Annotated in this window: 53 protein-coding genes and 1 pseudogene; 25 read left to right on the top strand and 29 right to left on the bottom strand. The window is 43.6% G+C overall.

Features of this window, described 5'->3' with window-relative positions; genetic code table 11:
* Positions 1-86: 86 nt before the first annotated feature.
* Positions 87-1,790, bottom strand: a complete 1,704-nt coding sequence (locus tag I1A42_RS15270) for a sodium:solute symporter family protein (RefSeq protein ID WP_161153543.1) — start codon at positions 1,788-1,790, stop codon at positions 87-89.
* A gap of 12 nt (positions 1,791-1,802) precedes the next feature.
* Positions 1,803-2,069 carry a DUF4212 domain-containing protein gene (locus I1A42_RS15265; protein WP_161153544.1) on the bottom strand — a complete coding sequence of 89 codons (267 nt, stop codon included), beginning with the start codon at positions 2,067-2,069 and terminating at the stop codon, positions 1,803-1,805.
* 487 nt (positions 2,070-2,556) lie between these two features.
* On the opposite strand from I1A42_RS15265, the gene I1A42_RS15260 reads away from it, so the two are divergent.
* The gene (locus I1A42_RS15260) at positions 2,557-4,329 is read left to right on the top strand and encodes a potassium/proton antiporter (RefSeq protein ID WP_161153545.1); all 1,773 of its coding nucleotides are present in this window, start codon (positions 2,557-2,559) and stop codon (positions 4,327-4,329) included.
* Positions 4,330-4,345: 16 nt separating this feature from the next.
* On the opposite strand, the gene I1A42_RS15255 is transcribed toward I1A42_RS15260, so the two are convergent.
* The 4 genes from I1A42_RS15255 to I1A42_RS15240 form a co-directional block, all read right to left on the bottom strand.
* Positions 4,346-4,975, bottom strand: a complete 630-nt coding sequence (locus tag I1A42_RS15255; RefSeq protein ID WP_161153546.1) for a response regulator — start codon at positions 4,973-4,975, stop codon at positions 4,346-4,348.
* A gap of 212 nt (positions 4,976-5,187) precedes the next feature.
* Complete coding sequence (locus I1A42_RS15250) at positions 5,188-6,993, bottom strand: protein-disulfide reductase DsbD (protein WP_196123960.1); 1,806 nt, start codon at positions 6,991-6,993, stop codon at positions 5,188-5,190.
* A 195-nt stretch (positions 6,994-7,188) separates the two neighbouring features.
* On the bottom strand, positions 7,189-8,640 hold the full coding sequence (gene aspA, locus I1A42_RS15245; protein ID WP_161153548.1) for an aspartate ammonia-lyase: 1,452 nt from the start codon (positions 8,638-8,640) through the stop codon (positions 7,189-7,191).
* A gap of 360 nt (positions 8,641-9,000) precedes the next feature.
* On the bottom strand, positions 9,001-10,929 hold the full coding sequence (locus I1A42_RS15240; RefSeq protein WP_196123959.1) for a sensor domain-containing diguanylate cyclase: 1,929 nt from the start codon (positions 10,927-10,929) through the stop codon (positions 9,001-9,003).
* 193 nt (positions 10,930-11,122) lie between these two features.
* On the opposite strand from I1A42_RS15240, the gene I1A42_RS15235 reads away from it, so the two are divergent.
* Complete coding sequence (locus tag I1A42_RS15235; protein WP_161153550.1) at positions 11,123-11,608, top strand: FxsA family protein; 486 nt, start codon at positions 11,123-11,125, stop codon at positions 11,606-11,608.
* A gap of 50 nt (positions 11,609-11,658) precedes the next feature.
* Here I1A42_RS15235 and trmL read toward each other — a convergent pair whose 3' ends face one another.
* The 4 genes from trmL to I1A42_RS15215 all read right to left on the bottom strand — a co-directional run bounded on the left by trmL (position 11,659) and on the right by I1A42_RS15215 (position 15,121).
* The gene (gene trmL / locus I1A42_RS15230) at positions 11,659-12,135 is read right to left on the bottom strand and encodes a tRNA (uridine(34)/cytosine(34)/5-carboxymethylaminomethyluridine(34)-2'-O)-methyltransferase TrmL (protein ID WP_161153551.1); all 477 of its coding nucleotides are present in this window, start codon (positions 12,133-12,135) and stop codon (positions 11,659-11,661) included.
* Between the two features lie 151 nt (positions 12,136-12,286).
* Positions 12,287-12,898, bottom strand: a complete 612-nt coding sequence (locus I1A42_RS15225; protein WP_161153552.1) for a superoxide dismutase — start codon at positions 12,896-12,898, stop codon at positions 12,287-12,289.
* Between the two features lie 151 nt (positions 12,899-13,049).
* Positions 13,050-14,435, bottom strand: coding sequence for an envelope stress sensor histidine kinase CpxA (gene cpxA / locus I1A42_RS15220; RefSeq protein WP_161153553.1), 1,386 nt, complete (start codon positions 14,433-14,435; stop codon positions 13,050-13,052).
* Positions 14,435-15,121: a response regulator gene (locus I1A42_RS15215; protein ID WP_161153554.1), complete on the bottom strand. Its 687-nt coding sequence runs from the start codon at positions 15,119-15,121 to the stop codon at positions 14,435-14,437. Before I1A42_RS15215 ends, cpxA begins: the two co-directional genes overlap by 1 nt.
* Before the next feature lie 185 nt (positions 15,122-15,306).
* On the opposite strand from I1A42_RS15215, the gene I1A42_RS15210 reads away from it, so the two are divergent.
* The 3 genes from I1A42_RS15210 (at position 15,307) to pfkA (ending at position 18,092) form a co-directional block, all read left to right on the top strand.
* Positions 15,307-15,831, top strand: a complete 525-nt coding sequence (locus I1A42_RS15210; RefSeq protein ID WP_196123958.1) for a CpxP family protein — start codon at positions 15,307-15,309, stop codon at positions 15,829-15,831.
* A gap of 147 nt (positions 15,832-15,978) precedes the next feature.
* Positions 15,979-16,914: a CDF family cation-efflux transporter FieF gene (fieF, locus tag I1A42_RS15205; RefSeq protein ID WP_196123957.1), complete on the top strand. Its 936-nt coding sequence runs from the start codon at positions 15,979-15,981 to the stop codon at positions 16,912-16,914.
* Positions 16,915-17,129: 215 nt separating this feature from the next.
* Entirely contained in the window at positions 17,130-18,092 is a 963-nt protein-coding gene (pfkA, locus tag I1A42_RS15200; protein ID WP_161153557.1) for a 6-phosphofructokinase, read from the top strand.
* Between the two features lie 74 nt (positions 18,093-18,166).
* On the opposite strand, the gene glpX is transcribed toward pfkA, so the two are convergent.
* A complete protein-coding gene (gene glpX / locus I1A42_RS15195) occupies positions 18,167-19,174 on the bottom strand; it encodes a class II fructose-bisphosphatase (RefSeq protein ID WP_196123956.1) in 1,008 nt (335 codons plus the stop codon).
* A gap of 421 nt (positions 19,175-19,595) precedes the next feature.
* Here glpX and zapB point away from each other — a divergent pair, with 421 nt between their 5' ends.
* The gene (zapB, locus tag I1A42_RS15190) at positions 19,596-19,838 is read left to right on the top strand and encodes a cell division protein ZapB (protein WP_161153559.1); all 243 of its coding nucleotides are present in this window, start codon (positions 19,596-19,598) and stop codon (positions 19,836-19,838) included.
* 103 nt (positions 19,839-19,941) lie between these two features.
* Here the strand turns inward: zapB and metF are convergent, their stop codons facing one another.
* The 3 genes from metF to I1A42_RS15175 all read right to left on the bottom strand — a co-directional run bounded on the left by metF (position 19,942) and on the right by I1A42_RS15175 (position 24,672).
* The gene (metF, locus tag I1A42_RS15185; RefSeq protein WP_196123955.1) at positions 19,942-20,835 is read right to left on the bottom strand and encodes a methylenetetrahydrofolate reductase; all 894 of its coding nucleotides are present in this window, start codon (positions 20,833-20,835) and stop codon (positions 19,942-19,944) included.
* A 259-nt stretch (positions 20,836-21,094) separates the two neighbouring features.
* Positions 21,095-23,506 carry a bifunctional aspartate kinase/homoserine dehydrogenase II gene (locus I1A42_RS15180; protein ID WP_196123954.1) on the bottom strand — a complete coding sequence of 804 codons (2,412 nt, stop codon included), beginning with the start codon at positions 23,504-23,506 and terminating at the stop codon, positions 21,095-21,097.
* Positions 23,506-24,672: an O-succinylhomoserine (thiol)-lyase gene (locus I1A42_RS15175; RefSeq protein ID WP_196123953.1), complete on the bottom strand. Its 1,167-nt coding sequence runs from the start codon at positions 24,670-24,672 to the stop codon at positions 23,506-23,508. The genes I1A42_RS15180 and I1A42_RS15175 overlap by 1 nt, the downstream gene beginning before the upstream one ends.
* 223 nt (positions 24,673-24,895) lie before the next feature.
* Between I1A42_RS15175 and metJ the strand changes: the two genes are divergently transcribed.
* Positions 24,896-25,213 carry a met regulon transcriptional regulator MetJ gene (metJ, locus tag I1A42_RS15170; protein ID WP_161153563.1) on the top strand — a complete coding sequence of 106 codons (318 nt, stop codon included), beginning with the start codon at positions 24,896-24,898 and terminating at the stop codon, positions 25,211-25,213.
* 125 nt (positions 25,214-25,338) lie between these two features.
* On the opposite strand, the gene I1A42_RS15165 is transcribed toward metJ, so the two are convergent.
* Positions 25,339-26,616: a malic enzyme-like NAD(P)-binding protein gene (locus tag I1A42_RS15165; RefSeq protein ID WP_161153564.1), complete on the bottom strand. Its 1,278-nt coding sequence runs from the start codon at positions 26,614-26,616 to the stop codon at positions 25,339-25,341.
* Between the two features lie 349 nt (positions 26,617-26,965).
* Positions 26,966-27,184 (bottom strand): 50S ribosomal protein L31, encoded by a 219-nt coding sequence (gene rpmE, locus I1A42_RS15160; RefSeq protein WP_196123952.1) that lies wholly within the window; start codon positions 27,182-27,184, stop codon positions 26,966-26,968.
* A gap of 306 nt (positions 27,185-27,490) precedes the next feature.
* Here rpmE and priA point away from each other — a divergent pair, with 306 nt between their 5' ends.
* The 7 genes from priA (at position 27,491) to rraA (ending at position 35,479) form a co-directional block, all read left to right on the top strand.
* The gene (gene priA, locus I1A42_RS15155; protein ID WP_196123951.1) at positions 27,491-29,695 is read left to right on the top strand and encodes a primosomal protein N'; all 2,205 of its coding nucleotides are present in this window, start codon (positions 27,491-27,493) and stop codon (positions 29,693-29,695) included.
* 310 nt (positions 29,696-30,005) lie between these two features.
* Positions 30,006-31,019 (top strand): DNA-binding transcriptional regulator CytR, encoded by a 1,014-nt coding sequence (gene cytR, locus I1A42_RS15150; protein WP_329604835.1) that lies wholly within the window; start codon positions 30,006-30,008, stop codon positions 31,017-31,019.
* Between the two features lie 154 nt (positions 31,020-31,173).
* The gene (locus I1A42_RS15145; RefSeq protein ID WP_196123950.1) at positions 31,174-31,725 is read left to right on the top strand and encodes an SPOR domain-containing protein; all 552 of its coding nucleotides are present in this window, start codon (positions 31,174-31,176) and stop codon (positions 31,723-31,725) included.
* A 181-nt stretch (positions 31,726-31,906) separates the two neighbouring features.
* The gene (hslV, locus tag I1A42_RS15140) at positions 31,907-32,473 is read left to right on the top strand and encodes an ATP-dependent protease subunit HslV (RefSeq protein WP_161153569.1); all 567 of its coding nucleotides are present in this window, start codon (positions 31,907-31,909) and stop codon (positions 32,471-32,473) included.
* Positions 32,474-32,513: 40 nt separating this feature from the next.
* Positions 32,514-33,848 carry an HslU--HslV peptidase ATPase subunit gene (hslU, locus tag I1A42_RS15135; RefSeq protein WP_161153570.1) on the top strand — a complete coding sequence of 445 codons (1,335 nt, stop codon included), beginning with the start codon at positions 32,514-32,516 and terminating at the stop codon, positions 33,846-33,848.
* Between the two features lie 105 nt (positions 33,849-33,953).
* Positions 33,954-34,871, top strand: a complete 918-nt coding sequence (locus I1A42_RS15130; protein ID WP_196123949.1) for a 1,4-dihydroxy-2-naphthoate polyprenyltransferase — start codon at positions 33,954-33,956, stop codon at positions 34,869-34,871.
* Positions 34,872-34,945: 74 nt separating this feature from the next.
* The gene (rraA, locus tag I1A42_RS15125) at positions 34,946-35,479 is read left to right on the top strand and encodes a ribonuclease E activity regulator RraA (RefSeq protein ID WP_161153572.1); all 534 of its coding nucleotides are present in this window, start codon (positions 34,946-34,948) and stop codon (positions 35,477-35,479) included.
* A 49-nt stretch (positions 35,480-35,528) separates the two neighbouring features.
* On the opposite strand, the gene I1A42_RS15120 is transcribed toward rraA, so the two are convergent.
* Positions 35,529-36,896, bottom strand: coding sequence for an MATE family efflux transporter (locus I1A42_RS15120; protein WP_196123948.1), 1,368 nt, complete (start codon positions 36,894-36,896; stop codon positions 35,529-35,531).
* 155 nt (positions 36,897-37,051) lie between these two features.
* Complete coding sequence (gene tpiA / locus I1A42_RS15115; RefSeq protein WP_196123947.1) at positions 37,052-37,822, bottom strand: triose-phosphate isomerase; 771 nt, start codon at positions 37,820-37,822, stop codon at positions 37,052-37,054.
* A 374-nt stretch (positions 37,823-38,196) separates the two neighbouring features.
* Between tpiA and I1A42_RS15110 the strand changes: the two genes are divergently transcribed.
* Together I1A42_RS15110 and I1A42_RS15105 are read left to right on the top strand one after the other, a co-directional pair.
* Positions 38,197-38,544, top strand: a complete 348-nt coding sequence (locus I1A42_RS15110; protein WP_161153575.1) for a 5-carboxymethyl-2-hydroxymuconate Delta-isomerase — start codon at positions 38,197-38,199, stop codon at positions 38,542-38,544.
* A gap of 28 nt (positions 38,545-38,572) precedes the next feature.
* Positions 38,573-39,040, top strand: coding sequence for a DUF805 domain-containing protein (locus I1A42_RS15105; protein ID WP_161153576.1), 468 nt, complete (start codon positions 38,573-38,575; stop codon positions 39,038-39,040).
* Between the two features lie 76 nt (positions 39,041-39,116).
* Here I1A42_RS15105 and I1A42_RS15100 read toward each other — a convergent pair whose 3' ends face one another.
* Together I1A42_RS15100 and I1A42_RS15095 are read right to left on the bottom strand one after the other, a co-directional pair.
* Positions 39,117-39,452 carry a DUF3135 domain-containing protein gene (locus I1A42_RS15100; protein WP_196123946.1) on the bottom strand — a complete coding sequence of 112 codons (336 nt, stop codon included), beginning with the start codon at positions 39,450-39,452 and terminating at the stop codon, positions 39,117-39,119.
* 195 nt (positions 39,453-39,647) lie between these two features.
* Complete coding sequence (locus I1A42_RS15095) at positions 39,648-40,298, bottom strand: helix-turn-helix transcriptional regulator (RefSeq protein ID WP_196123945.1); 651 nt, start codon at positions 40,296-40,298, stop codon at positions 39,648-39,650.
* Positions 40,299-40,665: 367 nt separating this feature from the next.
* On the opposite strand from I1A42_RS15095, the gene I1A42_RS15090 reads away from it, so the two are divergent.
* Entirely contained in the window at positions 40,666-40,956 is a 291-nt protein-coding gene (locus I1A42_RS15090; RefSeq protein ID WP_161153579.1) for a co-chaperone GroES, read from the top strand.
* A 53-nt stretch (positions 40,957-41,009) separates the two neighbouring features.
* Positions 41,010-42,659, top strand: coding sequence for a chaperonin GroEL (gene groL / locus I1A42_RS15085; RefSeq protein ID WP_196123944.1), 1,650 nt, complete (start codon positions 41,010-41,012; stop codon positions 42,657-42,659).
* A gap of 141 nt (positions 42,660-42,800) precedes the next feature.
* Here groL and I1A42_RS15080 read toward each other — a convergent pair whose 3' ends face one another.
* Positions 42,801-43,367: an MSMEG_1061 family FMN-dependent PPOX-type flavoprotein gene (locus I1A42_RS15080; protein WP_196123943.1), complete on the bottom strand. Its 567-nt coding sequence runs from the start codon at positions 43,365-43,367 to the stop codon at positions 42,801-42,803.
* Positions 43,368-43,623: 256 nt separating this feature from the next.
* Between I1A42_RS15080 and modF the strand changes: the two genes are divergently transcribed.
* Positions 43,624-45,075 carry a molybdate ABC transporter ATP-binding protein ModF gene (gene modF, locus I1A42_RS15075; RefSeq protein WP_196123942.1) on the top strand — a complete coding sequence of 484 codons (1,452 nt, stop codon included), beginning with the start codon at positions 43,624-43,626 and terminating at the stop codon, positions 45,073-45,075.
* A 141-nt stretch (positions 45,076-45,216) separates the two neighbouring features.
* Here the strand turns inward: modF and I1A42_RS15070 are convergent.
* Positions 45,217-45,705, bottom strand: a pseudogene (locus tag I1A42_RS15070) (MgtC/SapB family protein); the annotation flags it as partial.
* 114 nt (positions 45,706-45,819) lie between these two features.
* Positions 45,820-46,842, bottom strand: a complete 1,023-nt coding sequence (epmB, locus tag I1A42_RS15065; RefSeq protein ID WP_161153584.1) for an EF-P beta-lysylation protein EpmB — start codon at positions 46,840-46,842, stop codon at positions 45,820-45,822.
* 34 nt (positions 46,843-46,876) lie between these two features.
* Between epmB and efp the strand changes: the two genes are divergently transcribed.
* Positions 46,877-47,443, top strand: coding sequence for an elongation factor P (gene efp / locus I1A42_RS15060; protein WP_161153585.1), 567 nt, complete (start codon positions 46,877-46,879; stop codon positions 47,441-47,443).
* 59 nt (positions 47,444-47,502) lie between these two features.
* Here efp and I1A42_RS15055 read toward each other — a convergent pair whose 3' ends face one another.
* The 5 genes from I1A42_RS15055 to frdA form a co-directional block, all read right to left on the bottom strand.
* The gene (locus tag I1A42_RS15055) at positions 47,503-48,954 is read right to left on the bottom strand and encodes a DASS family sodium-coupled anion symporter (RefSeq protein WP_196123940.1); all 1,452 of its coding nucleotides are present in this window, start codon (positions 48,952-48,954) and stop codon (positions 47,503-47,505) included.
* A gap of 153 nt (positions 48,955-49,107) precedes the next feature.
* Positions 49,108-49,473, bottom strand: coding sequence for a fumarate reductase subunit FrdD (frdD, locus tag I1A42_RS15050; RefSeq protein WP_161153587.1), 366 nt, complete (start codon positions 49,471-49,473; stop codon positions 49,108-49,110).
* 10 nt (positions 49,474-49,483) lie between these two features.
* Positions 49,484-49,867, bottom strand: a complete 384-nt coding sequence (gene frdC / locus I1A42_RS15045; protein ID WP_196123939.1) for a fumarate reductase subunit FrdC — start codon at positions 49,865-49,867, stop codon at positions 49,484-49,486.
* Positions 49,868-49,869: 2 nt separating this feature from the next.
* Entirely contained in the window at positions 49,870-50,610 is a 741-nt protein-coding gene (locus tag I1A42_RS15040; RefSeq protein ID WP_161153589.1) for a succinate dehydrogenase/fumarate reductase iron-sulfur subunit, read from the bottom strand.
* Positions 50,610-52,415, bottom strand: a complete 1,806-nt coding sequence (frdA, locus tag I1A42_RS15035) for a fumarate reductase (quinol) flavoprotein subunit (RefSeq protein ID WP_196123938.1) — start codon at positions 52,413-52,415, stop codon at positions 50,610-50,612. Before frdA ends, I1A42_RS15040 begins: the two co-directional genes overlap by 1 nt.
* Positions 52,416-52,732: 317 nt before the next feature.
* Here frdA and epmA point away from each other — a divergent pair, with 317 nt between their 5' ends.
* From epmA to cysE, 5 genes are all read left to right on the top strand, one after another.
* Complete coding sequence (gene epmA, locus I1A42_RS15030) at positions 52,733-53,716, top strand: elongation factor P--(R)-beta-lysine ligase (RefSeq protein ID WP_196123937.1); 984 nt, start codon at positions 52,733-52,735, stop codon at positions 53,714-53,716.
* Positions 53,717-53,844: 128 nt separating this feature from the next.
* Entirely contained in the window at positions 53,845-54,279 is a 435-nt protein-coding gene (locus I1A42_RS15025) for a rhodanese-like domain-containing protein (RefSeq protein ID WP_161153592.1), read from the top strand.
* Between the two features lie 168 nt (positions 54,280-54,447).
* Positions 54,448-54,906 carry a protein-export chaperone SecB gene (secB, locus tag I1A42_RS15020; RefSeq protein WP_161153593.1) on the top strand — a complete coding sequence of 153 codons (459 nt, stop codon included), beginning with the start codon at positions 54,448-54,450 and terminating at the stop codon, positions 54,904-54,906.
* Between the two features lie 130 nt (positions 54,907-55,036).
* The gene (gene gpsA / locus I1A42_RS15015; protein ID WP_161153594.1) at positions 55,037-56,071 is read left to right on the top strand and encodes an NAD(P)H-dependent glycerol-3-phosphate dehydrogenase; all 1,035 of its coding nucleotides are present in this window, start codon (positions 55,037-55,039) and stop codon (positions 56,069-56,071) included.
* Between the two features lie 86 nt (positions 56,072-56,157).
* Positions 56,158-56,979 (top strand): serine O-acetyltransferase, encoded by an 822-nt coding sequence (cysE, locus tag I1A42_RS15010; RefSeq protein WP_161153595.1) that lies wholly within the window; start codon positions 56,158-56,160, stop codon positions 56,977-56,979.
* A 94-nt stretch (positions 56,980-57,073) separates the two neighbouring features.
* Here the strand turns inward: cysE and I1A42_RS15005 are convergent, their stop codons facing one another.
* Complete coding sequence (locus tag I1A42_RS15005; RefSeq protein WP_161153596.1) at positions 57,074-57,613, bottom strand: PadR family transcriptional regulator; 540 nt, start codon at positions 57,611-57,613, stop codon at positions 57,074-57,076.
* Between the last annotated feature and the right edge of the window lie 58 nt (positions 57,614-57,671).

Raw genomic sequence — 57,671 nt, 5'->3', positions numbered from 1 at the left:
CACTGTCTTGATAGAATTGGCGAGAAAAAGCCCAACCAGTTGATAAAGTGGTTGGGCTTTTATATGCGTATGGCTTTCACAACCGATTAATGGTCTTGAGCTGCTCCCGCACCTTTTGGATAACGAATAGACTCAACCATCTCTTGTACATCCTCAGGTACTTCTGCGGTGAATTTATTGACGACGATGGACACCATAAAGTTCACACACATACCTAATGTACCAATACCTTCAGGGCTGATACCAAACCACCAATTATCAGGGGTGTTAGCCGCAGGATTGATGAATTTAAAGTAGATGATATAAGCCGCGGTAAACGCGATACCTGAAAGCATGCCACAAATCGCACCTTCCTTGTTCATCTTCTTATAGAAGATGCCCAAAATAATGGCAGGGAAGAACGAAGAGGCCGCTAATCCAAAGGCAAAGGCGACCACCTGCGCCACAAAACCGGGTGGATTGATACCGAGATAGCCTGCACCAACAATCGCTAAGACGGCAGCAAGCCTTGCGGCAAGGAGCTCTTGCTTATCCGTCATGTTCGGCCTGAAGCCTTTTTTGAGTAAGTCATGAGATATTGAGGTGGAGATAACGAGCAATAGCCCTGCAGCAGTTGATAATGCCGCTGCCAGACCACCTGCCGCTAAAAGTGCAACGACCCAGTTAGGAAGTTTTGCCAGCTCTGGTGATGCGAGTACGATAATATCGCGGTTAATGGTCATTTCATTACGGGCGTCGCCAGCGTAGAACATACGACCATCGCCGTTTTTATCTTCCCATTTCACCAGCCCAGTGCTTTCCCAGTTTTTGTACCAACTTGGCGCTTCAGCAGCCACAACGCCGCGCATATCTTTACCGTTGATAGTCTCAATCATATTCACACGTGCAAAGGAGGCAACCGCTGGTGCAGTGGTGTACAAAATAGCAATAAACACCAATGCCCAACCTGCTGAAATACGTGCATCAGAGACTTTCGGTACGGTGAAAAAGCGAATAATAACGTGTGGTAAACCAGCCGTTCCTACCATCAAAGCTGCACAAATAAAGAAGACATCCACCATACTCTTTGAGCCATCGGTATAGGCGGTAAATCCAAGTTCTTGAGTTAAGCCATCGAGCTTATCAAGTAAATAGGTGTCGCTTCCTACCGTTGTAGAACCAAAGCCGATTTGGGGGATAGGATTACCCGTCATCATTAGTGAGGTAAATATGGCTGGCACCATAAATGCAAAAATAAGTACGCAGTATTGAGCAACTTGAGTGTAAGTAATGCCTTTCATTCCGCCCATTACGGCGTAGAAGAACACGATTGCCATCCCAATAATGATGCCCATGTTGATATCTACTTCGAGAAAACGAGCAAATACCACTCCCACCCCACGCATTTGGCCGGCAACATAAGTGAAAGAGACAAAAATGGCACAGAATACGGCGACCATGCGCGCTGTTTTAGAGTAATAACGATCACCGATAAAATCGGGTACGGTGAATTTACCAAATTTACGCAAGTAAGGGGCTAGGCACAGAGCTAACAGAACGTAGCCTCCTGTCCATCCCATAAGATACACGCCACCATCGTAGCCAATAAACGAGATGATCCCCGCCATTGATATAAATGAGGCCGCTGACATCCAATCGGCCGCGGTTGCCATCCCGTTTGCTACAGGGTGAACACCACCGCCAGCGACATAGAATTCGCTGGTTGATCCTGCGCGAGCCCAAATGGCGATGCCGATATACAGTGCGAACGTCAGTCCGACCAAAATAAATGTCCAAGTTTGAATATCCATAACAAACTCCCTTTAGTCTTCGTGTACGTTGTACTTCTTATCGAGTGCATTCATGCGCGCGACATAAACAAAGATCAAAGCCACGAAAGTGTAGATCGAACCTTGTTGTGCGAACCAAAAGCCCAATTTGAAGCCACCAAATTGAATGGTGTTAAGGGTATCAACAAACAAAATACCCGCCCCGTAGGACACGGCAAACCATACAAATAGTAGACCGCCCATTAAGGCGAGGTTTTCTTTCCAGTAGGCTTGTGCATGTTCGTTAGATTCAAATGCCATGGCCATCTCCTTCTGCAATGTCTGAAAGCATTGTTTTGTTTAATAACTAATGTTAATACAATGTTACAGGTATGAGATTAGCAGTAGAGACAGGGGCTCTCCTTGCAACTTTAGTCTTGGGGGAGGTGGGCGACGAAATGGTTAGAGGGACAAGAGAACGAAAAGTGAGAGTTTGATCTTGTTTAAGAGGGCCGTTTTAATCCTAAATCTATGTAAATTCATAGAATTAGACTAATAAAATTATTGACTATGACGATTATGTTCAATTTAAGGTAATGATTTAAATCGATATTTAATTAATATAGCCAAAGGTATAACAAGTTATTGTCGCTCAATGAGAAAATACTGGGCTTAATTCGCGGCTAATGACACAAATTAAGATACACTAAGTTTACATGATATTGTTGCATATACCCAAGTAACAGCTGGGTGTGGCTCGTTATGTACCAACCAGTGGATAAAAATATAATTTCAAAAGGAGATTACGTTGGACGCTATTACGATTAATAGCTTTTTTCTTATCGGGGCGGCGTTGATTGCGATGAGTGTGCTGTTAAGCCCTGTCTCATCAAAATTAGGTATCCCAATTTTATTGGTGTTTTTGTTTGTTGGCATGCTGGCTGGCGAAGATGGTCCGGGCGGAATTCAATTCGACAATTACTCGACAGCCTATCTAGTGAGTAACCTAGCACTTGCGGTGATTTTGCTTGATGGTGGGATGCGTACGCGGGTCGCAAGTTTTCGGGTCGCATTTTGGCCTTCGGTTGCGCTAGCGACTATCGGTGTAGCATTAACAACAGTGATCACTGGATTGCTCGCGGCATGGTTGTTTCATTTATCGTTATTACAAGGTTTTTTAGTTGGGGCAATCGTAGGGTCTACGGATGCCGCATCTGTTTTCTCGCTACTAAAAGGGCGAAGCTTGAATGAACGTGTCGGTGCAACATTAGAGATTGAATCTGGTACCAATGATCCGATGGCGGTCTTTTTAACGGTAACGCTGATAGCGGTGCTTGGTCAGGCTCAAGCGGATATGGGGATTAGCTTCTTTGCGATCAGTTTTATCAAGCAATTTGGTGTTGGTGCCGTATTAGGTCTCGCTGGTGGCTGGGCGCTATGGATGATTATTAACCGCAGCACGTTACCTGAGGGCTTATATTCTATTCTGACATTGAGTGGTGGTTTGGTTATTTTTGCGCTATCAAACTATTTGGGTGGGAGCGGGATCTTATCTATCTATTTGGTTGGAGTATTTATTGGTAATCAACCAACTCGTAGTCGTCACTCGATCCTAAACATACTCGATGGTATGACATGGCTTAGCCAAATAGGCATGTTCTTAGTTCTCGGCCTATTGGTGGTCCCAAGCCATCTATTGGAAATCGCCGTACCTGGTTTAGCTCTTGCCATTGGTATGATTTTATTAGCAAGACCGCTTTCCGTTTGGGTGAGTTTAATTCCTTTTCGTAGCTTTAGCGCTCGTGAAAAATGGTTTATTTCTTGGGTTGGTTTACGCGGGGCTGTACCGATTATTTTGGCGGTATTCCCAATGATGGCTGGATTACCTAACTCGCAACTTTACTTCAACTTAGCTTTCTTCGTTGTTATGGTTTCGTTGATTGTGCAAGGTGGTTCGTTGACCAAAGCGATGAGTATCGCAAAAGTTGAATTACCGCCTAAACCTGAGCCTATTTCGCGCGCCGGGGTGGAAATTTATCCCACCAGTGAATGGGAGTTGTTTATCTATCGCTTGAAAGCGGATAAATGGTGTATTGGCGCTCCGATTCGTAACCTATTTATGCCGGAAGGAACACGTATTGCAGCCGTGTTTCGCGATCAAAACTTGATGCACCCATCGGGTAGTACCACGTTACAAGAAGGTGATACCTTGTGTGTTTTGGCGCAAGAAAAAGATCTAGAAGCGCTGAGTCAGTTATTTAGTGAAGCTCCTGAAAAATCGTCATTAGCCCGTTTCTTTGGTGACTTCTTCCTAGATATCAACGCGAAATTGACGGATGTTGCTTTGATTTATGGCTTAGATCTGGGCGAATTTAATGTGGATATGACGTTGCATGATCTGGTTATGCAGCATTTAGGTGCGACGCCAGTTCTTGGTGACCATTTCGAATGGCAGGGCTTACAGTGGATTGTAGCTGACGTGCTGGATTGGAAAGTAACGCGTATTGGCCTGCGTCTTCCCGATGAGGAAGACAATCAAGAAGAACGAGAAGAAGAGAGTGAAAGTACAGTGGTTAGCTAGTGGCTAACCACCCCATCTAAAGATGTAGATCCTGTAGCAAAATGACCGCCTGAGTGCGGTTTTTCACGCCTAACTTACGAAAGATAGCCGTCATATGAGCTTTAATGGTCGCTTCAGATACATGAAGCTCATAGGCTATCTGTTTGTTCAGTAGTCCATCTGACAACATCCCCAATACCTTATATTGTTGAGGTGTTAACGCTGCAATACGTTCAGCAAGATCATTCGTTGGTGAGTTTTCATTAACTAGTCCTTCAGGGAAGTAAGGATCCCCCGCTAAAACTTGATTCAATGCTGCAATTAAGCTTCGCATATCACTTGATTTAGGAATAAAGCCAAATGCGCCATGGTGTTTTACCTGTGTGACAACAGAGGATTCTTCACTAGCAGAAATGACGACTATTGGTAAATCAGGGTAGTCGTTACGCAGTTGTACTAGGCCTGACATACCATTAGCTCCAGGCATTTTTAGATCGAGGAGTAACAGATCTACATCAGGCTCTTTCTCTAGTAATTGTGTGAGGGCATCATGTGAATCTGCTTCTAAAAGGTTAGCGCCGCTTACTGCCATATGCACAGATTGAAATAGGGCATTACGAAACAGAGGATGGTCGTCAGCAATAATAATGGTGTAAGTTTCATCCATAACGTTAAACACTTTTAACAATTAGGTTAAAAGAAGTATGTTCACATTTTGTAACTTGAACAATATTTAGCCGTTAAAAGTCTGAACTATATCCGGTTTTGCTGATGTTCGTTGTTGAATATGCTGGGGGAGATCTCATTGAGATAAGGTGATTTTTTGTTAAAAAACACCTTATATACCCAAGTAACCTCAAGATGGTGTTTCAGTGAGAATTAAAGCTGATTGTTATTTAAGTGATGAAGAAAATCATCGGCACTGAGAAAACCGCTCACTCGAGCTTGAGTACGATGATTCCCCTCTGTATCCCAAAAGTCGATAGTCGGTAAACCAAGTACCTTAAGATGCTTAAGTAATTTAATGTCTTGGGGCTGATTTTTGGTAACGTCAGCTTGAAGCAACATAAATTGGCTTAGATGTTGACGTACTTGTGGATCACTAAACGTATATTTTTCAAACTCTTTGCAAGCGACACACCAGTCCGCGTAAAAATCGAACATGACGGGTTTACCTTGCGCTTTTGCTTGTGCAAGTGCATCGGTTAACTCTGCCACATTATGGATACGCGTAAACTCTAAGTGAGAGGTTATCTCGCCTACTGGAGTTTTGGTTGGTATGGCATTCGTTGATTGTTGCCATACTCCCCAAAGGGGTTGGATTGAAACCACTAACCCAATAATAGCGATAATCCCGATTAAACTGGTGCGCCAGCTTGAGGACTGCGCTTGGTGTTTCACATGATAGAGCCAACCAAATCCAACTAAACCTAGCGCTGACCACAACACAGTTATCCAAATATCGGGCAAAATACGCTCTAAGAGAAAAATAGGAGCGGCAAGTAAAATAAAACCGAACAGAGTCTTAACATGGTTCATCCAGTTACCTGTTTTAGGCAACAGACGCTGACCAAACATCGCGGCAAGAATTAATGGAATTCCCATGCCGATTGAGAGAGCGTACAAGGTTACTGCACCAGTGGTGAGATCACCACTTTGTGCGACGTAGAGCAAGGCTCCGGAAAGTGGAGCTGTGGTACAAGGAGAGCAAACCAAGCCAGAAATCGCCCCCATGATCAGCACGCCAAGGCTATTGCCCCCTTTTTGGCTATTACTTAATTTGTTTAACCAAGTTTGCGCGCTACTTGGTAATTGCAAGGTATATAGGCCAAACATGGATGCGGCGAGTAAGATAAATAAGACACTCAAGGCAATCAACACCGCGGGCTGCTGCAGCGCCGCTTGAAACTGTATTCCTGCTGACGCGACCACGAGGCCTAATAAGGTATAAGTGATCGCCATACCCTGCACATAAATAACACTTAGCATTAATGCTCGGCGTAGAGATAGCTTGCCACTGCCTAACACGATACTGGTTAAAATTGGATACATAGGCAGCACACAAGGCGTAAACGCTAAACCGATACCGAGCAATAAAAATAGGAGTGGTGTCCACCAATGTTCAGCAAGATTTTGCGCCAAAGACGTCGATGTTCCCGATTCTGGTGCTCCATTGATCTTATTCCGTTGAGTAACACCTGTTTCTGTCTTGGTCGTTGATTGCGTATTGTTAGTGGCACTAAATGATTCGATATCAATGGTTCTTGTTTCTGGCGGATAACAAAACCCAGCTTTAGCACACCCTTGGTAACTGACGGTAACTTGACTGCCAGCGGTAAAATCCTTTAACGGTAGGATGATAGATAACGGCTGGGTGTAAATATGAACTTGACCAAAAAACTCATCATTATGCGGAGTCGCGTGGGGGAGTGTGTAATCGCCTAGAGTGACACCTTGCGCGGAGATGTGAATCCTTTCTTGGTAAAGATAATAATCGGGTTTGATTTGCCAATCTAAATAGAGCTGGGTTCCTTGCTGATAAGAACTAAACGCAAAGGCTTGATCAACAGTAACAAATTGCTGTTGTTGATTAGGTAATTTGAATTCACTGCTATCGCCGAAAGCCGCTAATGTGCTAGGCACATAAAGAGTGAAAATCAATAAGAATGCAAAAACACGGAGCATAAATGATGGTATTCCCGACGTTGTAGCCATTGCTAATGGGTTGAATCGTAGCGCATCTCGGAGAGTTTGGATATGGTCACGCTAATGCGGCATCGCAAATTATGACCTGCATGGCAGTCTGATGTTCCCATCAAGTTGGGGAATAGATGATAAAAAGGCTTCCAGTTGGAAGCCTTTACTCATTATTGGATAACGTTAGACGTAACGTTGCCCTTTATACTGAGGACGCATTAAGTTTTCTGTGGCGAAAATATCATCCAGTTGCTCAGTGGTAAGCAAACCACGTTCGAGCACTACTTCACGGACACTCTTACCTGTTTCAGCACAGATTTTACCCACGATATCACCTTCGTGATGTCCGATGTATGGGTTGAGGTACGTGACGATACCAATGGAGTTATGTACATAACCTTCACAGATCTCTTTGTTAACTGTAATACCGTCAACACATTTATCACGTAGGTTTACACACGCATTAGAAAGCAGTGAGATAGATTCAAACATGCTTTGCGCGATTACCGGCTCCATAACGTTGAGCTGTAGCTGGCCACCTTCTGCGGCAAAAGATACTGTGTTGTCGTTACCTAATACTTTGAAGCAGACTTGGTTTACCACTTCAGGTACAACTGGGTTTACTTTCGCAGGCATGATAGAAGAACCTGCTTGTAGTTCTGGCAAGTTCAGTTCGTTAAGACCAGCACGAGGGCCAGAAGAGAGTAGACGTAAATCGTTACAGATTTTAGAGAGTTTAACGGCAAGACGTTTAAGTGCGCCGTGAGACATCACGTAAGCACCACAGTCTGATGTTGCTTCAATCAAGTCTTCAGCAGGCACAACTTCAAGTCCAGTTACTTCGGCAAGGTGTTTAACCGCAAGTTGCTGGTAACCATCTGCCGTGTTCAAACCTGTGCCGATTGCTGTCGCGCCTAAGTTTACTTCGAGAAGCAGTTTTGACGTGTACTGAAGTGCGCGGATTTCTTCGTTTAGAGTGATAGCCCAAGCGTGGAACTCTTGACCAACGGTCATTGGCACTGCATCTTGAAGCTGGGTACGACCCATTTTTAGAATGCTAGAGAACTCTTGGCTTTTGAGTTCAAAAGCTGCTTTTAAGTATTCAATCGAATCAATAAGAGTTTGAATGCTGTTGTAAACAGCAATACGGAAACCTGTTGGGTAAGCACAGTTAGTAGATTGGCTACGGTTAACGTGATCATTTGGGTTAATGAACTCGTATTGACCTTTTTCTTTACCCATGAGTTCTAAAGCAAGGTTAGCAATCACCTCATTGGTGTTCATGTTAACCGATGTACCAGCACCACCTTGGAAAACATCTGATGGAAATTGGTCCATACATTTGCCAGTTTCTAAAATCACGTCACATGCTTTGATGATGTAATCAGCAACTTGCTTTGGCAATACACCTAGCTCTTTGTTCGCTAGTGCCGCTGCTTTTTTCGTCATGACCATGCCACGGACGAACTCTGGTACGTCGGATATGGTGACGTTAGAGATATTGAAGTTTTCAATAGCGCGTAAGGTATGGATACCATAATAGGCGTTAGTGGGTACTTCACGTTGACCGAGCAAGTCTTCTTCTAGACGTACGGTCGGTGTTACGGCTTCAGGGGCACTGTTTTGAGTTGCCATAAAGAGTCCTTAAGAAAGATGCTGATAAAATCCGTACTGATAGTCAGAAATCCATTAAAGCGAGATTTAGTAATATAAAATATGGCCTGACTGGTTTTTTCAGAGAGAATCATACTTGAACTTTTGGCGTAAAATAAGTGGGTAAAGTATTTTTTAGTAACGAAAAATGTATATATGGATCACATTCATAGAATGTGACTCAATGGCATAGAAAACACTATAAGAATCAGGATTCACAGAGTATTTCTGGGGGTGAAATAATACTGGTGCAATGTGACTTTTTAGGGCCCCAAATAAGTGCAAAAACGCCGAATAAACGGCGTTTTCCCATATTTGGAAAATACTAGAATTAATCTTAAATTAAGGGTTATTCACTTGGGTTTCACTGTCACTTTCAACCAAGCTTAGCCTCTCAATACCATGAATAGAAACACAATTTTTCCCTTTGCGTTTTGAACGGTACAGCGCTTGGTCGGCATAACTAAAGGTTTGTTGCGGATCTTCAGACACTAAAGCAATGCCTGCGCTGATACTGACATTATGTTTTGGCCAACTAGCGATCGAAATCCGAATACGATTCATTAAATTTGCGGCATGCTTTAGATCGCTATGTTGCACAATAACGGCAAACTCATCACCTCCAATTCTTGCGATAAAGTCAGTATCGCGAAGTAACGATTTGAGTTGAACAGCAACAAACATAATGACTTCATCTCCTACCGCATGCCCTTGATGATCGTTAATAGATTTAAATGAATCGATATCAATAATGGCTAAGCAGCTATCCGTCTGCTCGGGGTAGCGCTGTTTAAGTCGAGAGTAGTATTCCAGATTTTGATCAAATTTCTTTTTGTTCCATAGCGATGTGGTCGGGTCGAGCTCGCTTTTTTCTTTCAAATCCATAATGGCTTGGTGATGAGCAGAGATATCAGCAAAAGAGTAAACATAGAAGTCGACATGATTACGTTTGCTTTTCAATGCTTTTACCGATGTTTGGCACACGACCATTTCACCGTTAGGCGATTTTAAGACAAACTCTCCTTGCCACTCGCCAAGTCCTTCAAGTGCATTAAGCATCTCTGCTTGAGTTTCTTTGGTTGGTTGAAAATAAAGTAAATTCTGTCCTGATAAGCGTGACGAGCTGATTCCAACCAAATCACTAAATTGATTGTTCGTGCGCAAAATTTTGTGCCGGTTATCAGTGAGAGCGATCGCCATACCATTTTCCATGACGAACTCAGCGTAGGTTCGGTCCATTTTGTTCTGACGATAGGTTTCCCACAATTGAGCCCAAAGCACTGAGAATAAGCCACAAGCAAACCAAATAAGTACGGAATCTGACTGAATCACTCTATCTCGTGCTGCGTAAACTTGCGCGAGTTGTTGTGGTGAATAATGCGTGATGATGCTCATAGGGCCAGAATTGGCAAACAACGCATTCGCAAAAGGTTGGAATACATAAAGGCCATTGTCAGTATAAATCGAACCCTGCCGATTGGGTCGATCACTGATGGCTTGCCAAACATCAGGTTGTTCAGCGGGTAAATTAAACGATGCTCGCTCTAATATCAGATCGCCAAATAACTTATGGTTGTCACTACTGATAATGTAGAACCCGCTCTTATCGACAAAATCGATACTGAGATTTTGCGAATTTTCTGTGACGTTGTGGATTAGCGCAAGTACATCGAGGTTAGCAATAAAATAACCTAAACGCTGCTTGGGTGCATCGATTGGGAAGATCAAACGCAGTCCAGGTTTGTAAGGAATCACTGGCTTTTGATGTTCATACTCTAAATCAATCCCGAATGCTCCTTCTTCTCCTGGTTTTAGCTGTTGTGCATAGTGAAAGTAGTCGCGATGGCCTTTACTTTGAAGCATGGCCGTTGGGACCACATAGGGAAACTCTTTATCTGGCGTATAATCGATACGAATATTTTCATTGCCGGATTTATCTAAATAGCGCAGTTGATAAAAAAGTTTGGAATTAAATGAAGTGAGATACCACTGGCTAGTTAGGTAGTGTTTCAGTTTTTCACTGGGGTGCTCAGCATAGTCGTACAATAGTGCAGACCGACTCAGTTCATCAAAGGTTTGCTGAATTTGTGTTGATGTTCGGTTCGTACGCGTGCTGACGTAGGAGAGAAATTGAAATCCTTGTTTCTCAACTTGTTGGCGCAAAAATTCGTGAGCAGTCGATGTCTGATAAAAATAGTATGCAATAGGAATCAGAGATGCGACTAGCCAAAGTAACGCTGCTTTGTGAAGAGTTCTCTTAAATCGTTTCATTATGGTATTTGTTGATTAAGAAGATGACTCTTTGAAAGTTAGACCAGCCAGCGTGCTTTTTCCATATATCGACTTAATTTTAGGTTGCCGACGAAAATTCAATGTCATGTTTGATCACATTTTTGTGTTCTAGGGACTCCTTGTAACAAAAGTTATGACAAGCTATTGTGGTCAGCCAACCCAAGGAGGCTTTGTGTTCCCGATTATTTTACTGTTGTTTATTGCTGTTCCAGTGATTGAAATTAGCTTGTTTATCCAAGTCGGAGGTCTGATTGGCCTGTGGCCGACCATTGCTTTAGTGCTCGTGACTGCTGTAGTCGGGGCGTCATTGGTTCGCAGTCAGGGAATTCAGACCTTAATGACAGTGCAGCAACGTCTGCAACAAGGGGAATTGCCAGCACAGCAAATTTTTGAAGGCATTATCCTTGCTGTTGCGGGGATATTACTACTAACGCCTGGATTTCTAACGGATATCACCGGAATGGTTTTGCTCTTGCCGCATCCTCGTCGTATTGCTGCAAAATACTTGATGGGGAAAATGGTCTTAACCAATATGGGAGGTGGCTCTTTTCAATCGGGTTACCATGATCCATTCGGTCGTTCCCAACAAGATGGGCATACTTTTGATGGTGAATTTGAGCGTAAAGACGATGATGATGAACAGCATCGATTGAAATAATACAATGAAGGAGCGAGTTGCGTTGTGAGGAACTCGCTCAGAATGTTTGATTAGAGCCCGCCTTCGAACCCCATCTGACGCCATGCTTCATAAGCAATAATGGCGACTGAGTTAGATAAATTTAAACTGCGTGCATCAGGCATCATTGGAATACGAACGCGCTGTTCCATTGGTAAGCTGTCAATCACGTCTTTTGGTAAGCCACGTGTTTCTGGACCAAACATCAAAATGTCACCAGGTTGATACGCCGGTGTTGTGTGGTGTCCTGTGGTTTTTGTTGTACAGGCAAATAAACGGTAGTCGTCACGTTCTTTAGCCAGAAAGTCCAAAAAAGCTTGGTAGTTTTTATGACGAGTAACGCGCGTTAAATCATGATAATCCAAACCCGCTCGACGAACCTTTTTCTCTTCCAGATCGAATCCCAGTGGTTCAATCAGATGCAACGTAGCGCCGCAGTTAGCGCATAAACGGATGATATTACCAGTATTCGGGGCAATCTCTGGTTCATAGAGAGCAATTTCAAACATGATGGACTTCCTTTAAAAAACAGGTGGGAAAGTATACCTCTAAATCATTGGGATGCCACGGAAAGGCAAAGATAAAAAAGGCCACAGGTGAGCGACTGTGGCCGGAGTCTAGCATGCATGCGTGCAATGCGTAGTCATTTTTTATTGGCGATTAAGCGCTAAGTGCAGCTTGATAGTTTGCAGCAACAGCGTCCCAGTTCACCACGTTCCACCAAGCTTCAATGTATTCAGGGCGGCGGTTTTGGTAACTGATATAATAAGCGTGTTCCCATACATCCAGTGCTAGGATTGGTTCACCTTTTACGGCAGCTAAATCCATCAGTGGATTGTCTTGGTTACTGGTGGAAGTAATGGCCAATTCACCGTCTTTTACGATGAGCCAAGCAAAGCCAGACCCAAATGTGGCAATAGCAGCTTGAGCAAATTCATCTTTGAATTTCTCGAAGCTACCAAATGTCTTTTCAATAGCAGTTGCTAAGTCACCTGTTGGCTCACCACCGCCATTTGGGCTCATGCTGTTCCAGTACAGTATGTGGTTGTAATACCCACCGCCATTATTACGTACAGCAGGGGAGAGTTCGGAAATCTTACCGAAAATATCTTCGATGGAAGTATTCTCATATTCCGTGTCTTTAACCGCGGAGATGAATTTATCGTAGTAAGTGCGGTGGTGCTTACTGTAGTGGACTTCCATGGTCTTAGCATCGATGTAAGGTTCTAATGCATCGTAAGCATAAGGTAATTCTGGGAATGTATGAGACATGATGTATCCTCCTTTTGAATTATTACATCGTATTGCTAATCATTCTCATTATCAACTTGATCTTTGTGTGGTTTTTATACTTTTTGCGCAATACAGAAAAAAGCCCTCGAGTACTCATGAGTATCAAGGGCTTGGTGTTGGCGGTATGAAGTTACATAACAGGTAGAGTAAAGGTCACTAATAATCCACCGAGTTTGCTACGTGATGCTGAGATCGTTCCACTATGTTGCCGGATGGCACTTTCAGTGATCGCTAATCCTAGCCCTGTACCTCCACTGTCTCTATCGCGTGCAGTCGATACTCGATAGAAAGGACGAAAGATTTGGCTGAGCTCGCTATCTGGGACTCCGGCTCCATTATCTTCAACGGTTACCGTGAGTTGACCATCTTGTGTTTTAAACGTTACTTTAATGACGTTATTACCGTATTTGATCGCGTTACGAACGATATTTTCCAATGCGCTCATCAACAGGTTTGGACTGCCAGAAATAGAGACATTTGGAATATCATTAAATTGCAGTGATTTGTTGAGTTGCTCTGCTTCAAACTGTGCATCACTTAAAATTTCTTCCCACAAACTGCTCAATGGCTGTATTTCTCGGCTCATATGGCTGTCGGTTTGCATGCGCGATAGTTCCAGCAGTTCCCCAATCATCTGCTCAAGGCGTTGAGTTTCGGTATCAATTCGCTCCAGTTCAGCACTTTGTCCTTGTTTGCGCACTGCTAAACTGGTTGCCATACGCAAACGAGTTAAAGGTGAACGTAACTCATGAGAAATATCAGACAAAAGCCGTTGTTGTCCTGAAATCATTGAATTGACGGCTTCCACCATCTGATTAAAGCTTTGTCCAGCCGAGCGAAACTCTGAAGTGCCTTTTTCTAGTGAAGGGTCGACGATAAAGTTACCTTGAGCGACTCGGTTTGCTGCTTGAGCAAAACGTTGCGCAGGCTTACTCAAGGCCCATGCGAGCCAAAGTAAGCATGGCGTACTAAGTAAAATAATGAATAGCAGCAGTTGGATAGGGTGATCCAATAGGCGCATTAAAAATGGAGGTGGCCCTTGCCAATCGAAGCCGAAATAAAGTAATAAACGCTGTTTGGCTAATACAATAGGAACAGGACCCGCAATTTGATAATGGCCATATGCACGTTGGGTCGGCTTAGCGTCAAAATCGATACTGGAAGTAAAGTTTTTTAATGCGCGATATTTTGCTTTAGGACGAATATCCTGAGAGATAATTTTGCCTTCAAGCGTTGTGATATAAAAATCGGGTCGATGCTTATCACCAGGGGTGCGGCGCGCATCGATACGCTTGAGGCGACTGAGTATATGGTTTAGGTCGTTTTCATTCACAAAACGTCCCATCAACATATCGCGGCTATCTGTCATATGTTGATGCATTTCTGGTGGAATATTGCGGCTCTTACGTGGATCCATGTTCGGAACCGCTAGTACACCAACTACCACAATAACCAATGTCAGCCAAAAAATAGCGAAGATACGACCATATAGGCTATTCAATTTTGGCAGGAACATTAATCCTCCAATACCATCAGATAACCGCGTCCGCGTAGTGTTTTAATGCGTGATTTTCCATCGGGACGTTCAGGCAATTTCTTACGTAGGTTAGAGACATGCATATCAATTGCCCGGTCAAATGCAGCAAGGTGTTTGCCTAGCACATCTAAACTTAATGATTCTTTAGTCAATGGAAGCCCCGGGTTTTGGGCAAAATGACTGAGGAGTGAAAACTCAGTTGTCGTGAGATCTAAGAGCTCACCTTGACAGTATGCTTCTTGTTTTCCTGGATATATCTGAATGTCTTGGCACTCAATCATGTCTGGCGACTTTGCTTGATGTTGCGGTTGAGTTCGACGCAAAATAGCACGAATGCGAGCCAACAACTCACGATCGCTAAATGGTTTGGGTAGGTAGTCGTCGGCACCTAACTCTAAACCGACAACACGATCGATTTCTTCACCTTTTGCCGTCAGCATCAATACTGGGGTTGACCAGCGCTCCCTTAGTTTTTTCAGGGTTTCCATACCATTTAATTTAGGCATCATGACATCAAGTAAGATCAGATCAATGTGATCAGATACTGCACTTAATCCTGCTTCACCATCATTGGCTTCTGAGACGTCAAATCCTTCATAAGTTAACACTTCTTTCAGTAACCCAGTTAATTCAACGTCGTCATCAATAACTAAAATGTGTGGCATAGATTTCTCACTCAACTAGATATTTGTTCAGGCTATATTACAGCGGCTTTTGGAGAATTGATTATCAAGAATATCACTATTTACGATGTTTTACTCATGCTATACGTCGTTTGACCGAGCAGATCTTATGCTTATTTCGAAGGCTGAGATTCAGCTATCCAGATCCAAAGTAGAAGGATAAATCGATGAGTAAAGCTAAGAAACTGTTCCTAACTGCTGTTATGTTACCACTAACGCTAGCCGCCAGTGGTGCCTATGCTGCAGGAGGCCCTAATGGACCTATGCAAAACCGTGGCCCAGACGATAACTGTGGTCCGGGCGCAGAACAAAGTATTCTTCGCCAACTGAATCTAACTGATAATCAGAAAAAAGAATTAAGAGAGCAGCATCGCAAGCAAGAAAAGGCGATGCATGCAGAAATGAAATCGATTCACGAGCAAGAACAAGCTATCGTGTTAGCAAAAGATTTCGATCAGGCGAAAGCAACAAAATTGGCTCAAGAGATGGTTAACCTACAGGTTCAACGTCATGTCGGTATGTTAAAACAGCGCCATGATATGTTGTCGGTATTAACTAAAGAGCAAAAGGCACAATTTGAGTTATTGAAAAAATATCAAATGTCACAATGCATGAAAGGGCATCATCGTCCTGGAATGAAAGGGGACCATGGTCCTCGTGGTGACAAGATGCCAATGCCTGAGCAGCCTTAATTCATTATCACACTCGCAAAGCAGCCGAAAGGGCTGCTTTTTTTATCTCTGCATTTTGGAATCTAAATCAGTCCATAATGAGGGGAATTCGAACAAAACCAATGTCTTTAGGTATACTTTAACTACGACTTTACTGGGATGATTGGAATGAAAAAAGAATATGCTCGGTTAGTGACAACCGCAGCTTGGATGGCCACTGGTGTAGCAAGCTTACTGTTGATTGTTAAACTTGCCATCTGGTGGATGACGGGGTCTGTGAGTTTATTGGCTTCTTTAATCGATTCAATGATTGATATTGCTGCTTCTATCGTTAATTTAATCGTGGTTAGGTATTCCCTACAGCCTGCCGATAAGGAGCACACATTTGGTCATGGAAAGGCGGAATCATTAGCCGCATTGGCTCAAGCGATGTTTATTTCTGGTTCAGCGGTCTTTCTGATTTTAAATGGTATTGACCGATTTTTCAGACCTATGGCTTTAAAGTCACCTGAGCTAGGGGTTTATGTCAGTTTATTTGCCATTGTTATGACGTTGGGCTTGGTCATGTTTCAGCGCTACGTTGTGAATAAAACGGGCAGTCAAGCGATTGCCGCTGACTCACTGCATTACCAGACAGATTTATATATGAATGTTGCGATTATGGTGGCATTAGGATTGAGTTGGTTTGGTTTCGCGCAAGCCGATGCGGTATTTGCGATAGGCATTGGTGTCTATATTTTGTATAGCGCAGTAAGAATGGCGCAACACGCAACGCAAACCTTACTCGATCGCGCTCTACCTGAAGAGGATAATCATCGTATTGTTGATATCGCTAAATCGGTTGATGGTGTATTAGGTATCCACCAATTGCGTACACGTATTTCTGGCCCGACTCGCTTTATTCAACTGCATATTGAGTTGGAAGATAAGATGCCACTTATTGATGCTCACCATGTCTCTGATACAGTAGAAGCGAAGTTACGTAAGGCGTTTCCTAATTCGGATGTGTTAATTCACCAAGATCCTTATTCGGTGATTTTTGGTCCAGAACGGAAACAAAAGATGCAAGATTGGTACGATTCATCGGCAGCGTCAGACGCATAATTTGCGACTATTCTGATGTGCGTCAACGTTGAAAAACTCAGACAATGGCATACTTCAAGCCGATGAGAAAGCTACCAAAATATGAAATAACGGTAGTATTCCTGCATAAGACAGGTAACATAATATCTACAATAAAAAGATTTGTTTATGTGGTTAGCGATAATCATATGACGTTAAAAATTGATTAATGAGTTCCCAAAATATAGAGGGTGAGCATGATTAAAAAGATCGGGGTATTGACCAGCGGCGGTGACGCACCTGGCATGAACGCTGCTATTCGCGGCGTAGTTCGTACTGCACTTGGTGCAGATCTAGAAGTATATGGTGTCTACGACGGCTACTTAGGCCTTTATCAAGACCGCATTGAAAAACTAGAACGTTCAAGCGTGTCTGATGTAATTAACCGCGGCGGTACGTTCTTAGGATCTGCTCGCTTCCCTGAGTTCAAGGAAGAAGCAGTTCGTGCAAAAGCTATCGAAAACCTGAAAAAGCATGGTATTGATGCGCTTGTGGTTATCGGCGGTGACGGTTCGTACATGGGGGCGAAGAAGCTAACTGAGATGGGTTACCCATGTATCGGTTTACCAGGTACTATCGATAACGATATCGCAGGGACTGATTATACAATCGGTTACTTCACTGCTTTAAATACAGTCATCGAAGCAATTGACCGTCTTCGTGATACATCTTCTTCACACCAACGTATTTCTATTGTTGAAATCATGGGTCGTCACTGTGGTGATCTGACTCTAATGTCAGCGGTTGCTGGTGGTTGTGAATACATTATTTCTCCTGAAACAGGTTTAGACAAAGAGCTACTGATTTCTAACCTGCAAGATGGCATCAAGAAAGGTAAAAAGCACGCTATTATCGCTCTAACAGAGCTGATGATGGATGCTAATGTATTAGCAAAAGAAATCGAAGCTGCGACAGGTCGTGAAACTCGTGCAACCGTGCTAGGTCACATCCAACGTGGTGGTTGCCCATCAGCATTTGACCGTGTTCTTGCATCACGCATGGGTAACTATGCGGTTCACCTTCTGCTTGAAGGTCACGGTGGTCGTTGTGTCGGTATTCAGAAAGAAGAACTGGTACACCACGATATCATTGATGCGATTGAAAACATGCGTCGCCCAGTACGTAAAGACCTCTACAAAGTGGCTGAAGAGTTGTTCTAACCTTTGCCGCTGTTGAGACGAAAAAAGACCGCTTAGATAGCGGTCTTTTTTGTTGGTATCGAAATACGCTGAGACTACAGAATAATTTCGCGTACGTCAGGATCTTTGCGTTCTAGGTAATGAATCGATTTAACGCGACGAATAGTACGGCAACGGCCACGAATAATGAGAGTTTCAGTGGTCGCAATATTACCTTTACGTGTGATGCCTTCGAGCAGATCGCCTTTAGTGATGCCAGTCGCAGAGAAAATAACGTTATCGCTACGCACCATCTCTTCTAACTTAAGTACAGTGTTTGCTTTTACGCCCATTTCTTCACAGCGTTTCAGTTCTTTAGCACCCCAGATGCGGTTATCTTCGGTTTCACCTTTCACTTCATGACGAGGAAGTAGGCGACCTTGCATGTCACCATCCAGTGCCCGAATAACCGCAGCTGATACGACACCTTCAGGAGCGCCACCGATGCAGTACATCATGTCAACTTCACTGTCTGGCATGCAGGTTAAAATGGAAGCGGCTACGTCACCATCTGGCACAGCAAAGACGCGAATTCCCATTTTTTGCATTTCAGCAATAACGCCATCATGGCGAGGTTTAGCTAAAGTAATTACTACCAGCTCAGAAAGTGGTTTACCGAGTGCTTGAGCAACGTTGTTCAAGTTTTCTGCTAGAGGTTTATTAAGATCGATGCAGCCTTTGGCCTCAGGACCGACGACTAACTTTTCCATGTACATATCAGGCGCTTTTAGAAAGCTGCCTTTTTCGCCGGCTGCAAGCACTGCAAGAGCATTCGATTGACCCATCGCGGTCATACGGGTGCCTTCGATTGGATCAACAGCAATATCGACTGCATCACCACCAACGCCGACTTGTTCGCCAATAAATAACATAGGTGCTTCGTCGATTTCACCTTCGCCAATTACGATTTCACCCGCAATTTCAGTTTTATTGAGCAAGGTGCGCATTACTTCAACTGCGGCACCATCTGCTGCGTTTTTATCTCCACGGCCAAGCCATTTGTACCCTGCTAAAGCGGCACCTTCAGTGACTCGAGAAAAAGCCATTGCCAATTCGCGTTTCATCTTTACTCCAAACCAAATAAACGGGATTTTTTAATACCTAAGTAACCTAACGGAGACGGCGATGAATGATCGTCGGTGGTGGTGTAAAGGGGAAGATGGCATCGAACCCTTAACCGCTAAGTTACTTAGGTAACGAGAACGAATTTTATCATATTAATACGAGAACGGTTGCAGTTTGCATTCCTGTTGCTTTGCACTTGATCAAAACTGCGGTGGAAATTAGGGTAATGGATGAAAAATGAACGACTTAAACTCGGCGAAAAGCCAGTTAGGTAAGCATAATGTCAATTTACGCCTTATTTTTAACCGAATAGCGCAAAATCTCGAATATAGTGAGTGTTTATCGGCGATTGGCTGAGTAGAATGGGGGCATTAGGTGACCACCTGAGTCGCCCCAACCGATTCAATAAAGGGTAAGAACATGTCTTTTGAAGTACTAGAGCAACTTGAAGCGAAAATCCAAACCGCAGTTGATACTATCGCACTGCAACAAATGGAATTAGATGAGCTAAAAGAAGAAAAACAACAACTTCTAAATCAAACAGAAGAAAAGAATGCGCGCATTGAAGAACTAGAACGCCAAGCTCAACAAGTGAAACAAGAACATGAAGCATGGCAAGAACGCATTCGTAGCCTGCTTGGTAAAATGGAAGACGTAGAATAATCGTCTTTTATTGATACTTGATCACCTAATTGGTGTTGGGTAAGAACCAAAAATAAAACCGCTGGCATTATAGCTAGCGGTTTTATTTTATCGAATGTTGACGTTAAGCAGCTGGAGTAGGGCGAATGCCTAGGGTGTGGCATAACGCGTAAGTCATTTCTGCACGGTTGAGTGTATAGAAATGGAAATCTTTTACGCCTTCACGCGATAAAATACGGATCATATCAATGGCCTGACTTGCCCCTACTAATTGACGAGTCACTGGATCGTCATCTAACCCTTCAAATTGTTTTGCCATCCAACTTGGTATTTTGACGTGGTTTTGCGCTGCAAAGCGTGAAGCTTGTTTGAAGTTAGTGACGGGCAAAATACCCGGAACAATTTCTACATCAATCCCTGCTGTGACGCAGCGGTCGCGAAAGCGTAAGTAGCTTTCCACATCAAAGAAAAACTGGGTAATCGCGCGGTTAGCTCCTGCTTCTACTTTACGGCGCAGATTAAGTAAATCGGCTTGGGCGCTTTTTGCTTCAGGATGAACCTCTGGAAAAGCGGCGACTGAAATATCAAAATCGTGACGAGATTTCAGCAGTTCGACGAGATCTGATGCATACATGTCAGGCTGCCCTGCACCTTCAGGAATATCGCCTCGTAAAGCCACAATATTGCGAATATCATTGTTCCAATAGTCGTCAGCAATCTTAATCAGCTCTTCACGAGTAGCATCAATACAGGTTAAATGAGGGGCTGATACTAAACCGGTCTTGTCTTTAATTTCTTTAATAATCGAGTGAGTACGATCACGCTCGCCAGAGTTAGCACCATAGGTAACGGAAACAAAACTTGGGTTCAACGTTTTTAGGCGGTGAACTGAATTCCAGAGGGTTTCTTCCATTTTTTCGCTGCTTGGTGGAAAAAACTCAAATGACACATTGATGTCCGATAGTTCGGCGATGTTTTGGTTTAAAGCATCAATATGACTAGCGTGTGTGTATCCCATTCTCTTCTCCTGCGAGCAGTCGCCAACGTGGACGGCCAACGAATCTTATTTTTGACGTTTAGACGTCTATATGTCCAAATAATGTGTTGAACTGGCTACAATGTCAACAATATTAACTTGAATATAATTCATATAACGAATGAATTCTCATCAAGTAGCCATGTTTTTAGTGTGGTTAATTTGGCATTGTAAATGAAATTAATGAGATAGCTGTAGTGGGGGAGCAAAAAATTAACCCGCCAGATGGCGGGTTATGACATTAAAGGAAACTTGCAAGTAAGTTTAAATCGGATTGGATAGCTCCAGCGGTCACTTCTCGGCCGGCTCCAGGGCCGCGAATAACCAATGGGTTATCTCGATACCACTTACTTTCAATCGCGAAGATATTGTCGCAAGGTAGTAAGTTGGCAAGAGGATGTTCTCGTTCTAGAGCTTCTACACCTACAGTGGCAATACCATTCTTTTCTAAACGTGCCACATAACGCAGTACTTTGTCTTCTTCTTGGGCTTTTTCTAGGCGTTCTGCGAGCGATGTATTAAGTAATTCACTCTGATCTAAAAATTCATCCAGTGGCAGTTTAGTCAGTTCATCAGGCACCAAAGATTCTACTTTGACGTTTTCAGGCTCGATATCAAGACCCGATTCACGAGCTAGAATCACCAATTTTCGCATCACATCTGAACCATCAAGGTCATTGCGTGGATCGGGTTCGGTTAGACCCTGTTGCCATGCTAACTCGACTAATTCGCTAAAGGGTACGCTGCCGTCGTATTGTTGGAATAACCACGATAAGGTTCCTGAGAAGATACCGGATAACGCCATAATTTCATCACCACTTTCGCGTAAATCACGAAGCGTATGATTGATAGGTAATCCAGCACCCACAGTGGCATTGTATAGCCAATGACGGCTAATTTTAGAGAACGCATCTTTGACTTGATTGTAATATTCGCTTGGAGCGGAGCCAGCAACTTTATTCGCGGTAATGAGGTGCATACCTTGCTCTGCAAATTGTAGATATTGCTGGGCAAGTTGCTCGCTGGCGGTTACATCGAGAATAATAACGTCGTCGTAACCTTGAATATTACCTAAGCGTTCTATCCACTCTTGGCCATCATTCGGTTGGGCTTCACTTGGATCGATCGTCAGAACTTTTTGGGCATCAAAACCTTCAGGATTGAAAAGGTAGTTTTGACTATCGACTACCGCAACTAAGTCAAACGACATGCCACGGCGACGCTCTAACTCTTCTTTTTGTTGAGCGAAAAGTTTTAACCAGCTCGACCCGATATTACCTTTGCCACACAATGCTAAGGCTACCCGTTTTTGGGCTTGGAAAAGCTGTGTGTGAATATCATTGACGAGAGGTTCGATTTCAGTTTGGCGCATCACTGCAACCAGACTTAACCCTGATTCTGTCGCAGAGATGAACTCTATCGGACAGTTTTTGGTTTGCTGATAGAAGCCAAAACAGTGGTGAGCGTTATTGGTTACTCCAGCACCGACCGCTGCCACTAAACAGAAGCCTTCTTTCAATTTAATTTCAGCTTCAGTGGCTGAATCTTGTAGATAATCCAAAGCGCCAGAGGCTATTTCAGCTGTATACGCTAAGCGCAGTAAGTATTGGTCTGCTTGTGTTTCAAATGCTAATGGCTCTAATTGAACGCGCTTGAGACGTTCCAAAATGCCGGATTTCATCCGCTCAAAATCGTGGTTTTGACCGAATGAGAGCTCAATAAGCAGTACATCATCTAATGAGGTGATGATTTTGGCGCCGCGACCAGAAGCAAGAACTCGTTCAATGCGAGTTGAACCTGATTCTGGGCGGTAACTACAACGTAGAGCTAAATCCATTGTACTTTGTGCTACAGGCTGTAGCGTGCGGCTATGCAGCACTGGCGCAGCTAAACGGGCCAACTCATTGGCTTCATCTAAGCGAAGTAATGGGAGTAGGCAAGCATCGTTAACTAAACGGGGATCTGCGCTAAATACCCCAGCAACATCACTCCAAATAGTCACTTTACTGACATCCGCAAGAGCGCCAATGATTGTGGCAGAATAGTCAGAACCATTACGGCCCAATAGCACAGTTTCACCCGCACTATTTTGTGCCATAAAGCCAGTAATAATGACGCGTTGATTACTATATTGCGCCAAAATACTGTGTAAAAGTGGATAAGATGCCGCGCGATCAATTTCTGGTTGTGTGCCCGCTTCGGCACGCAAGAAATGTCGTGCGTCTTCGGCGACAGCAGCGAGACCTTCTTGATTTAATAAGGCGGTTAATAGGCGAACTGACCAGCGTTCACCATGCCCGAGAACAGCCGCTCGTTGCGCAGTGGTAAGTGGTGCTGTGAGTTCGCCTAAAGCGCTACATTCTGCACTAAGTTCAGTTTGTAGATGGTCTGCTTGTTCACCTTCAAGTAAACCGTCAATTAATTCCGATTGATACTGACGAAGCGACTGTAAAGTTTCATGTGCTAACCGACCATCTTTATTGAGGGCATCGACAAACGTGATAAGACGGTTAGTGGTTTTCCCTGCCGCAGAGACAACGATTAAATCGTTGTCTTGTGAATATTCCTTCAAAATATGAGCAACACGCTGATAGCATTCAGCGTCTGCTAGGCTACTACCACCAAATTTATGCAACTGGCGTTGGGTAGTCATTAACGGATCTCCTTGGCCTTATTGAAGGCTTGGTCTAAATCGGCGATCAAATCTTCTGGATCTTCCAAACCGACTGATACACGCAGTAATAAGATTGAAACCCCAGCCTCTGCCAATGCTTTTTCACCCATAGCTCGGTGAGTCATTGTTGCAGGGTGGCAAATTAAACTTTCAACACCGCCAAGCGATTCAGCGAGAGAGAACAATTCTAATGAACTTACAAATAGTTTTAATTGTTCGTAAGAGCCATTGACTTCAAAGCTTAGCATTGAGCCAAAACCAGACTGTTGTTTTTTCGCAATATCATGTCCGGGGTGATTCGGCAGGCTAGGGTGATAAACCACTTTTACGAGCTCTTGTTTAAGCAAGTAATTCAAAATTTGTTGAGAGCTTTCTTCGTGCTGACGCATACGAGCTGGCAGAGTACGCAGACCGCGTAGTGTCATATAACTATCAAATGGTGTACCGGTTGCGCCGATACAGTTACCCCACCAAGCAATTTTTTCTGCATGCTCGGCATCTTTACTGATCACGACACCGCCAATAACATCGGAGTGACCATTAATGTATTTAGTAGTTGAATGGATAACGAAGTCAGCACCGAGCGTTAGAGGCTTTTGGTACACAGGTGTCAAAAAGGTATTATCGACAGCGACAAGGGCACCAATTTGTTTTGCTTGCTGGCACACTTTTTCGATATCAATCACACGAACCAGTGGGTTAGATGGGGTTTCGAGTAGAATCAATTTTGGCTTTTGTGCTAATGCGTCGGCAAACGCTTTTTCATCTGATTGATCAACAAACAGTACTTTAAAATCGCCTTTTTGCGCACGAGTATTGAATAAGCGGTAAGTACCACCATAACAGTCGTGCGGAGCGATGATGACATCATCAGGACCGATAAACGCAGAAACCCAAAGGTTTAGAGCTGAAGTACCGCAGTTGGTAATCGTCGCGCCTACACCACATTCGAGTTTTGAGAGTGCTTCTTCCAATAAGTTACGGTTTGGGTTACCTGAGCGGGTATAGTCATAGTTTGGCACTTCGCCAAACGCAGGAAAGCCGTAGTTAGTGGATAGATAAATGGGTGGAACAACAGCGTGATACTGGGTATCGGATTCAATACCAGTACGAACCGCCACGGTAGCGGGTTTGCGAGTGGTCATAAGTGTTTCCTTTCCTGTGTGACTCTATGTTTGTTGCGTTTATCATATCTGACGATCTAAACCACAGATAACGATATATGATGCATAGCCTCACACTTTACTGTTGAAAAAAGAAGACGTCAACACTTCTAGACGTCTATATGTCTTTGCTTATGGCAGTAAATCCCGCTAAAATTGGGGTCTTTAATATTCATTAGTGAAATTAGTTTAACGAAGGTGCGCAATGGCAGACTGGAACGGCGATTATATTAGCCCTTATGCAGAACATGGTAAGAAGAGTGAACAAGTAAAAAAAATTACCGTATCTATTCCTCTTAAAGTACTTAAAGTGTTGACTGATGAGCGTACTCGCCGCCAAATCAATAATTTACGTCATGCTACTAACAGTGAACTTCTGTGTGAAGCGTTTTTGCATGCGTACACTGGTCAGCCTTTGCCGACCGATGAAGATTTGCGAAAAGATCGCCCAGATGACATTCCTGTTGAAGCCAAAGAGCTAATGACTGCAATGGGCATCGAATTTGAATCATTTGATGACTAAGTCGTATTACTATTGTTAATGACGTTTGCACATTCGCGTCATTAAAAGTAAAAAGCCCCCAACCAAGGTTGGGGGCTTTTGCATTTAGGGATAAGCATTACTCAATATTGCTTATTAGTCAGACCTTAGTCTTCCATGTAACCTGCTGGTAGCTCGATACGAGCAACACCTGAGTCTACTGCAGCTTGAGCCACTGCGCGAGCAACACGAGGAAGTAGGCGTGCATCCATTGGTTTTGGAATGATGTAATCAGGACCAAAGCTCAGTGATTCAACACCCGCTGCTTTTAGTACGTTTGCAGGAACGTCTTCTTTTGCTAATGAGCGAATTGCTTCAACCGCAGCCAATTTCATTTCAATGTTGATTTCTCTCGCGCGAACATCTAGAGCGCCGCGGAAAATGAATGGGAAACATAATACGTTGTTAACCTGGTTAGGGTAGTCACTACGGCCTGTGCCCATAATCATGTCTGGACGAGCTGTTTGAGCTAATTCAGGTTTGATTTCTGGATCTGGGTTAGAACATGCAAAGATAACTGGTTTATCAGCCATCAGCTTGATCTGTTCTTCTGTAAGCAGGTTAGGACCTGATACACCAAGGAATAGATCCGCACCTTCAATAACATCAGTCAGAGTGCGTTTGTCAGTGTTGCTCGCAAAGCGCTGTTTGTGTTCATTGATGTCGCTACGACGAGTATGAATCACACCTTTACGGTCTAACATGTAGATTTTTTCACGCATTGCACCGCATTGGATAAGCAATTCCATACATGCAACCGCTGCAGCACCAGCACCAAGACAAACGATGGTACATTCTTCAAGTTTTTTACCTTGAAGTTCGATAGCGTTCAGCATACCTGCTGCGGTTACGATTGCTGTACCGTGTTGGTCATCGTGGAATACTGGCACATCACAACGTTCAATCAGGCGACGTTCGATTTCGAAACAATCAGGTGCTTTAATGTCTTCTAGGTTGATGCCGCCGAATGTATCCGCAATGTTAGCAACCGTATCAACGAACTCGTCGATAGTGCGGTGTTTTACTTCGATGTCGATAGAGTCGATACCAGCAAAGCGTTTGAATAGTAGCGCCTTACCTTCCATTACTGGTTTAGAGGCAAGCGGACCTAAGTTACCTAGGCCTAGGATTGCGGTACCGTTTGAGATAACGGCAACGGTGTTACCTTTACCTGTGTATTTGTAAACGTTTTCTACGTTTTGCGCGATTTCACGCACTGGCTCTGCAACACCTGGGCTATAAGCTAGAGATAAGTCTTCAGCAGAGTCCGCAGGTTTAGTCAAAGAGATCGCAATTTTACCTGGAGTTGGTATTGCGTGGTAATCAAGGGCTTTTTGGCGAAACTGTTCTTCTGCAGTCAGTTCCTGTTGATTGTCATTGGACATAGCTGTTCTCTGTTATTGTTTGTAGAAAAGCCGACCATTCTAAAGCAGTAATTTGACGCTGCATAGCGGCAAAATGACTACTTTTTCGCAGAAAATAGAGAGATAAGACCAGATAAAATAAGGCAAAGGTTTGCGCGAAAGGAGGAAAGTTCTTTTTTATAATTTCTTCTTATATCAGGTTATAAAAAGTTAGATGATTTATATCGCTAGCAATAAGCCGATTCCCAGCCGGTGTGGGCCTGATTTGTGTTTGTTGATGGCGCTCTGAATCTTGAGGTTATGTGGGGGGATATAAACAAAAAGGACGCTAAAAGCGCCCTTTTCTAATTCGTTCAATATCTGAAAGCAATTATTTTTTGCTAGATAGAGTACCGAAACGTTTGTTGAAGCGATCAACACGACCACCGGTATCAACGATACGTTGTTTACCAGAGTAGAATGGGTGACATTTGTCACAAACGTCTAGATGAAGAGTGTCTTTGTCTAGAGTTGATTTGAAAACGAAAGTGTTGCCGCAAGAACAGTTTGCAGTTACTTCTTTGTATTCTGGGTGGATACCAGCTTTCATGGGATAACCTCAAATTAGGCCGTGTCGCTATCCAAATCGATGTTGGACACCACACGTATTGTTAATGATAAAGTGCAAAATAACTGCTATTAGTAAGCAGCTACCTTGTAAGGCGCGATATAATAAAGAATCATCACTCTCGGATCAACTCATTTTGCCGCTATTTTCGCCATTTTTATGGTTTAATGGGAGGTGGCTGGTTCAGGGAATTAGCCTTTACTCATTAAGTATAGGATAGATAGTCGAATTTGTAGTCTGCATCTATTAGACTGTGCGCTGTGATTCGCAATTCCAGACCTAACAACTATGCGCCCATCGATTGCCCGAGTGGCATTACCCGTTCCACTTGATAAACAGTTTGACTATGTGGTTCCACCGCATCTATTTCCTATCATTGGTGGGCGTGTTTCTGTGCCATTTGGGCGCCAAACATTAGTGGGTATTGTCACTGCGTTGGTCAACGAGTCCGATTTTCCTCGTGAGCAGTTAAAACCAATTAAGTCCGTTCTAGATACCCAACCTGTGTGGCCCGATCCGCTATTTGGTTTATTGCAGTGGTGTAGCCAATTTTATCAACACCCTCTCGGTGACACTTTGGCGAACGCAATGCCAACATTGTTGCGTAAAGGGAAAGAGGCTAATTTTGCTGCTCTTCGAGAATGGCGATTAACGGAGATCGGTCGTAATCAGCTCATGGCGGGATTTGATAAACGAGCAGTGCAACAGGCCCGTTTAATGTATCGCTTAGAAAGTGAGCCAGTGTCTCATCAAACGTTAGTGGAAGAAGAGTTTTCTTCGACGATGTTAAAAGCTGTAGAAAAAAAAGGTTGGATCGAAATGCAAGAGCGCCAACCTACAATTAAAGCTTGGCCAAAGCATATAGAAGCGGATGTTGATAAACCTAAGTTGAACCAAGAGCAGGCTGTGGCGATTGCTTCGGTAAACTCACAGCCGGGATTTGGCTGTTATCTACTGCAGGGGGTGACGGGTTCAGGTAAAACCGAAGTGTATCTGAATATGATTAAACCTGTGCTCGATAAAGGGCGTCAGGCGTTAGTACTCGTGCCTGAAATCGGTTTAACACCACAAACCATTAATCGCTTTAAACGCCGGTTTAATGTTCCAGTCAGTGTTATTCACTCGGGGCTCAATGATACCGAGCGCTTGAATGCGTGGCTGAGTGCTCGTGATAAAGCGGCTGGGATTGTTATCGGTACACGCTCTGCGTTACTCACGCCTTTTTCTGATCTCGGCATTATTATTGTGGATGAGGAGCATGATGCTTCCTACAAGCAGCAAGACAGTTTGCGCTATCATGCTCGTGATGTTGCGGTGATGAGGGCTGCGAAAGAAAACATCCCAATTATTTTAGGCTCTGCAACACCAGCGTTAGAAACTCTCCATAACGCGTTAACCGGTAAGTATCATCATTTACAATTAACTCAGCGTGCGGGACTCTCGACACCGACGACGAACCATGTTTTGGATGTGAAGGGGCTGTATTTAGAAAGTGGTTTATCTGCACCGTTAATTGCGCAAATGCGTCGTCATCTTCAAGCGGGCAACCAAGTTCTGTTATTTCTCAACCGGCGCGGATTTTCTCCTGCTTTGATGTGCCATGAGTGTGGTTGGATTGCTGACTGCCAAAGGTGTGACGCTTATTACACCTATCATCAGAATAGCCATGAAATGCGGTGCCATCACTGCGGTTCTCAAAGACCTGTGATTCATCAATGTCAAAGTTGTGGATCCACTCACCTAGTTACTGTCGGGGTGGGAACGGAGCAGTTAGAGAATCAATTAGCTGAACTTTTTCCTGAATATAAGACAATCCGTATCGATCGCGATAGCACAAGACGTAAGGGAAGCTTAGAAAGTGCTCTTACGGCAATTCGTAATGGCGAATATAAAATTTTGATTGGCACTCAAATGCTCGCGAAAGGGCATCACTTCCCGGATGTTACTATGGTCGCTCTGTTAGATGTGGATGGGTCGTTGTATAGCAGCGATTTTCGCGCAGCCGAGCGTTTTGCCCAGTTGTTTACTCAGGTAGCAGGACGAGCAGGAAGGGCGAGTAAGCCGGGTGAAGTTTATTTACAGACCCACCATCCGGAACATGCGTTGCTCCAGGCTCTATTAACCAAAGATTACAATCACTTTGCGCAAAGTGCCTTAGAGGAACGTAAGTTAGCGATGTTACCGCCGTATACATTTTTGACGTTATTAAGAGCAGAAGCGAATAATTCGCAGCAGGTCGAAGATTTCTTACGTCAAGTGCGCCATACCTTAGAAAGTAATCCGATATTTGATGATACATGTTTGGTGTTAGGCCCAACGCCAGCTCCATTAGCAAAAAGGGCAGGAAAGTTTCGTTGGCAGTTACTGATTCAGACGCAAACACGCTCAATGATGCAAAAATGGTTGATCAGTGCTCGTCCTGCTATCAATATGCTACCTGTTGCTAACAAGATTAGGTGGACTTTAGACATTGAACCGCAAGATCTTTCATGAAAAATCAAGATTGTTTGCTAACCTTAAAGGGATGGAAACAATTAAACGTGATGGAATTCACGCTAATAGTGTAAAATTTGTTAATCTAAGCGTAACCTACTCATTAGTAGTTCATTAGACTTAAGTAAAGTATTCCTTCAGTGGCCGTTGGGGCTGCTGAGTTGTTTTTGAGCCCATGCATTCGCATATTAAGCAAGGTGTATCCATTATTGTGATGCCTTATATGTCAGCCTCGCTTTTAGGACGATGTGGGTAAACGATAACGATAAGAAAAGTGCGTTTGCACTGTCCAGGATAGAGAAAGAGGGTTATTTATATGGCGACAATGAAGGATGTTGCCCAGCTTGCTGGAGTGTCAACGGCAACGGTATCCCGTGCCTTGATGAATCCAGAGAAAGTCTCTTCTTCTACTCGTAAACGAGTTGAAGAAGCAGTCTTAGAAGCGGGCTATTCTCCCAATTCTTTAGCTAGAAATCTGCGCCGTAACGAATCGAAAACGATCGTCACCATCGTACCAGATATTTGTGATCCCTATTTTACTGAGATCATTCGTGGCATCGAAGATGCAGCCATGGAGCATGGATATCTTGTACTATTAGGCGATAGTGGCCAGCAAAAGAAACGAGAGAACTCATTCGTCAATCTCGTATTTACCAAGCAAGCCGACGGTATGTTACTCCTTGGAACGGATTTACCATTTGATGTGAGTAAACCAGAACAAAAGAACTTGCCGCCGATGGTGATGGCATGTGAATTTGCGCCTGAACTAGAGTTACCTACGGTTCACATCGACAATTTAACTTCCGCTTTTGAGGCTGTGAACTACTTGACCCAAATGGGACACAAGCGAGTAGCTGAAATTGCTGGCCCCGATCAGGCGGCGCTGTCTTCATTCCGCCATCAAGGTTATCAGCAAGCATTACGTCGAGCGGGGATTACGATGAATCCTACGTATTGTTTTAAAGGCGATTTTTCCTTTAAAGATGGCGTAAAAGCGGTGAAACAGTTATTGGCACTGCCTGAGCCGCCAACCGCGATTTTTTGTCACAACGACACGATGGCAATCGGTGCTATCCAAGAAGCTAAACGTCTCGGTTTGCGTGTTCCTCAAGATTTATCCGTTGTGGGCTTCGATGATATTCAGTTTGCTGAATATTGTGATCCACCACTGACGACGATCTCACAGCCGCGATATGAAATTGGTCGCCAAGCAATGTTGATGATGTTGGAATTATTACGTGGTCATGATGTGCAGGCTGGTTCTCGTTTGCTTGAAACCAAATTAATCGTACGAGAAAGTGCTGCGCCACCACGAGTTGTGTAGTGCTGACAAGTGATCTGATGCTGTGGTTAATTCAATACGACATACTCTAAATTGATTAGGTAGCGCATTTTTATGCGCTACATTAGCTTTTCGTTTGTTTTCTATACGTAAACTGAATTAACATGTGGACCAAATTGTCAATTATTGAATTCTTGTGGCTAATAAAGATTATGTAAGACGAGGTCGTAGTCCTAAAAAGCCGACCCCAAAAAAAACGTCGCCTAAAGGTAAACCGTGGAAAAGTGGTTTACTTGCTATTATTGCTGTCGGAGCCTTTGGCTATGGATTGTATATTCTCAATAGCGATCCCACACCAAAAACTCCACCTGCTGCAGTCTCGACTCCTGTTAAGCCAGTGAAGCAAAAATCATCTAACGATGATCTTCCACCGCCACCAACCGAAAAGTGGGATTATGTGGATACGTTGCCAAGTCGCGAGATTGAAGTGGTACCTAAGGAATTAAAAGTTTCAAAGATTCCTTACATCATGCAATGCGGTGCATTTAAAACCATGCATCAAGCGGAAGAGCGTAAGGCACGAATCGCATTTGTGGGACTGACCAGTAAAATTCGAAAAACAGAAGGTAGTAGCTGGTTCCGAATTGTTCTTGGTCCCTATAAGTTCAAACGTGAAGCTGAGAAAGATAAGCATAAATTGCAGCGTTCGAAGATTGAGCCTTGTTTGATTATGAAAGACAACTTGTAATCTCCTATCCAAATGTCATCGAGAGATGAATCCTCATTTTCTCGATGGCATTTTTGTTGAATCGCCATCGAGTCTTGACCGAATCTTGAAATAGCTTTCAATTCTTTCCCCTTGAATTTCCTTCTAAGCAGCCATATATATCCTCTTAACTCCATAGTGAAAAAAGATAAGAGGCCCTCACGTGACTACCATCGTTTCTGTACGTCGTAACAATAAAGTCGTTATCGCGGGTGACGGACAAGTATCGCTGGGTAATACAGTGATGAAAGGCAACGCGAAGAAAGTTCGTCGCCTTTACAACAATAAAGTACTTGCTGGTTTCGCTGGTGGTACTGCGGATGCATTTACTTTGTTTGAGCGTTTTGAAGGCAAGCTACAGATGCACCAAGGCCATCTAACTAAAGCGGCAGTTGAGTTAGCCAAAGATTGGCGCAGTGATCGCGCGTTACGTAAATTGGAAGCGATTCTAGCGGTAGCAGACGAGACAGCATCTCTCATCATTACTGGTAATGGTGATGTACTTCAGCCTGAACATGATCTTATTGCGATTGGTTCCGGTGGTAATTTTGCCCAAGCTGCTGCGATTGCGATGTTAGAAAACACCGATTTAGATGCACGTGAAATTGCTGAAAAAGCGTTAAAAATAGCGGGGGACATTTGTGTGTTCACCAACCAATACCATACTATTGAAGAACTAGAAATTCCTGAGGATAGCCAAGCTGTGGCGGCTCTTCCACAAGGTGAATAACCAAAGATAGTAATTTGTAACTGAATTTTAAGGATTTCCTATGTCTGAGATGACTCCTCGCGAGATAGTTGATGAACTAAACCGCCACATTATTGGTCAGGACAACGCAAAACGTGCGGTTGCTTTGGCATTACGTAACCGCTGGCGCCGTATGCAGCTAAGCGAAGATTTACGTGCTGAAGTGACGCCTAAAAATATTTTAATGATTGGCCCAACGGGTGTGGGTAAAACAGAAATAGCTCGTCGTTTAGCAAAACTTGCAAATGCACCATTCATTAAGGTAGAAGCAACTAAGTTCACTGAGGTGGGCTACGTAGGTAAAGAAGTCGATACCATTATCCGTGATTTAACCGAAGTCGCGGTAAAAATGACTCGCCAGCAAGCGATGGAAAAAGTGAAGTTCCGCGCAGAAGAACTAGCAGAAGAACGTATTTTGGATGCGTTGTTGCCTCCAGCACGTGATGCATGGGGTCAAGTGGATGAGAAAGATGGACAACATTCCTCGACTCGCCAATCGTTCCGTAAAAAACTTCGTGAAGGCCAACTAGACGATAAAGAAATCGAAATCGATGTTGCTGCTCCACAAATGGGCGTAGAAATTATGGCGCCTCCAGGTATGGAAGAAATGACCAACCAGCTACAAGGTCTGTTCCAAAACATGGGTGGTGACACGAAGAAAAAACGCAAACTTAAAATCAAAGATGCGTTGAAAGCGTTGATTGAAGAAGAAGCGGCTAAGTTAGTTAACATGGATGAGTTGAAAGATCAGGCGATCTTCAACGTTGAAAACCATGGTATCGTGTTTATCGATGAAGTGGATAAGATTTGTAAACGTGGTGAAGCGTCTGGTCCTGATGTTTCTCGTGAAGGTGTGCAACGTGACTTGCTACCGTTAATTGAGGGCAGCACCGTGACGACAAAACATGGCATGGTACGTACCGACCATATTCTGTTTATCACATCGGGTGCATTCCAAGTTGCGAAACCATCGGACTTGATTCCTGAATTACAAGGTCGTCTTCCTATTCGTGTCGAGTTAAGTGCGTTATCAAGTGATGACTTCCGTCGTATTTTGACTGAGCCTCGTGCGTCATTGACAGAGCAGTATTCTGCATTATTAAAAACAGAGAACGTCGATGTCACCTTTACCGAAGATGGCATTAAGCAGATTGCTGAAGCAGCTTGGAAGGTGAATGAAACCACTGAAAATATCGGTGCTCGTCGTCTGCACACTGTGATGGAGCGTTTAATGGATGATATTTCCTTTGATGCAACTGACAAATCTGGTGAAAGTTTTGAAGTGAACGCCGATTATGTGAAGTCTCGCCTTGGTGAATTGGTTGAAGATGAAGATTTAAGTCGTTTTATTCTTTGATAAATTGATCAAAAACAAAACATTGTAGCCCGCCTGTTAAGGCGGGCTTTTTTCTGTTCACAATTGCGCATATACTGGCAATATGTTGATCAATATCTCGTAATCATGAATAACTCATTGCACATTTGGCTCGACGCTGCTCGACCAAAAACATTGCCACTGGCACTAGTATCCATACTTACTGGTAGCGCTCTTGCGTTTTCAACTGGTCATTTTTCTTGGCCTGTCGCGTTATTATCTTTGTTAACAGCCACTTTGTTACAGATTCTTTCTAACTTAGCTAATGATTATGGTGATGCAGTAAAAGGAACCGATAACGACAAGCGTTTAGGCCCAATGCGTGCGCTACAATCTGGTGCAGTGACCTTAAAGGATATGAAACAAGCGATATATATTAATATCGTATTAACAGTTGTTGCTGGTCTTGGTTTAGTTCTTTACGCATTAGATAGCTTTGAAAGTATTATCGCTTTCATTGGTTTAGGTGTTCTGGCTATGGCTGCAGCCATCGCTTACACCGTGGGTAATAAACCATACGGTTACGTGGGGTTAGGGGATTTATCCGTCTTTATCTTCTTTGGTTTACTTGGTGTATCAGGAACTTACTTTTTACACACGGGTCATATTGATGGTGCATTGTTCTTACCAGCTTTAGGGTGTGGTTTATTAGCAGTCGCTGTTCTTAATATTAATAACATGCGCGATATCGAGAATGATGCTGAATGTGGTAAACGTACCGTAGCGGTTCGCCTTGGCCAAGATTTGGCTAAACGTTATCACTTTGTGTTACTGGCTGGTGCTGTTGTCGCATTTGCGTGTTACTTATTGATGCAAGGTAAGCCTGTATGGATTAGCGTCCCATTTTTGCTTAGCCTTATTTCGGTCACTAAACACAGCCGCGAGCTGTGGGCCACACAACAGCCAGCAGAAATCGCTCCTATGTTACCGGTCATTGTAAAGTGCTCAATTATTACTAACCTATTGTTTGTTGGTGTCGTTATTGCACAAACTCTGACAAGTTAATTTGAATTGAGTCATTGCAATGACTTATTGACTCTATATACTCGTTGTTAGGCTTTCACAGAGAGAACTAGGCTATGGAATACAACACCTCAGCGCTATGTGATATCTATCTCGATCAGGTCGATGTCGTGGAACCCATGTTCAGCAACTTTGGCGGTAGTGCCTCGTTTGCTGGTCAAGTCACCACTGTTAAATGCTTTGAAGATAACGGATTAATCCGTGAAGCATTAGAACAAGATGGCTTAGGGCGGGTTTTACTCATCGATGGTGGCGGTTCATTACGTCGCGCTTTAATCGACTCAGAAATAGCTGCGCTAGCGGAAGAAAATGAGTGGGAAGGTATTATTGTATACGGTTGCGTTCGAGAGATTGACGACCTAGAGGACATGAATATTGGTATTCAGGCTCTAGCTTCAATTCCTGTGGGGGCTGTGTCTAAGAGCATTGGTGAAGTTGATGTGCCTGTTAATTTTGGTGGCGTCACATTTCTTCCTGAAGATTATATTTATGCCGATAGCACGGGTATTATTTTATCTCAAGAGCCGTTAAATATGGATTTTGAAGATGAAGAAGAAAGTATCCTTGAAGAAGACGAAGAGATCATTTAACTCTTAGCGATATATTGATTTAGGAAAGCCGCGTTTATGACGCGGTTTTTTATTGGTTATTTACAACCTTATTCAATGATGAATTGGGTATATGAATACGTCTTAACCGCAGTGCATAGAGATAACCAAACAGCCCTCCAAATGCATTACCCAGTGCGATACCAAAGAATAACCCTTCTACTCCATACCAAAGTGAGCCAAACCAGGCAAAGGGCAGAGTGAATACAAATAGGCGCAAGAAGCTCCAGACAAACGCTTTATTGGGTTGGTGAAGGGCATTGAGTGCAGATATCAACATCATCACGACACCTTGAAAACCATAACTTAAAGGCACAATCAATAAGTAATGCCATAAGGTTTGCTCAACGGCTTGATCATGAGAAAAGAGCGCCGCGAGCGGAGTGCTTAAAGGTACCATCATAATGAAAACCAGAATCTGAAAAACGATCGAAAAGCGCATGCCCATAAATAATCCAGCAAAACTTCGCTGAGGATTCTTTGCGCCTAAATTTTGCGCGATGAAAGGCGTTAATACTGATGTTAACGACATAATGACCAGTAACAGTATCGATTCAATGCGTTGTGCCGCACCATAGCCAGCGACAGCGGCTGTACCATGAGATGACAGTATCTTCATCAAGAGTGCGCCAGAAATAGGGGTCATTGCGATAGAGAGAGCGGCAGGAGTGCCAATCTTCAAAACCTGAATCCAATCAGTGGGTAATTGCTTGAGATTAGGCAGAGCAATCAATTTGTCGCGTTTAATGAGAATATAAAAGGTACAAATTAGAGCTACGACCCAGGAAATACCACTCGAAATGGCCGCACCTTTGATTCCGAGTTCAGGAAATGGGCCATAGCCGAAGATTAAGAGTGGATCTAAACCGCCGTTAATTGCACCAGAAAAAATCATGATTTTAGCGGGTGTTTTGGTATCTCCAGACGCTCTAATAGCACTGTTACCAGCCATAGGAATGACCAGTAGTGGTACCGCAATATACCAGACTTGCATATAGTCCTGGATCAGCGGTAGCAGGCTTGTTTTCGCACCAAGCAAACTAAATAACGGTGTGATTGAGACCATTCCTGCGACTGAAGCAAGAGTGACAAGCACTACTGCTAACAATAAACCATGAGTTGAAAAGCGAGCGGCGAGATGGTTACTTCCTTGTCCGAGTAAACGACCAATGCTGGTAGATAAACCCACCCCAATTCCCATCGTGATGCAGTTTAAACCAAAGGTGACAGGAAAGGTGTAACTGACAGCGGCAAGAGCTTGCGTTCCGAGCAAGGAGATGAAAAAGGTATCGACTAAATTGAACATGAGCACAGCAACCATACCGAAGATCATCGGTACTGTCATTTGACGTAATACGTTACTAATTGGGGCGGTGAGTAACCCATGTTTATCTTGCATAGAGAACAGCTGTTGCAGAGAGTTGAGGCGATAGGATACGCGAAATTAGCGTTCCACTCTAGAAGATAACCACTATTGCCTGTAGGGAAATGATGGGGTTGATAAACAAAAGGTCAGCGATAAGCTGACCTTTATCATTCACATCAATGTGATGATTAAGCTTTTGCTTCTGCAGCTGCTTTTGCGATAGCAGCAAAGCTGTCTGCTTTAAGAGATGCACCGCCAACTAGAGCGCCGTCGATGTCTGGGTTTTGGAAGTAAGCTAGTGCGTTTTCTGGTTTAACAGAACCACCATATTGGATGATGACTTGTTCAGCCACATCTTTGCTGTGTTTAGCAATGTGTGCACGGATGAATGCGTGTACGCGTTGTGCGTCTTCTGCCGTTGCTGCTTTACCAGTACCGATTGCCCAGATTGGTTCGTAAGCGATGATTGCACCGTTAAATGCTTCAATACCACAGTGGTTGATAACAGCATCGATTTGACGAGAAACAACCGCTTCAGTTTCACCTGCTTCGTTTTGAGCTTCAGATTCACCGATACACAGAACAGGAGTTAGGCCGTTTTCTTTTAGGAAAGCGAATTTTTTAGCTACGAATTCATCAGATTCTTCGTGGTATTCACGACGCTCTGAGTGACCGATGATGATGTGGCTAGCACCAAGGTCTTTAAGCATTTCAGGAGAAACATCACCAGTGAAAGCACCACTGTTGTGGATGTCAGTGTTTTGTGCACCAAGAATTAGCTTGTTACCGCCTTCTTTAACAAGGCCAGCTGCTTGGTCAATGTAAAGTGCTGGTGGAGCGATAACGATATCAACACCTTCAACACCTGCAACTTCAGTGTTCAGTCCGTTTAGTAGCTCAGTTACCATTGCTTTACTACCGTTCAGTTTCCAGTTACCCATCACAACAGGACGACGCATAGGAATATCTCCGATTTCAATGAATGTAAAAAAATAACGACAACGAATATAACAGATAAACCTGGTCAGATCATGACTAGGGTCATGACTTTCAGAGATCTTCTGCATGCAGTTACAGCGTTGTATGAGGAATAAAATGAGTTAGCCGAAAGTGGTTTGGAAATAAAATTACATTCATATGTATTTCCTCTACCAAATGCTCATGAAAAGATGGTTTCGAGCAAAATAGAAAATTGAGAGGGTGATCAGTATTGGTGTAGAGAAGAAACGACAAGCTCTCGGTTTTTATGTTGTTAATTTGTTACCCTGACGCCTTATACCCAATGACCTCAAGTGCAGGACTCAGAGCCTCATTTAACTTAGTGTGGTTATATATGCCTAATTTGATTATGGAATATTCTAATTCAGTCGATGAACGAGTGAATGTGCAGGGACTGTTGGAAGATCTCCACCAAGTGGCATTACAGTCTGGTTTATTTGATATTGGCGCTGTGAAATCAAGAGCATTAAGTTGCCATGATTGGTTAATTGGTGATGAAGGTGATAGCCAAGATTTTATCCATATTACTTTTGAGCTGTTAGATGGCAGAACAATAGAACAGAAAAAAGCGTTAGCGAGTCAGCTGATGTCAGTACTTACGGAACAAGTTAGTCATGTTAGAAGCTTGACGATTAACGTTCGGGAAATGAACCGAGACAGCTTTTTGAAAGTAACAAATTGATTTGGTTAGGTAGCTAGGAATTTAAAGCATGTCTATTAAGTGGTTACTTTTTTCGTTTGAAGGAAGAATCGCACGTAAAACATTCTGGCAGTGGAACCTTTTATACTACTTTTTTATGTTGTTAGTGCTTGGTGTTGTAACGCGATTTTTTCCTATGGTGTCGGGTTTTGTTGTCCCAATATTTTGGATCTTAGTGTTATTTCCAGATTTGGCTGTTACGTCGAAGCGTTGGCATGATAGAAATAAAGGGAATGGTTGGTTGTTACTTAACTTACCGCTGATTTTGGGCCGTATTGCTTTTCCTATGGCAGAACGTGTGTCTGATCCTGTCTCGTCGCAGCCATCACTTTTTAGTAGTGTGCTTGCGATTGTTGGTGTGGTCTGCGGTGCTTGGATCTTTATTGAATGCGGTTTGTTACGTGGTTCTGTTGGTAAAAATGCGTATGGAGAAGAACCGTCAACATTAAGTAATGGTGCTACAGCAGATGAATCATGAGAAGGGTTCTATGCAATGAATATGACATAAAAGGAGGCGAGTTTGGCCTCCTTTTTGATGTCTGACTGTCACAGTGTTAGTGTAGGTTTCCAGTTTGGCGGAACGGAATAATTTCTGCTTGTCCTTGTTTTTCAACTTCACCATCCAACGCCCCTTTGAACTTGGCCATTTGTTCGCTGAGTTCGCGCATTAAGGTGACATTGGTATGATCTGGGTTTTTACATTTACTGACCACCAAATCAATGTGGCTCTGTTGAGCCCATAATCGCTGTTGCATTTTGTTTGAAGCTGATTGAATCATTTCTTCGCACATGTCGCGTTTAAATTGAGCAAAAGCCTCAGGATCCTTTTGAGCCAAGTCGACCATCTCCTCGAAAGGAGGGAGAACTTGGTGGCATGGGTTACTAGCCATAGCTGACTCCTCTACAATTATTATTCGACAGCCACACTGCTATCAGTCTAAGCATAAGCAAAGTTGTAGAGGTTTGGTTGAAAAAGCAGCGTTATTCTCAGCTGTGAGATTTATTCCTTAGTGATACGATAAAGAGCTATACCCAATGGCTTAAAGATTCAGGGGGGCAGATCTCGTCCATGAGCACAGTGATATTTAATCACGGAAGGAATGGTCATTCCCTTTCAACGTGATTGGAGCAATAAGGTATGAACAGCGACGCTGACCTTCAATAATATGTTCGGTACGTTCTACGTGATAATCTGCACCGAGCAATTTTTGGAATATGGTGAGTTCTGAGGTGCATAGGCTAGGGCAACGTTTTGCTGCTTTACAGATGGGGCAATGATTTTCATAGAGCACGTAGCCGTACTCCGTCGATTCAAATTCCGCCATGTAGCCTTCACTTTCACGAAGACTGACTAAAGTGGCCACTTTTTCTTCTAAGGTCTGACAATCAGCAAGAGCGTCTTGATATTGGGATAGCGTTTTTGCTTCGCGTTCAGCCGCTACTTTTGCCAAACCTTCTGATCCAAACAGATGTTCAACAGCTTCAATCACTTGAATAGTGAGTTCACCATGGCGATCCGTGAAGCGATCATGACCTTGTTGAGTTAAAGACCAATGGCGAGTTGGACGCCCCACTTTTACTTTGACGTCATGGAACGCAAGAATGCCTTCTTCTTCTAAGCTCTGCAGATGTTGGCGAGCTCCCATTGTCGTAATATTGAGGTCTGTGGCCAATTGTTTTGCAGTGACAGCACCTTCACGTTTGATGGTGTGTAATATTCTGTCAACGGTTTTCATTATGGTCCTCTGTCAGTATTCCGTACTCAGGAGTGACTGTGTCGTCTATATGTGAACATTATGAATTATCATGTTAATAAAGCAAATGATTTACTATATTAGCGTTCACTGACTTTAACGCTAAATATCCCAACGTTAAACGGCGGATTTTGTGGTTTGTCATTCCTATTTTTTGCCCTCATCGACCAATACGACGAATTCTTGCTCGCCAATTGGTTAAGAACTCAACATTTTGTTAAATTAATCACAATTTTTTTTCTTTTTCCCCTTGGGTTAGCCACATTTATCCCCCACATATCAAACACAAGCTGAGCGATCAGCGTTTCATAAACATTAAGACGGAAAATTTAATCAGGAGAGACGACCGATGAACATTCGTCCATTACATGACCGAGTTATCGTTGAACGCAAAGAAGTTGAATCTAAGTCTGCGGGTGGCATAGTTCTTACTGGCTCTGCTGCAGAAAAATCTACTCGCGGTACTGTACTAGCTGTAGGTAAGGGTCGCATCTTAGAAAATGGTTCGGTTCAACCTCTAGACGTACAAGTGGGCGACACTGTAATTTTCAGTGAAGGTTACGGCACTAAATCAGAAAAAATCGAAGGCAAAGACGTTCTGATTCTGTCAGAGGCTGACATTCTGGCAATCGTTGAGTAATTGCTCCGCATAAAACGAACAAGAAATAACGAATTATAGAGAGGAAATACAAAATGGCTGCTAAAGACGTAAAATTTGGCAATGATGCTCGCGTAAAAATGCTGGAAGGCGTAAACGTTCTAGCCGACGCTGTAAAAGTTACCCTTGGTCCTAAAGGTCGTAACGTTGTTCTTGATAAATCTTTCGGTGCACCAACTATCACTAAAGATGGTGTATCAGTAGCGCGTGAAATTGAGTTGGAAGACAAATTCCAAAACATGGGCGCACAAATGGTTAAAGAAGTAGCATCTCAAGCGAACGATGCTGCTGGTGACGGTACTACTACTGCAACAGTTCTTGCTCAAGCTATCGTAAACGAAGGCTTAAAAGCAGTTGCTGCTGGTATGAACCCAATGGATCTAAAACGTGGTATCGACAAAGCGGTTGCTGCTGCTGTTGAAGGTCTAAAAGCACTGTCTGTAAATTGTGAAGACAATAAAGCTATCGCTCAAGTTGGTACTATCTCTGCAAACTCTGATGCGACTGTTGGTACTATCATCGCTGAAGCAATGGAAAAAGTAGGCCGCGACGGTGTAATCACTGTTGAGGAAGGTCAAGCACTTCAAGACGAACTAGATGTTGTTGAAGGTATGCAGTTTGACCGTGGTTACCTATCTCCGTACTTCATCAATAACCAAGAAGCGGGTTCTGTGGATCTAGAAAATCCATTCATCCTATTGGTTGATAAAAAAGTATCAAACATCCGCGAATTGCTACCAACTCTTGAAGCTGTAGCAAAAGCATCTCGTCCTCTACTTATCATTGCAGAAGACGTTGAAGGCGAAGCGCTAGCAACTCTAGTTGTGAACAACATGCGTGGTATCGTGAAAGTGGCTGCTGTTAAAGCACCTGGCTTTGGCGACCGTCGTAAAGCAATGCTTCAAGATATCGCTATCCTAACTGGCGGTACTGTTATTTCTGAAGAAATCGGTCTAGAACTTGAAAAAGTAGCGCTTGAAGACCTAGGTCAAGCGAAACGCGTTACTATCACTAAAGAAAACAGCACTATTATCGATGGCGCTGGTGAAGAAGAAGCAATTCAAGGCCGTGTTACTCAAATCCGTCAACAAATCGAAGACGCGACTTCTGACTACGATCGTGAAAAACTTCAAGAACGTGTTGCTAAACTTGCTGGCGGCGTAGCTGTTATCAAAGTTGGCGCAGCAACTGAAGTCGAAATGAAAGAGAAGAAAGACCGTGTTGAAGATGCTCTACATGCAACTCGTGCTGCAGTAGAAGAAGGCGTTGTTGCTGGTGGTGGTGTTGCTCTTATCCGCGTTGCGTCTGATATCACAGAGTTAACTGGTGATAATGAAGAACAAAACGTTGGTATCCGTGTTGCACTTCGTGCAATGGAAGCACCTATCCGTCAAATCGTGACAAACGCAGGTGATGAAGAATCTGTGGTTGCGAACAACGTGAAAGCAGGCGAAGGTAACTACGGTTACAACGCTGCAACTGGCGAATATGGTGACATGATCGCAATGGGTATTCTAGATCCAACTAAAGTAACTCGTAGCGCACTACAATTCGCTGCTTCTGTTGCTGGTCTAATGATTACTACTGAAGCGATGGTAACTGATCGTCCTGTTAAAGATGCTCCTGCAATGCCTGATATGGGCGGCATGGGTGGTATGGGCGGCATGGGTGGTATGGGCATGTAATCCCACCCCCAATGACGTTTCGTTCACGCGAATCATTGTTTTAAAAAACCGCGAGCTTAGCTCGCGGTTTTTTTTGTCACTGTCTGCTCTAAAGGCACAAAAAAACCGGGATCATCCCGGTTTTATCTATTCTGATAAAGGTTACTCTTCATCATTCATATGTAGCTGATCTTTGATGATTTGCAGCATATTTGGTAAAAAATCTCGCTCAATCTGGGCATCCGCTTCCCAGACTTTAGCGAGTAACAACGCTTTCGGGCAGTGAAAGTACGTTTTGTGGACATTTATTTTGACCACAAGCTTGCCTGGTTTGTTCCCATCTAAACACTGATTTCTCAAATCTTCATTAGTATGCAGTGTTGCTGTTCCCTTTACTCGAACCACTTCTTTGATGCCTGGAATCAAAAACAGCAAGCTGATGTGTGGGTCTTCCACTAGGTTTTTAAGTGTATCGATACGGTTGTTACCAGCACTGTCTGGGAACGCAATCGTATGTTCATCGAGTACTTTGACAAAACCCGGTAAGCCGCCGCGAGGAGATGTATCAAGAAATCCTTCATTGTCACGACTTGCAATAATGCATAGCGGGCTGTGCTCAATGAAAGTCTGTGTGTGTGGGTCGATATGATCAATGGCTTTTTTTACTGCCAGAGGGTGAGGCTGAGGATAAAGTTCTGCCAGTTTTTCCAGTGAGTCAATACGGCTCATAATACGTCCTAATGTAAAGGTAAGTCTTCCCGCAACCCAAATGCGTTGCTGTGATTTCTATTTGCTGAGTTTATCGGACCTTAACGATGTGTTACAAGGCTAAAGTGAGTTTTAGCGATAAGGGCGTGACCAGAATTTGGTAGGAATTCTTCCTATTTTTATGCAGTATATGGAATACCCAGTCACGCTTAAGTGAAGATATTGGTTACTGCCGTTCAATCACTAATATCAAGGGGTAAGACTAAGGACAGGAAGTATGAGAATTAAGCAGTTAAAACATCACACCGGTGCGGTGGATCTTCGTATTGATGATTGGGAATTATTGCCGAATCAACATTGGGGAGTGTTTTCCACTCATAGCCATGGTTCATCTTTATTGGTGGCTGTGTTGGCTGGGTTGGAGCAGCCTGACACCGGTGATATCGAATCTAAACCCGAGCACATTGGCTGTGTTTCATTGCATGAACAACAAAAATTATTAGATATTGAGTTAGCCAATGATGATACCGATTTTATGGATCGGATTGATTATGGCTCGACAGTGGAAGCGTTAATCAAAGATGCTGGTTGTACGGACGAAGAATTAGAGTCGTTATTGGAAAAGACCGATTTAGTCGCGTTACGTCAGCGTGGTTTTCGCCAGCTTTCCACCGGAGAAACACGTCGCTTAATGCTTGCTCGCGCATTAGCAACCCAGCCTGAGTTGTTGATTCTCGATGAACCTTATACCGGGTTAGACATTGCCCACCGAGCGACATTATCAGAGCTACTCAATGAGCTATCGCAAACCATGCGGTTAGTGATTGTCACGTCTCGCGAAGATGAATTACCGGAATTTATTACTCATATTGCGCTGTTTGACGAAAGCTCATTATCACAAACAATGACGCGTAACGATTGGTTAAATCATCCGTTGCTCGAGCAAATGAGAGCGCTCTCTGAATCACGCAGTGAAGCCTTAGTAGAGCTGATGGCTTCTGAGCAGAAAGAAGATCAATACCCTAATCCTCGTGTCATTATGAATGATGTGTCAGTGGAGTATGTCGATGCGAATATTTTCTCTGGTGTGAACTGGAAAATCGAAGCAGGTCAACATTGGCAAGTGCGCGGTCCAAATGGGTGCGGCAAAAGTACTTTATTGGGATTGATCATGGGTGACCATCCGCAATGTTATAGTAACGACATTACGGTGTTGGGCATGAAGCGCGGCGGCGGCGAAACGATTTGGGATGTGAAAAAACACATTGGTGTCGTGTCTTCGTCATTGCATTTACAGTATCGAGTTAACTGCTCTGCCTTAGACGTACTGTGTTCTGGTTTTTATGATTCTATCGGGCTATATCAACAGCCTAGTGCGAAAGAGATTAAGTTAGCGCGTTATTGGTTAGAGCTTCTGGAAATGGAAGGGTTGGCTAAAGCCGGATTTCGTAGTTTGGACTATGGTCGTCAACGCCTATTGCTTATCGGTCGGGCATTGATCAAACAACCTGCATTGCTGATTTTAGATGAGCCTTACCAAGGGTTAGATTTCATCAATCGTAAATTGGTGTATCACGCACTGAATCGAATCGCATCGGCCAATCTCACTCAGCTGTTATATGTTACACACTACGAAGAAGATGCGTTGTCATCGATTCATCACTTTGTTGACTTTGTTGCTAATGACGACCCAGCAGAGGGCTACCAAGTAAAAATTTACCAAGACTGATTTTTACACGTAATAAGAAGATAGCCGTAGCAAATGCTACGGCTTATTACTTTCTGTATCTTGTCTTTTTTCAACCGTTTCAGTGATAACTGAATCTGCTGATTCTGAACTCAAGATATTATCGTGTTCAACATCGTGAGAGATCGTGCGTCTTTCTGTTAATGAACGACGTAATTTTTGGTGAACACCGCGGCGTAAACTTTGAAAGGTGTTTTCTACCTTATCGACACCAAGTAATACGGCAAGCATTAATACGGTGATCAGTACCGACTCGGTTAAGTAACCAAGTCCAATCATTAGCCCTAATGAGGCTAATACCCAAATCACCGCTGCTGATGTCACCCCATGAATTTTACCGTCTTGAGTCATCATCACGCCAGCACCTAAAAAGCCGACACCTGTAATAATCTGACCAAGAACCCGCGCTTGATCCATTGGATTAGGCGATAAGGACACACACATAGCCATAAAGAAATAGGTGCCAGAGATGATTAGAATGGAGGTCCGAATACCGACTGGTTTGCCACGAGTTTGGCGTTCAACACCAATCAATAATCCATTTAACGCACAGCAGAATAAAGCGGACCAACTGAACGGACCAAGGTGGAAGAAAGAAGTCAGTAACGGCATTGTAGGCGTTGTCCTTTAGGTCATAAAACGCTGGAGTATGCCGTTTTTAAATTGGGCATTCGACTCTATATTTTGTTTGTATAGATAACGAATATTAATCGATCAAGTTTCTTCTCACTCTAAATGCAAATCGAGAGGTGTTTTGCTTGGTCTTCCACCAATTTCTCGGGTTAACTTAGGAACTAAGTAACCTGATATCTGAGTAATCACTCCGGCCATAATTTCTTTGGCCTCTTGGTCGCTGATAAAGAAATGCGCTGCGCCCTGTACCTTATCGAGTACATGCATGTAATAGGGTAGAACACCAGCATCAAACAGGGCATTACTCAAGTTCACTTGAGCGGCAACGTTGTCATTGACGCCTTTAAGCATGACGCCTTGGTTTAATAGTGTAACTCCCACACGCTTGAGCTGAGTCAGGCATCCTGTAAGCTCAGCGTTGATCTCATTGGCATGATTGATGTGAGTAACAAAAATGGTTTGTAGGCGAGTATTTCCCAATAGTTGGCATAACTCGTGAGTCACTCGCGCAGGTAGCACAACGGGCAAGCGTGAGTGAATACGCAGGCGCTTGATGTGTGGTATTGCTGCGATCCCATCGATCAACCAAGCTAACTCATGATCTTTAGCCATTAATGGATCGCCACCGGATAGAATGATTTCATCTAACTGTGGGTTGGCCGCGATGTAATCTAAATTTTGTTGCCAAACCGCCTTAGACCCTTTGTTATCTGCATAAGGGAAATGACGACGAAAACAGTAACGACAGTTAATCGCACAGCCACCTTTGACGATTAACAGTGCGCGGTTACGATATTTATGCAGCAGGCCTGGCATTTCATTGTCTTGCTCATCGAGCGGATCATTGGAAAACCCCTCATGCACTTCAAATTCTTGCGTGAGTGGCAACACTTGACGTAATAATGGGTCATAAGGGTTGCCTTTTTCCATGCGGTCGACAAAACTTTGAGGCACACGTAAAGGGAACAATTGACGTGCTGCAAACCCTCTTTCCCACGGTGAAGGGTCGATATGGAGCTGTTTTAGTAATAAAGCGGGATCGGAGATCGCATTAGCTAGCTGTTTGAGCCAGTTTTGCTCAACAGATTCGACTTTTCGGGTTATTATGTGCGGCATTAACTTTTTAACTCGAACAATGTAAGAGGAAATAATGGCTACTGTTAGCACGAATGAATTTAAAGGCGGTCTCAAAATCATGCTTGATAACGAGCCTTGTGCCATTCTCGAAAACGAGTATGTGAAACCAGGTAAAGGTCAAGCGTTCAACCGCGTTAAAATCCGTAAGCTGCTGAGTGGTAAAGTTCTAGAGAAAACCTTCAAATCAGGTGATTCAGTAGAAGTTGCTGATGTAATGGACATCGATCTTGACTACCTGTACACAGACGGTGAATTCTACCACTTCATGAACAACGAAACTTTCGAGCAAATCGCTGCAGATTTCGCTGCTGTTGGCGACAACGCAAAATGGTTGGTAGAGAACAACACTTGTATGCTTACTTTGTGGAATGGTAACCCAATTGCGGTAACACCACCAAACTTTGTTGAGCTAGAAGTTGTTGAAACTGATCCTGGCTTGAAAGGTGACACTCAAGGCACTGGCGGTAAACCAGCAACTCTATCTACTGGCGCAGTTGTTCGCGTTCCACTATTCATCCAAATTGGTGAAGTGATTAAAGTAGATACACGTAGCGCAGAATACGTTGGTCGTGTGAAATAATCACACTTCAATGAAAAAAGGAGCGCATGCGCTCCTTTTTGTTATCTGGAAGATAAGGATTAGATTGTTACACCTAAGATACTCCACCAAAGGAGGCCCGAGATCATAAAGATAATCCCGCTGCTAATCGCAATCACCAGACCAATACGCATCCATTCACCATCTGAGTGATAGCCGTACCCCATAAGAAGAGGGTTACGTGCGTGGCTGTAGGTTGCAAGGTTACAACCCAAAGAACTAATACCAGCGATAGCTAACACAGCCAGCATTGGGGATACACCAAGCGAAATAAGTGCGCCCATAAATACTGGGGTAATCGCAACGACTTTCGCGATAGCAGAAGCAAAGAAGTACGCTAGGAATAAATAAAACGTCATCATGGCTAACAAGAAGATCAGAGGACTCGCGCCACCCAGTGTCGAGGTGAGAAAGTTCGAGATTTGGTGACCTACCCAGTCTGTAAAACCAAGAGTTTTTAGGTGATCGGCCATCCCCATCAATACGGCAAACCAAACCAAGGTATCCCACGCACCTTTCTCACTTTTGATGTCGTCCCAAGTTAAAACGCCAAGCAGCAGTAATACAGCCAAACCGATAAAGGCTGCAGTGGTTGAATACAGACCTAGAGTCGGTCCACCAACCCATAGTATTACTAAGCCTAAGAATACGCATACAAGCTTCCATTCCATCGCACTCACTTTACCCATTTTTTTCAATTCTTCTTTGGCAAAATGAGTCGCTTCAGGGGTTTCTTTGGTTGCCGGGCTGATCACTTTGTACAAGATGAACGGCAAAATCACCAATAGGACTAGAGCAGGAACAAGTAGGTAAGTAGACCAAGTAGCAAAGTCTAAGTTAATTCCTGCTACGCTCGCAGCAATACCGATTAACGCAAGGTTACCTGAGAAGCCAGTTTGGAAACCTACCGCAGAAGCATCATTGATTGCCGCTGACGATGAAATAAGGAATTGTCCTAATTTTCGGTCATCTGCTTTGATGGTTTTTGCTAAAGAGTTTGCGATAGGAGAAACAATAGCTGAACGCGCAGTATTACTTGGTGTCGCTGGAGCAATTAAGAAGTCTGCTACACCTAGGCAGTATGCGACACGCAACGTTGATTGACCAAACTTGCTAAGCAATAACAGTGCGATACGACGGCCTAAACCCGTTTTAGTAAAGGCGCGAGCGATAGTAAACGCAATAATAACAAGCCAAATTAATGGATTATTAAAGTTGGTCATACCGTCAACCATAGCGCCTTTCGCTGAGGTTGCACCGCCTGCATGCAATACCACGAAGAACGCTAAGCTGACGATAGCCAGCGCGCCAGTTGGCATAACGTTAGCAATGATACCAACGATGGTTGCAATAAAAATGATGGCCGTATGATAGGCAGGAAGAGTTAGACCTTCTGGTGGTGCAAACTGCCAAGCAATGACAGATAAGACCAAGATGATCACTAGTGGTAGGGGTTTGGCCGCGAGCCATTGCCCTGATTTGGAGTCACTCATTAAGCTATACCTCAGCTTGAAATATTAAAAAATTGAACGCCAAAGGGATGTTTATCAATATAACTTATTAATTTAATTTGTTTTATTATGCAGTTAGTTTTCTATAGGGCAAAATAAAGCGCCGATGTGAAACCACACCGGCGCTTACCGAGACTAAAAGAGCATGAAGATAAATACAATACTCAAAATAGTAAATACGGTTGCAATTAAGTAGCAAAGTACTTTGCCAAATGTACCTGTGTGGAATTTAAGGTCATGCATACCGTGGTGTACACGGTGCATAGCATGCCACATCGGTAAGGCAATGCTCGCTATGATAATCAGCGCACCAATAATGTTGGTCGCAAAACCGACAACACGGTCGTAACTCAAAGCATCAGCATCTAGAAAGCCTAACGGAGCAAGAATACCCAGAACTAAGATAGTCACTGGTGTAATCATTGCGAACCAAGTACCGCCAGCGCCAAAGAGACTCCACCATACCGGTTCATCTGAACGTTTTGGATGAGTATTAATCACGATGAGCTCCTTACACGATAAACAATACGATTAATGAAATAACAGCAACAACGGCCCACTGACTAAGAACGATGATTTTCTTGTCGAGTAATTTGCCGCCAACACGAATAGGCACAACTTGAGGCATCATGTTGAAGTAAGTGAAGGCGTGGAATAGGCTACCAGCTAAGGCTACGATATTAATCGCAATCACAATTGGGTTTGCCATAAAGTGCAACCAGTTGTTCCAAGCTTCAGGACCTTTCACTAATGCACCTAAACCGATGGTAATGAAAAGAGTGAATAGAATTAGTGGTAACACAGTCCCTTCACGAACCATGTAGAAACGGTAGAAAGGATGATCCTTCCACCAAGTGCGTTTCATTTCGCGGACATAGGGTTTACGGTTACTCATCCTTAGGCCTCCTGAGGTTTCAACATTGCAATCATGAAATCTTTAGTTGATTCCACTTTGCCTTGGTTAACCGCTGCTGCTGGGTCAACGTGTTTAGGACAAACTTCTGAACAGTAACCGACGAAGGTACAACCCCAAGCGCCGTTTTCACCGTTAATCAGTTTCATACGTTCTGCTTTACCGTTATCACGAGTATCTAGGTTGTAACGGTGCGCCAGTGTAAGAGCAGCAGGACCGAGGAAATCAGGGTTTAGACCAAACTGAGGACATGCCGCGTAGCAAAGACCACAGTTGATACAACCAGCAAACTGTTTGTAACGAGCCATCTCTTCTGGAGTTTGCAAGTTAGTACCGTCTTCCGGTTTACGATCGTTACCTAAGATATATGGTTTGATTGCTTCTAGACGCTCAATGAACGGAGTCATATCGACAATCAAGTCTTTCTCGATAGGGAAATTCGCTAATGGTTCGATAGTGAGACCATTTGGATAATCACGTAAGAACGCTTTACATGCCAATTTAGGCACGTTATCGATCATCATGCCGCAAGAACCACAGATCGCCATACGGCAAGACCAACGGAAAGATAGGTCTTTATCTAGATGGTCTTTAATGTAACCAAGCGCATCTAGAACCGATGTTGTATCATCACATGGCACATCAAAACTTTGAAAGTGCGGTTCGTTATCTGTCGCCGGATCGTAGCGAAGGATTTTTACTTTTTGAACACGTTGTGCTGCCATTATTTTTGCTCCTCTTGTGCCGCTTTCTCTGCTGCTGCCGCTGCTTTTTCTGCAGCATCACCGTACAGACGTGCTTGAGGTTGTGACTTAGTGATCGTCACTGGGCTGTAATCGATACTTGGTGCTGCGCCTTCTTGGCGGAATGCTAAAGAGTGTTTTAGGTAATCTTTATCATCACGTTCTGTGCAACCTTCGTCTAAGCGTTGGTGTGCACCACGAGATTCTTTACGTAAGATTGCTGAGTGAACCATCGCTTCAGCAACATCTAGGCCGTAACCCACTTCGATTGCGTAAAGTAAATCGGTGTTGAATACTTTGCCTTTATCTTTAATGCTGATGCGTTTGTAGCGTTCTTTAAGTTCCGCTAATTTGTCGATGGTCGCTTGCATCAAGTGTTCTTCACGGTAGATACCACAACCGGCTTCCATGGCGTGACCCATTTCAGTACGGATATCTGCCCAGTTTTCATCACCTTCTTGGTTCATTAGAGCATTGATACGATCTTCAACGTCTTTCACTTGAGCTTTGATTGCATCTTCGTTCCAGCCTGCAAAGCTTTCAGCATGTTTCACGGCGTTTTCGCCAGCAACATGGCCAAATACAACGAATTCAGCGAGTGAGTTAGAACCTAGGCGGTTTGCACCGTGTAGACCTGAAGATGCACATTCACCGACAGCGTAAAGACCTTTAATACGAGTTTCACAGTCAATGTTCGCTTCAATACCACCCATGGTGTAGTGGACTGTTGGGCGAATTGGAATCGGCTCTTTCGCTGGGTCTACGTTAACGTATGCTTTTGCTAGTTCACAGATAAATGGTAAGCGTTCGTGTAGGTAATCTTCACCAAGGTGGCGAAGATCAAGCATTACTACGTCACCAAGAGGGTGCTCGATAGTGTTGCCTTTTTGTTGTTCATGCCAGAATGCTTGAGACACTTTATCGCGAGGACCTAATTCCATATATTTGTTTTTAGGTTGGCCTACTGGTGTTTCTGGTCCCATACCGTAGTCTTGTAGGTAACGGTAACCATTTTTGTTGACGATAATACCGCCTTCACCACGACAACCTTCAGTCATCAGGATACCGGTGCCAGGTAGACCTGTTGGGTGGTATTGAACGAATTCCATATCACGTAGTGGAACACCGTGGCGATAAGCCAGTGCCATACCGTCACCAGTTACGATACCGCCGTTAGTGTTACAGTGGTAAACACGGCCAGCTCCACCTGTTGCAAGCACAACGGACTTCGCTTTGATTACGACCAACTCGCCTTCGGACATGTGGATACATACTAGGCCTTGGATTTCGCCATCGTTTACGATGAGGTCGACAACAAAGTATTCGTCGAAACGTTTAATGTTGGAGTATTTGATGGAAGTCTGGAACAAAGTGTGTAGCATGTGGAAGCCAGTTTTATCGGCTGCGAACCATGTACGTTCGATTTTCATACCACCAAAACGGCGCACGTTCACTTCACCGTTTTCTTTACGGCTCCATGGACAACCCCATTGCTCCATTTGAATCATTTCATTGGTAGAATGAGAAACGAAATAGTCGACAACGTCCTGATCACATAGCCAGTCACCACCACCGACAGTATCGTTGAAGTGATTGTCTAAGCTATCTTCATCCTTGACTACCGCTGCAGAGCCGCCTTCCGCTGCTACTGTATGCGAACGCATAGGATAAACTTTAGAGATCAGAGCTACTTCTAACTCTGGGTTTGCTTCTGCTGCTGCGATTGCTGTACGAAGACCAGCGCCGCCAGCGCCGATGACTGCGATATCTGTGGTGATCGTTTTCACAGTTATCCTCCAGTGTAATTATTTTAATTTGGGCCGCTAGTTTCTCGAATCTAGTGCCAGCTTCTCGTAGTGCGATGAACAAGCAGAATTCGAGAAAATTGAGCCAACGCACTTTCCACTAACGCAAAATTTATGTGGTAGGCATAGTGTATGGAATTAATATGAGCAGAAATTTGATTCCAATACGTATTTCCCTGAGTTATGTAATTAGAAACATAAAAGTTACGCAATACATGATTTAGATCACGTTCTAATTTAGGGAAATGGGATTTACGGATAATATTTCATATGAAAGATAAGCTAACGAGTGATTATAAATGCATCAGTTAAATGAAAAGGATTGGAAACCAACAGCTTCAATAGAAAAACTGAAGCACAGATCTAAGGTATTACATTCAATTCGCTGTTTCTTTGCAGAAAGAGAGGTTTTGGAAGTTGAAACTCCAGCCATGAGTCATGCGACTGTGACTGATATACATTTGCAGACGTTTACCACCCAATTTGTCGGGCCAGGGTATGCGGATGGTAGAACATTATATTTGATGACTAGTCCCGAATTTCATATGAAACGGTTGTTAGCGGCAGGAAGCGGTTCCATTTATCAAATTGGTAAAGCATTTCGTAATGAAGAAAATGGCCGTTTTCATAATCCGGAATTTTCGATGTTGGAATGGTATCGAGTTGGGTTTAATCACTACCAACTCATGGATGAAATGGATGACTTACTCCAGCTCGTTCTTAATGTTGGTCGCGCTGAGCGTTTTACCTACCAACAAGCATTCCAGGTGCACTTAGGCGTTTGCCCATTAGAAGGCAGTATGGCTGAGTTGAAGCAAGCTGCATCTCAATTGGGTTTAAGTGATATCGCCGACGCGGAAGAGGATCGGGATACCTTATTACAACTGCTATTTAGCGTTGGTGTAGAAGGCAACATCGGTCAAACTGTTCCTGCATTTGTGTATGATTTCCCCGCGTCACAGGCAGCATTAGCCAAAATAAATGTGCAGGATCCGCGGGTCGCTGATCGTTTCGAGGTGTATTTCAAAGGGATCGAATTAGCGAATGGATTTCATGAACTCGATAATGCTCAAGAGCAGTTATTGCGATTTGAACAAGACAATCAAAAACGTCTGCAAATGGGGCTAACATCCCAGCCGATTGATTACCATTTGATTGCGGCGTTAGAGGCAGGATTGCCAGCATGCGCGGGTGTCGCTCTTGGCATTGATCGATTGATAATGTTGGCGTTAGGCGAAGATCATATTGATAAAGTCACTGCATTTCCTTTCCCAAGAGCTTAGTGAAATCTCAGTTTGAGATCATAAAGCGAAAAGAAGGCAAGGTTTATGAGTGGTAAGCGCTCGCGTCAAGCTAGCAACCTCGCTATACTCCTTGTCTGTTTTTGAACACCATTGCTAGAGCACAGGATATGGACCAGTACATAGAATTTATACATCAACACATGCTTCTATCCATCGTTTGGGTAGGTCTAGTTGTTGCTTTGATCGTTAATTTTTACAAGTCATCGACTACATCAGCAAAAGTAATTTCTCCTTCTGAGCTGACTTTTCTAACGAATAAAGAAGGCGGTGTCGTTGTTGATATCCGTAGCCAAGAAGAGTTTAAACGTGGTCACATTACGGGGGCTCGTCACGTTTTACCATCAGATATTAAAGGTGGTAACTTCTCTGCCCTTGAAAGTCATAAATCTGACCCAATTATTGTCGTATGCAAAACAGGTCAGACCGCGCGTGAATCTGCAGAATTACTGGCAAAAGCTGGCTTTGAAAAAGTTTCTGTACTGAAAAACGGCCTAATTTCCTGGAATGAAGCAAATTTGCCACTTGTTCGTGGTAAAAAGTAACGCGTGATGTGCTCATTGATGAGCGTGCTGGCGAAAAAGCCAGCGTTTTACGAGTAGAGATGTGATATTTCCCACGTATTCTTGGTGATATTTAGTGATTTTATCTGCTCTCAAGTACTCTCTGAGCATATTACTTGACCCGAATTTATCAGTATTAAGGACAAAACCATGGCTGAAGAAGCACAACAAAACTTCACTATTCAACGTATTTTCTTAAAAGACGTTTCTTTTGAAACGCCTAACTCACCGGCTATCTTCCAAAAAGATTGGAATCCAGATGTTAAATTGGATCTCGATACTCAAAGCCGTGAACTAGGTGAAGCGACTTATGAAGTTGTGTTACGTCTGACCGTGACTGTGAAAAACGAAGAAGACACAGCGTTCTTATGTGAAGTGCAACAAGCAGGTATCTTCACCGCAGAAAACATGGAAGAAGGTCAGTTAGCACATTGCCTTGGTGCGTTCTGTCCAAACATCCTATTCCCATACGCTCGTGAAACTATTTCAAGCTTAGTTGTGAAAGGCACGTTCCCACAACTTAACCTTGCTCCAGTTAACTTCGATGCGCTGTTCATGAACTACCTACAACAGCAAGCAGAAGAACAAGGCGTTAAAATCGACGCATAAGTTTGAGCTTCGCTACGTTAAGTGGTGATGTTTAAATCGTATAAAATGCACAAAGCTTTCGAATAAACCCGATGCGATGTGCATTTTTTTGTTTAAAATAGAATGAAATCCTACCCATCAGGCCTACAACATGAAACATGCAGATGTGAACAATCCATATGGTAAACCGATCTCGATGACCGTCATTGGCGCGGGGTCTTATGGTACCGCTTTGGCTATCTCACTCGCGCGCAATGGTGAAAATGTCGTATTGTGGGGGCATCAACCAGATCACATGGCTCAACTCGAGCACGATCGCGCCAATAGAGCTTTTCTTCCCGATGCTGATTTTCCTGAATCTTTAATTATTGAATCTGATTTGGAAAAAGCAGTTCAAGCGAGCCAAGATCTCCTTATTGTTGTTCCTAGCCATGTCTTTGGCATAGTTCTTAATAACATTAAACCTTTTTTACGAAGCGATTCTCGACTCTGTTGGGCGACCAAAGGCTTGGAGCCTAATACAGGACGTTTATTGCAAGAAGTAGTGTTTGATGTGTTGGGTAAAGAGCACTCTCTCGCGGTGTTGTCTGGTCCTACATTCGCAAAAGAGCTTGCGATGGGGATGCCAACAGCGATTTCGGTCGCCTCTCCTGATGCTCAATTTGTTCAAGATCTGCAAGATAAAATCCATTGCAGTAAATCATTTCGTGTTTACGCCAATGATGACTTTATTGGTATGCAACTTGGCGGCGCAGTAAAAAATGTCATTGCTATTGGTGCTGGAATGTCAGACGGCATTGGGTTCGGCGCGAATGCTCGTACTGCACTGATTACTCGCGGTCTAGCGGAAATGTGTCGGTTAGGGGCTGCTTTAGGCGCGCAACCAGAAACCTTTATGGGGATGGCTGGTTTGGGGGATCTGGTATTAACTTGTACCGATAACCAATCGCGAAATCGCCGCTTTGGCCTGGCTCTTGGCCAAGGGAAAAACGTCAACACTGCTCAAGAAGAAATAGGGCAAGTGGTTGAAGGGTATAGAAATACGAAAGAGGTCTGGCTGTTATCACAACGTATCGGTGTTGAAATGCCAATTGTGGAACAGATTTACCAAGTTTTATATAAGGACAAAGATGCCAGACTCGCCGCGCAAGATCTGCTCGCGCGTGATAAAAAAGCAGAGCGATAATTAGTAGACATTGAGCGGTGAAAATGGATACCATCGCTTAATTATCCATCATTGAACCTCGCAGCCGAAGACAGAGTAATAAAGTAATGAAGCAGTGTGCACAAACTAAAGTCTGGCAAACAATCGTTAAAGAAGCGCGTGAACAATCAGAACAAGAGCCAATGCTCGCGAGTTTCTATCACGCCACGATTATTAAGCATGATAGCCTAAAATCCGCGTTGAGCTACATTCTTGCCAATCGCCTTAATACGCCCTCTATGCCCGCAATGGCAGTTAGGGAAGTGATCGAAGAAGCGTATGAAGCTGACTGTAAGATCGCAGAGTCGGCAGCTTGTGACATTTGTGCAACCGTTAACCGTGACCCTGCAGTTTCGATGTATTCTATTCCGCTGCTGTACCTTAAAGGCTACCACGCACTACAAGGTTATCGTGTGGCTAATTGGCTATGGAAACAAGGCCGCGTCGCATTGGCTAACTATTTCCAAAACCAAATCTCGGTTGCATGCCAAGTGGATATTCACCCTGCAGCAAAAATTGGTTGTGGCATCATGCTTGACCATGCGACTGGTATTGTTATTGGTGAGACTGCGGTAGTTGGTGATGATGTATCAATCCTGCAAGATGTTACTTTAGGTGGTACTGGTAAAGAAAGTGGTGACCGCCACCCTAAAATTGGCGAAGGCGTCATGATTGGTGCTGGTGCTAAGATTCTGGGTAATATCGAAGTGGGTGAAGGGGCTAAAATTGGCTCTGGTTCTGTTGTTCTGCAACCTGTCCCTGCTCATACAACCGTAGCCGGTGTTCCCGCTAAAGTGGTTGGGCGCCCAACTTCTGCTAAACCTTCTCTCGATATGGATCAACAATTTAACGGCCGTGCGCAAAACTTTATGTATGGTGATGGAATCTAAAGACATCGTGTCTTTGTACCATTTACGCATTAAAAAAGGATGATGTTGCCATCATCCTTTTTTTGTTCATTAAGGTCACAGTGTTAACGAACGTTTATGCAAGTGCTTCTAGTTCTACAAGCACTTCTTCTGCCCAAGCAATCCAAGCTTGGCGAACCAATAGATTACGACGAAGTGTTAAACGTTCTAGACGTTGAGTCGTATCCAGTTCGGCTGGGTTAGAGTAGTAAGCTGTTTCAATATCATGATAATGTTGAACCAGTTTCTTAGACTCTTCGATCAGGTCTGCTAGTTGTAGACGGAACGGAGCCGATGGTTGTACTGCACAAGCCATCAGTTTTGCGCTAAACTCATCGCGAACTGTTGGGTGTGCGGTTGGTTGATCAAACCATTCGCCTAGTGCACTGCGACCAGCATCTGTGATCGAGTAGACTTTACGGTCTGGTTTGCCTTCTTGTGGTTCTAATACGCAAGTAACTAGGCCATTTTGACCCATTTTGTTGAGCTCGCGATAGACTTGTTGGTGACTCGCTTTCCAAAAATAACCGATGCTTGCCGAGAATTCTTTAGTAATATCGTATCCCGTAGCATCACGAGTACTTAGAACAGTAAGGATAACGTGTGGTAATGACATGTGTTTAATCCAAGTGTTAATCAACTTTAAATGTTCAGCTTAAACTCAAGCCGTGCTT

This window comes from Vibrio nitrifigilis, assembly GCF_015686695.1.
GTDB lineage: Bacteria > Pseudomonadota > Gammaproteobacteria > Enterobacterales > Vibrionaceae > Vibrio > Vibrio nitrifigilis.
This window is presented reverse-complemented; position numbering and strand designations above follow the sequence as displayed.

What these genes read in the sequence shown, in the direction of transcription:
- I1A42_RS15270 (WP_161153543.1), bottom strand. Translation starts at nt 1,790, where the DNA reads ATGGATATTCAAACTTGGACATTTATTTTGGTCGGACTGACGTTCGCA.
- I1A42_RS15265 (WP_161153544.1), bottom strand. Translation starts at nt 2,069, where the DNA reads ATGGCATTTGAATCTAACGAACATGCACAAGCCTACTGGAAAGAAAAC.
- I1A42_RS15255 (WP_161153546.1), bottom strand. Translation starts at nt 4,975, where the DNA reads ATGGATGAAACTTACACCATTATTATTGCTGACGACCATCCTCTGTTT.
- I1A42_RS15250 (WP_196123960.1), bottom strand. Translation starts at nt 6,993, where the DNA reads ATGCTCCGTGTTTTTGCATTCTTATTGATTTTCACTCTTTATGTGCCT.
- aspA (WP_161153548.1), bottom strand. Translation starts at nt 8,640, where the DNA reads ATGGCAACTCAAAACAGTGCCCCTGAAGCCGTAACACCGACCGTACGT.
- I1A42_RS15240 (WP_196123959.1), bottom strand. Translation starts at nt 10,929, where the DNA reads ATGAAACGATTTAAGAGAACTCTTCACAAAGCAGCGTTACTTTGGCTA.
- trmL (WP_161153551.1), bottom strand. Translation starts at nt 12,135, where the DNA reads ATGTTTGAAATTGCTCTCTATGAACCAGAGATTGCCCCGAATACTGGT.
- I1A42_RS15225 (WP_161153552.1), bottom strand. Translation starts at nt 12,898, where the DNA reads ATGTCTCATACATTCCCAGAATTACCTTATGCTTACGATGCATTAGAA.
- cpxA (WP_161153553.1), bottom strand. Translation starts at nt 14,435, where the DNA reads ATGTTCCTGCCAAAATTGAATAGCCTATATGGTCGTATCTTCGCTATT.
- I1A42_RS15215 (WP_161153554.1), bottom strand. Translation starts at nt 15,121, where the DNA reads ATGCCACACATTTTAGTTATTGATGACGACGTTGAATTAACTGGGTTA.
- I1A42_RS15210 (WP_196123958.1), top strand. Translation starts at nt 15,307, where the DNA reads ATGAGTAAAGCTAAGAAACTGTTCCTAACTGCTGTTATGTTACCACTA.
- fieF (WP_196123957.1), top strand. Translation starts at nt 15,979, where the DNA reads ATGAAAAAAGAATATGCTCGGTTAGTGACAACCGCAGCTTGGATGGCC.
- pfkA (WP_161153557.1), top strand. Translation starts at nt 17,130, where the DNA reads ATGATTAAAAAGATCGGGGTATTGACCAGCGGCGGTGACGCACCTGGC.
- glpX (WP_196123956.1), bottom strand. Translation starts at nt 19,174, where the DNA reads ATGAAACGCGAATTGGCAATGGCTTTTTCTCGAGTCACTGAAGGTGCC.
- zapB (WP_161153559.1), top strand. Translation starts at nt 19,596, where the DNA reads ATGTCTTTTGAAGTACTAGAGCAACTTGAAGCGAAAATCCAAACCGCA.
- metF (WP_196123955.1), bottom strand. Translation starts at nt 20,835, where the DNA reads ATGGGATACACACACGCTAGTCATATTGATGCTTTAAACCAAAACATC.
- I1A42_RS15180 (WP_196123954.1), bottom strand. Translation starts at nt 23,506, where the DNA reads ATGACTACCCAACGCCAGTTGCATAAATTTGGTGGTAGTAGCCTAGCA.
- I1A42_RS15175 (WP_196123953.1), bottom strand. Translation starts at nt 24,672, where the DNA reads ATGACCACTCGCAAACCCGCTACCGTGGCGGTTCGTACTGGTATTGAA.
- metJ (WP_161153563.1), top strand. Translation starts at nt 24,896, where the DNA reads ATGGCAGACTGGAACGGCGATTATATTAGCCCTTATGCAGAACATGGT.
- I1A42_RS15165 (WP_161153564.1), bottom strand. Translation starts at nt 26,616, where the DNA reads ATGTCCAATGACAATCAACAGGAACTGACTGCAGAAGAACAGTTTCGC.
- rpmE (WP_196123952.1), bottom strand. Translation starts at nt 27,184, where the DNA reads ATGAAAGCTGGTATCCACCCAGAATACAAAGAAGTAACTGCAAACTGT.
- priA (WP_196123951.1), top strand. Translation starts at nt 27,491, where the DNA reads ATGCGCCCATCGATTGCCCGAGTGGCATTACCCGTTCCACTTGATAAA.
- hslU (WP_161153570.1), top strand. Translation starts at nt 32,514, where the DNA reads ATGTCTGAGATGACTCCTCGCGAGATAGTTGATGAACTAAACCGCCAC.
- I1A42_RS15130 (WP_196123949.1), top strand. Translation starts at nt 33,954, where the DNA reads ATGAATAACTCATTGCACATTTGGCTCGACGCTGCTCGACCAAAAACA.
- rraA (WP_161153572.1), top strand. Translation starts at nt 34,946, where the DNA reads ATGGAATACAACACCTCAGCGCTATGTGATATCTATCTCGATCAGGTC.
- I1A42_RS15120 (WP_196123948.1), bottom strand. Translation starts at nt 36,896, where the DNA reads ATGCAAGATAAACATGGGTTACTCACCGCCCCAATTAGTAACGTATTA.
- tpiA (WP_196123947.1), bottom strand. Translation starts at nt 37,822, where the DNA reads ATGCGTCGTCCTGTTGTGATGGGTAACTGGAAACTGAACGGTAGTAAA.
- I1A42_RS15110 (WP_161153575.1), top strand. Translation starts at nt 38,197, where the DNA reads ATGCCTAATTTGATTATGGAATATTCTAATTCAGTCGATGAACGAGTG.
- I1A42_RS15105 (WP_161153576.1), top strand. Translation starts at nt 38,573, where the DNA reads ATGTCTATTAAGTGGTTACTTTTTTCGTTTGAAGGAAGAATCGCACGT.
- I1A42_RS15100 (WP_196123946.1), bottom strand. Translation starts at nt 39,452, where the DNA reads ATGGCTAGTAACCCATGCCACCAAGTTCTCCCTCCTTTCGAGGAGATG.
- I1A42_RS15095 (WP_196123945.1), bottom strand. Translation starts at nt 40,298, where the DNA reads ATGAAAACCGTTGACAGAATATTACACACCATCAAACGTGAAGGTGCT.
- I1A42_RS15090 (WP_161153579.1), top strand. Translation starts at nt 40,666, where the DNA reads ATGAACATTCGTCCATTACATGACCGAGTTATCGTTGAACGCAAAGAA.
- groL (WP_196123944.1), top strand. Translation starts at nt 41,010, where the DNA reads ATGGCTGCTAAAGACGTAAAATTTGGCAATGATGCTCGCGTAAAAATG.
- I1A42_RS15080 (WP_196123943.1), bottom strand. Translation starts at nt 43,367, where the DNA reads ATGAGCCGTATTGACTCACTGGAAAAACTGGCAGAACTTTATCCTCAG.
- modF (WP_196123942.1), top strand. Translation starts at nt 43,624, where the DNA reads ATGAGAATTAAGCAGTTAAAACATCACACCGGTGCGGTGGATCTTCGT.
- epmB (WP_161153584.1), bottom strand. Translation starts at nt 46,842, where the DNA reads ATGCCGCACATAATAACCCGAAAAGTCGAATCTGTTGAGCAAAACTGG.
- efp (WP_161153585.1), top strand. Translation starts at nt 46,877, where the DNA reads ATGGCTACTGTTAGCACGAATGAATTTAAAGGCGGTCTCAAAATCATG.
- I1A42_RS15055 (WP_196123940.1), bottom strand. Translation starts at nt 48,954, where the DNA reads ATGAGTGACTCCAAATCAGGGCAATGGCTCGCGGCCAAACCCCTACCA.
- frdC (WP_196123939.1), bottom strand. Translation starts at nt 49,867, where the DNA reads ATGAGTAACCGTAAACCCTATGTCCGCGAAATGAAACGCACTTGGTGG.
- I1A42_RS15040 (WP_161153589.1), bottom strand. Translation starts at nt 50,610, where the DNA reads ATGGCAGCACAACGTGTTCAAAAAGTAAAAATCCTTCGCTACGATCCG.
- epmA (WP_196123937.1), top strand. Translation starts at nt 52,733, where the DNA reads ATGCATCAGTTAAATGAAAAGGATTGGAAACCAACAGCTTCAATAGAA.
- I1A42_RS15025 (WP_161153592.1), top strand. Translation starts at nt 53,845, where the DNA reads ATGGACCAGTACATAGAATTTATACATCAACACATGCTTCTATCCATC.
- secB (WP_161153593.1), top strand. Translation starts at nt 54,448, where the DNA reads ATGGCTGAAGAAGCACAACAAAACTTCACTATTCAACGTATTTTCTTA.
- gpsA (WP_161153594.1), top strand. Translation starts at nt 55,037, where the DNA reads ATGAAACATGCAGATGTGAACAATCCATATGGTAAACCGATCTCGATG.
- cysE (WP_161153595.1), top strand. Translation starts at nt 56,158, where the DNA reads ATGAAGCAGTGTGCACAAACTAAAGTCTGGCAAACAATCGTTAAAGAA.
- I1A42_RS15005 (WP_161153596.1), bottom strand. Translation starts at nt 57,613, where the DNA reads ATGTCATTACCACACGTTATCCTTACTGTTCTAAGTACTCGTGATGCT.